The following is a 57,382-nucleotide window of genomic DNA, read 5'->3' on the forward strand; positions in this document are numbered from 1 at the left end:
AAGAGGCAAGATAACAGGGGCATTTGGCGGGTCCGGGAGGATGACCTGGCGGCGTACATTGATGCCGCCTATGAGAAGACAGCGGAACGCATCGCCTCCGGCCAGGTTCCCGATACGGAGGCTGCCGCGGAGGACTGATCCGCGAACGATGAGAACGGTGAAGGCCGGCATCCCTGACGGGTTGCCGGCCTTCTGTTCGTTCCGGTCAGGTCGCCCTTGTCGTGAACCCTTGTGCCGCGGCTGGTGCCATTGCTTGGAACACGCGGGCCTACGGAAGTTGGTGGTGATTAGCGCCGCCCTGCAGCTTGTGGTTGTCACCGCCCTGTACCGGCCCGGGAAGCCCCCTTGCGCCTTAGCAGCCAGCCCCTGGGAGTGGTTCCGTATGTGCCCGGCATGCGGCGCTGTGTAGTCCTGTGTCGTCCCGGCTGAAGAAAACCCGAGCGCTCTTTTGGTGCGTCGGCTGCGGAGGGATTGGACCATGGGGAAGGCTGCCGCTGGTGCGTTACGTCATTCGAGGCTGTGCACATTCGCCGGCCACCAGAGGCGAGGTTCGTGGGTGTGGTGAGCTGGCGTTTGTGTGCAGCCGGTCAGGTGGGTCCCGTCGTGCACATGGGTGCGGGAAAAGCCCGAAGGGTTTTAGCTTTTGCCGTGCCCATGTGCGCGAGGGGCTAGTTCGCCTGTGAGCCGTGTGAGTCTGACGTGCCGGGGTTCTCTACTGGCTTGGCCTGGGCTTTGCGTCGGCGCCCTGAGGCAGCAGGTTCGAGGCCGAGTTTCTTCAGTTCGTCAGGGCTCCAGCCGTCGCGAGTTGCCTTGACGTAGGCGCGCTTGTCGTCCCGTTCTGCGGCGGCGAGCTGCTCTTTGAGGTCGGTGACGCGCTGGCGTGCCTGGACGAGTGCTTCGACGGACTTGATGCGCGAGTCCAGGAGGGCGCGGGCTTGGTTTTTGGTTGCTTCGATGTTCAGCGCGGGCATGGCCTGTCTTGGTCCTTTTCGAGTGGTGGTCAGCGGTCGAAGGCGGTGCCGGCGGAGACTCGGGCGGCAGTCTTTGAGGGTGTCGCTGCCACGGCATGGGCGGCGGTCGTGAGGGCTTCGGTGGTGTGGCGCGGGAAGGAGAGCTGGGCGGTTTTCATTGCTTGCTGGTATTCAGGCGGGAGTGGTTCGGGCGTGCCTGCCCGGTCGTATTCGGCGAGGACTTCCGGGATGGAGGTGCGCTGGTAGGCGCGCAGCAGGTCTTCCGCGGCGGGGATCTCCTGGGCGACCAGATGGGAGATGTCGTCGAGGTGGGGCTGGAGTGCCGGTGGGAGAACGTCGCGGACTGAGTCGACGACCGCCGGGAGGATGGCTTTCTGGTCGCGCGTGAGCGCCCTGTGCTGGATGTGGCGCAGATAGGTCTCAGGTTCCGGCGCGTACTCCTTGAAGAGGGGTCCGCGCGGTTGGGCGTCGGTTCGCTCGGCAAGGGGAGGTGGCAGGATAACCCATGCTGTCAGGCGTTCGGCGCCGAGCCAGATGTGCGCAGTTGATCCGGTGGCGTCCCTGAGGTGCCCGTTAGCGACCTTGTCGATGCAGTTTTGGATTGTCACGGACGGGGCGTCGGCCCAGTCGTCATCCCATTCGTCGCCGCTCTCATGATGTTTTCCGATCAGCAGCTGGTCGGAGACTGCTTTGACGAGGTGCTGGCGTGGGGCCGGCGGATCGACCGGCAGGTCGATCGTGATTTTCCCGCCCCAGATGGCCGCGGCTTCGGGCTCGTAGGTCAGGCTGCCTGATCGCAGCTGGTCGGTGGACGTTTCGATTGGACGCATTGTCTCCCCCTGAGAAAGTGTGTCGTGCCGTACCTCCACCCTAGCCCGACGGCCCGCGTCCATTACGGCCCAACACGCCGCTGACCGCCCGGCTTTCTAGAGCGGAGCAAGCTATACGTTTACACCGGTGTAAGCGGCGTGTCCTGCACGGCTCTTGCGACGGCGTTTGGCACACTGGCTTGTGGGTCCCCGGGTTTCGGGGTCGCTGCGCTGGGCTTTTGACTGCGGGAACTGAGGGTTTGGGGGAGTGCGTGTCTGAGGAGGATGTGCCGCGCTCCCGGCTTTCCCGGCGGCGGCGGGCGAATTCCCCTGCGGGGACGAAGAAGCGCCGCGATGTCTGGGTCACGGCGGAGGAGGAGGCCGCGCTGATCGCGAGGGCTGCCCGGCATAAAGTCACGGTCCCGAACCTGCTACTGAGCGCTGCGTTGTCGGAAGGCTCGGAGACCCCGACAGAGCGTCGGGCGGCAATGGCTGAACTCATGGCGATCCACACGCTGCTGGCCCGGGTGTCGAACAACGTGAACCAGATCGCCCGGCACGCGAACGCCGGCGACGAGTTCCCCCAGGATGCCAAGGCTGTGCTGGCGTATGTGCGTGAGGTTGCGATACGGATCGACCGGACCATTGAGGGGTTGATGTAGGGATGATTCCGAACATCACCCGCGGCTCGAGGATGGCCGGCCTCATGGTGTACCTAGTGTCGACGGATGCGGATAAGACGAAGAACGCGCACACCGACCCGCACCTGGTCGCGGGGGACGCGGCGATCATGGCCTGGTACGACGACGGGGTCCTGGACAAGGACGATGCGGCGGCGATCGCGAAGCATCTGGACCAGCCCCGGAAGGCGTTCGGTGTTGAGGTGCTGCAGAAGGATTTCCGCTGGGACCCGGTGACGAAGGAACGGGTTCCGAACGGGCACAAGCAGGCCGACGTATGGCACTGCTCGCTGAGCCTCCGCGCAGAGGAAGGCGCCCTGACGGATCAGCAGTGGGGCGATATCGCGAACGACTTCGTCGACGCGATGGGCTTCACCGAAGCCAGCGGCAAAGCGCAGTGCCGGTGGGTCGCGATCAACCACGGAACCAGCGAGAACGGCAACCACCACATCCACATCGCCGTGTCCCTCGTCCGCGAAGACGGCACCAAAGCCTCCACCCACGGCGACTACGCCAAATCCCAGAAAACCTGCCGCGCCTTGGAGGCAAAGTACGGGCTGGAAGAGCTCTCCTCGGTGCACGCGACCCGTGGGTACGACCGGGCTGAGAAGGCCACCGCAGCACGCGACCAGCGCGAGATGCACCGGGCCTCCCTGGCGCGGAAGTTGCGGGCCAGCGCCACCGCGTCGGGCAGCGAAGCGGAGTTCGTCCGCCGCGCCCGGGACACCGGGCTGCTGGTCCGCCCCAGGTACGCGAAGGACACCACCGATGTCATTGTTGGCTACTCCGTGGCCGAACGACCGAAGCCGGGGGAGCGGCCCATCTGGTTCGGCGGCGGCACCCTTGCCACCGACCTCCGCCTCGGAGAGCTGCGGCGAGAATGGGCGGACACCCCGCAAGCGGCAACCGAGGCCGCGGCGGAATGGAACGCCGCCGCACGGAACAAACGCAAAGCCAACACCCGCGGGCCGGAAAAGGCTGCCCTGGACCCGCAGCTGTGGGTCGACTACACCCGCAACGCCACCGAACTCGCCGACCGGCTCCGGAACATTCCACGCGACGACCACGCGACCTGGGCCAAAGCAGCGCGTGATGTTTCCGGTGCATTCGCAGCCTGGTCGCACAGGCTCGAAGCGACCCCAGGACCCTTGGCTGCAACCGCAGCGGAACTGGCCCGTACCGCCCAGCTCCGCACACCCCGCGAACACAACAAACCCGTCCCGTTGCCCTCGATCGCCGGCGCCGCGATGTTGTTCATGGCCGCCTCCAGCAAGAACAAGACCGCAGCACAGACCGCGCTGATGGTCCAGCTGATCAACACCGCCTTCGCGGTCTACGAAATGCACCAACAGGCCGGCCGGGCACGGGAAGCGCAGCGCATCCTCGCCGTGGTCGAAACCCAGCTCGCACCGTTCACCGCGACCATGCCCAAACCCACACCCGTCGGAGCGGAACCGCAGCCAGGAGTTGCGGCAGCTGCGCCGCCCCGAGCGGTCGATATCGCCCGGCGCGGCATGGCACCGATCCGGCCCGGCTCTGTCGTTCCCACGACACCCACGCCGGCCACACCTGCAAGAACTGCACCACCTGCACGGCGGAACGCCGGGCCGGGACTCGACCGATAAAGAATCACACCACCAGTGCAAGGGGAACACCATGAGTGAATCAGACGGCATCGACGACGTACTCGACAACGGCCTGCGCCAATCCCTGATGATCGCCGCCCGCGTCGGAGAAACCCTGGCCCGGCGCCGACAGGATTCCCTCCGCGAACGGGAACACCAGGACATCCAGGCAGCGCACGAAGCCCACGCCCGCTACACCGCCGAACGCGCCCAGATGCAGGGCGGACTCGCTCCGATCCACGACGACAAATGGTGGCAGCAGGCACAGCCCAAGGACATCACAATCGCGTACGCACTGGCCGAGGCGTGGAAAGACCACGACCCGGCCGCCCTGGCCGCGGCCGACCGGATCCGCCGCGAGGTGCACACCAGGTACGGGATCGACACCCACGACGTCGGCACAGACGCCACCTACCTGCAATCCGGCATCGAAACCGTCGCCGCGGAACAGGCCCGCCTCACCGCAGCCCAGGAACACGACAAAGCCATGGCACTGGTCGCCGCCGCCCAGGCTGAAGACCTACGGGTCCGGGCGGAAACGCTCGCGCCGGCCATGGAAAAGCATCAGGTACCCGTCGAATACCTGAGCAATGAGGCCCTGGCAGCGGCGCTCCGGAAGTCCCAGGACGCCAAAACCCCTGAGGCCAGCGAAGCTGCCGACGTCATGGTGAAGGAGCGCCTGTACCTGATCGGCAAAGACGGTATCAATGGACCCACCATCGATCAGCTCCGCGACGAAACCACAGCCACGGTCAACGGCGCCAGCGAGGACCACTTCAAAGACCCGGCCTTCGTGAAAGCCGCCCAGGAACTGCACGAAGCCAAACTCCTCGCCGAAGCAGGTTTCACCGGCGTCGGTCAGGATTCCTTGGAGCAGCGGTACGAGCGGGCGGAAACGGAACTCTTCACCCGCATCGAAGGCCTCGGCCGCGAGATCGAGGACCGAGTCACCGGCCACGACAGCGACCACCTCAAAGACCAGGGACTCAAGGCAGAAACAGCATCGACTACCGGATACGGTTCCGCTGAACACCACGAAGCGTTCGCCGAAGCCCTTAAAAACAGCGGCGCGACCGAAACGCAGATCCGCGGCCGCCTCACCGCAGCACGCAGCGAAGGCACACACCCCAGCGCAGCCGTCACCGCGGGCAAAGGGGCAGCAAAGGCCAGAAGAACCCGCACGGGCAAATCGGTGGGCGCTGAACGAGGCAGAAACGGCCTCAGCCGGTAGCGACGAAGCGTAGGCCGGACAATTGCGCCACAAGCTGTGGCGCAATTGCAGGTCGTTAGGGTGGAGTCATGAATTCTTCAGAAATCGACCTGCCGGCAGACTACGCGGAACTGCTGGAGTCCCTGAAGAAACGAGTCCGTAGCGCCAGAACCCAGGCACAGAGGACCGTCAACGCTCTGGCCATTGAGCTCTACTGGTCCCTGGGCAAGGACATCATCATCCGCCAGGATAAGCAGGGATGGGGGAGCGGGGTAATCAACCGACTCGCCGCGGATATGCGGCAGGCCTTTCCAGAGATGAAGGGGTTGTCACCCCGGAACTTCCAGTACATGACGGCGATGGTCCGCGCCTGGGGCGAGGGGGCAAATGTGCCACAGCCTGTGGCACATTTGCCGTGGGGCCACATCCGGACAATCCTCGACAAGGCGGACACCGCCGAGGAGCGCAACTGGTACGCCTCCGCGGCCGTCCAATACGGCTGGTCCCGAAACGTTCTGTTGAACATGCTGATGAACCGCTCGATGGAACGCACAGGGGCGGCGCCATCAAACTTCACCAACCAGCTCGCTGCTGCCGATTCCGAGCTGGCACAGCAAATGGCGAAGGACCCCTACAACTTCGAGTTCCTTGGCCTCTCCGGTGAAGTCGCCGAACGCGACCTCGAAAACGCTCTCACGGGTCGGATCACCGACACCCTGCGGGAACTCGGGCCAGGTTTCTCCTTTGTCGGCAGACAGGTGCACTTCGAGGTCGACGGCGACGACTTCTACATCGATCTGCTGTTCTTCCATGTAGAGCAGCTCAGATATGTTGTGGTCGAGCTTAAAACCGGGAAATTTCAGCCGGAATATGCCGGTAAACTCAACTTCTACGTCGCGCTGGTCGATGACGTATTGCGCCGGGACTTCCACAACGAGACCGTCGGCATCCTCATCTGTGGCACCAAAAACGACCGAAGTGTCCGCTACAGCCTCGGTCGCTCAACTTCGCCAATGGCCGTCGCCGCCTACACCTACGACAAACTCCCAGCCGATGAACAACGTGCACTGCCCAACGAGGGGCACCTCGTTGCAGCCCTCGAATGGGCCGAACCAGGTTCCGAAGGGGCCACTGGCGATTAGAGGGCTGGCCGAACCGCTACGGGCCTAAGTCATGCGCGAAAGCGCGATCGCCCCGAATTGTCCAAAGAAATCTGGACAATTCACGATGTTGGGCCTTTTCCTGTAAGGCCGTAGTGCGGTCGCAGGCCACGTTTGTCGTCGATCTCAAGACTGGCGAGTTCCCAGCCGGAATTTGCCGGAAAACTGGACTTTACGTCGCCCGGGTCGATGTATAAGTTGGCTCATTGACAGTCAACGGCCTACAGACGCTCACTTTGAGAGCGTCGCAAACTTCCGTCAACCGCCGAACCCGTCTTCAGTCATGGCCGTTGCCGCCGCCATGACGTCCTTGGCCCGCATGTCCTTGATGGCCTCAATGGGAGACGTTTCATCCAGCCAGGGATTTGCACCGACAAACCACAACCGGGCAACGTGTTCTCCTTCCACACCCGAAACTGCGGTCCAGGCACGATGGGCCAATTGCAGCCGGGCCTGGGCTCCCGGACGGGGTTCCGGTCCGCCGCTGCGCGCCCACCGGTAACTGATCTTCGGGTCCTTGCTCCCCGCGAGGGTAGCAACCAGCGTAGCGCCGAGTGAGCTGTTGAGTTGCCGAACAATTTCGCGAATGCCCAAGCGGGCGGTGCCGCTGTGGGCCGCACCCACGTCATTCGAGATACTCACGGTCACATTCCCTTCCTTGCTCACCTTAGGCTGAGCGGAATTAGAAAGCCACTAAAAAGCTACCTGGGTCGAGTCAAAGCGGGCGCTCTTCTGTGAGGCGCGACCCCGCGAACCCAGTGAGTCCGGAGAGGAATACCTCGGGTTCCGCGCAGCAGTGGGGCCATGGGCCCCATGGGGAAAGCTCTTGTTGGATAACCTAAGCATGCTTATTATAGGTATGGCCGAAGGGGATCGGTTCTGTGGGAATGGGAAATGCGAAAGACGCGCTCTGCGAGCAGGGCGCGTCTTTCCCGTATCTTGGGTCCGTCCATCGAACCCGGCTATGAGCACGGTGCAACGAGGGAAGAGCACAGGGGGCTTCCGGTCATCGCCGCCTGTGCCACCCAGTGTCAGATTGAGGTCTACGAGTTCGTTGCGACGCCGTAAGTGAAACAGATTGGCAGCCCTATTCTGACGGTTCTCAGAGGGCTGCCTGACGTCAGGTTGGGGTGTACTCCAACCAGACTGCAGATCTACTGTCGACAAGCCCGCGTTGCTAAGGCATTCCCGCGTCCATAAGAGAGCTTGCGGCTACCGCTAGGCCTCGAACCTATCGGACTGGGTGAGTCGTTCGTAAATGCCGCGCAAGTCTTTGATTGCCACCTCAAGGGTTTCGATGGCGTGTTTCGCGTCTTCAGCACCGTCCTTGGCGTTCGCTGGAAGCGATTCATCACCCCGGTAATTGTTCGCGCGGTAAGCGATTTCATCGCGCGCTCGGGTTGCGGCCCCTTGAAAACTCTGGCGCAAGTGGTCCGAGAAAACGAGAACTGTGCCCGACTCGATGACAACCCGCCCATTCTGACGAAGCGTTGCGAGGTCCGTTTCACTCACTTGTTCTGTATCAGCTTTTTGAAAGGTCATTTTTAGAGGGTACTCTCCGGCGGCTCGTCGGGGTTCCGGTTACGTCACAAGTAGCCAGGACATTCAGAATTGCGCCGCGGATGGAGCACAAGGGGCATGGCGGTGGAGTCGTCACCTCGCTGACGTCCCATCTCGGAGACGTTCTACTAAAGCACGCACCTCCTTTCGAACGAACGACGGTAGGCTCTCGACTTCGAAATTGTGAGTCAGGAGCAGGTCCAGGACTGCGGTTTCATCCAAGTCGGGCGTTGTGAAGAGAAGTCCCAAATGGATGGCTGAGGCTCGCGATAACCCGTTTGCAATTAGCGACATGTCGGTCCGCCGCGTAACACCCAGTTCGAGCATTAGCCTGATGTCTTCCATCAGATCTGGCACCTCGGTGCCGCGCCGTGTTGCCTCCGATTTCAGTATGTCCGAGTAGCACGAAAGATATTTTGGGGCTTCAAAGCGCGCGATCTTCTCCACCTGAGCCAGGACCTCCCTGATCAACGTCGGATAGTTCACATCTAGGTTGTTATCCCGCCGGTACTGCGCTTTGTTCTCAATGATCGTTCTGAGTGGCCTTCCTCGCATCCAGTTGATCAGGAGGTTGGCAATCATGAGCCGGTACTGGCCATTTCCGAAAGGGCCACCCAGATGTTCGTCAACAACTGCCAAGGCATCTCTAAAGGAGTCAAGCGCGTCGTCTGCCCTCGGGTCTGTCAGTTGGATCGTCGAGAGGTCGGCCTCGGCGATCGCAACTCGGAGGCGCTCCATGGAAAGAGGGCTCACCCCGAAGTGCCGCGCCACCACTTCGTGGTCTACGGCGATGCCTTCCAACATCTCGGTCACTTTAGAATCCAGATCTTTGGAAGCACCTGCCATCAGATCGAGTCCTGGTATATCGGCGACGCTCCGTCCTCGAATTGATTCGGCAGTGATGAAGCTCAACGTCGATTCCACCTCTGGCCGAAATTCGGTTGAAGGCCCGGTCTTCGGAGCGCCGTGCTCTATGTAGTTGACAATGGCGCTCGGCGCGTCCAGTACCGATTTAGCAGAGATGCTGATTGGCATTCTGACACGATCGGTGGGTATGTTCTTCCATGCGCCCGATTTATCGGTGTCGATGCAGAAAATGTTCCCCTGGAATTCTGCTCCCCACCTGCCGGCCCTCCCGGCCAGATTCCAGAAGTCGGAAAGCGTCATGTCATTCTTGCTGCCCTTTTTCGGATTTCTTATGAAGATGTTGCGACACGGAAGGTTGACTCCTTCCAGTAAAGTGGAGGTGCATGCCAAGTACTTAATATTGCCTTTCTTGAATTGCTCTTCGATGCGCAACTTGAGGCTCAGCGGTATGTCACCGTAGTGGAAGGCCACACCTCGCCGGACGTAGGAGGCCAGCAAGTAATTTTCGTGGACTGTCTCGCGAATGAACTCACTCAAGTCTGCGAGTTCCTCCGAGTGGCCCTCCGCTTCCGGACCCAGAAGATTGTAGATCTCCCTGGCGTACGACTCAGAGTCGGAGGGGCGGTTCGCGTATATGAGATTGCCTCCATCGCCGCCGAGGGCGTGGGCCAGGCGCGGAAGCTTTTGCCCTTGCAGCGGGACATCCGGGAGTTCGAGCGACCCCAGGAGGTGCTCTTCGCCCCTGTAGCGGTTACGCAGGCTATATTGCCTTGGCTTACGCGGAATCTGATTTACATATATAAGATTTTGGGTAACGGTAACGGATTCACCCGTGATGTGCTGGCCAGGTTGGTTCCCGGTTACTGATTGAATCAAGATTTCTGGATTATCTGAAAGTGGGCTCGCAAAAATAATTTGTGCCACTTTATTCCTGCTTGCGCATTCCGAGATGACCTGCGACATCAGAATCCCGCGTGAGCTGCTGCCAATATTCTGCGCTTCGTCGACGAAAACGAGATCTGGACTGAAGTCGCCAATGCTCGTCAGATGGATGTGAAGACGCTCTTGCGTGAACACGAACACTGAAGCGCTGGGAGCATCAGAGTGTTGAAGATTCCAGGGAAGGGTCTGAACAGTGAAATCTGGACCGATTTCGGCGCGCAGCCCGGTGCTAACCTCTTCGATGAGTGCACGCGTGGGGGCCAGATAGACGATTTTGGCGTCCGGGTTGCGCGTGAGGCACTCCTTGATCCACGTGCGCACTATGAAGGACTTGCCTGCCGAAGTGGGGGCGGAGATACTTAGCCACCCGGAGTCCTGCGCCCGGTCCCAAAAGTCTTTTTGGAAGCTGTTCAGTACAAAGGAACTATCAGACGATTCGATCGTGAGCTCGGAGACTCGTGCACTGGCGTCCAGCCGCAGCTCAGGGGGAGCGCCGTGCAAGTCCGTGAGATCGATAATTCTCTTCTTACCGGCGAGCTCGGCAGCTCGGACGTTCCCTTCACGTTGAAGTAGAAGAAGTGCTGCCGCCTTTTGCTCGCTGGTCGTAGAGTCACCTGCTAGGAGACAAGACTGGGCAACTCGCAGGACGGCTTCGCTGGCCGATTCCCGCTCGTATGCTGTAAGAGCGCTGGCGCACATGAGCGCAAAGTTCCAATTGACCGGCGCCACGCTTGGCCCATCATCGAGCATGTCCAGCTCTTGTCTCAGAGTCAATACGGCAGCGCTCGAAAGCGAGTTCTTGAAGCCGGGAAGCGCGAGCACTTGATCCACAAAATCCACGGGGGTTGTCATCAATCCTTGGCCTTCTTGATCTCAGGAACCGGAATGTCCAATGTCGACAAAATGGTGTTCCGAAACATTTGGGCTGATGGAACCGGCACTAGAAATACTTCAATTTCGATCTCTTGGAGGTTTTTAGCAGACAACCTGGTATTGATCTTCGCAGACCAGCTTGCGAGGCTGGCGTCAATGGCCTCCTGCACGCTGTCAAGATCGTGCGGGAGCCTAGGGTAGCTAGCAAGGTCGAAACCAATCACACAGGCCCCCCGGGCTTCAACATTGACTGAATCTTCGCTTTCCTGGTCAAAGAACCGGAGAAGTCTGAGTTTCACTTCTTCGTCGGCCATATCCAAGTAGTGCATAACAAGCCACTGGTCCCGACGGATAACCTCCCAGTCCATGCGTAGGAACGGCTCCAAACTATCGAAGCAAGCCGTAAGAGCCTTTCCGACATCCTCGTACATTTTTGCCTCGCCCCAGTACAGCGCAAGATTACCGTTTTGCTCGAGGGCAGCATGCACAGCGTCGGCGCCGTGCACGTGCACATTCTCAGAAGTTTTCAATGACATCTTCGTCATCAATTGCGGGACTTTGAGGATGTTCTCCAGGAGGGCGAAGAGGAGCAGCTCTGACCCCTCACCGGTCATAGGCTGGGCTCTCGCAAAGGTCTGTCTAGCTCGACGATAAAGCCTGTTGTTAGCGGCCACCCTTTCATCCTCTGGAAGGTTGTTCAGAGCCTTGATGTCCGATCGAGGTATGCAGAAAAAGACAATCTGGTCGGCCAGCACCTCAGCCAATTGTGATAGTCGGACGTTGCCTGAAGCGTCACTGAGTATGTAGTGGGTCCGCACTGTGGTCTTTGTGCCTGGAAGAAGAGTGGGCGGACCATGGTGAAGGGTGGACCCGAACAGCTTGGGATTGTCGCGGGCCATGTTAGTGAGTGCCCTGGCAAGGTCATAGTCTGAGAGGGTGCCAATCATGCTGCTCCAACCACAGTGCGATTTCCACGATGTGCCCCCGGCGGACGATCGCGAGTTTCCAAGTCACAGCAGGCAGGCCGCATCCCCAATTTTCCCCTTATCCCTTGCCTAGCAAAGGTCTGTCAGGCCAAGCTGTATTGCCTCGCACTATGCGAATGTTACTTGCATTAGGTGTGCACTTTTTGCACGCGTCGAAAATGAGAAGGATGGCAGCCAGTGCACATGCTCGTAGGACCCGAGTCCAGGCACGATGCTCGCACCTTCTATCGTGCCTACTCAGCGACAATTAGATTATGAGTGCACCCCTTAACGGCGAAATAGCCGCAGCCATTGGACAGTTTTTCTTCAAAGGCGATGGGCCTTCGCACTCAGTACTTACGCAGGCCTTTGTAGCCGCCGCGTTATCGGAACATGACCCTTACAACCCCGCGGCCCAGACCCCAAACAAGCAGCAGCGCGTACTCGCTGTTTGTCGGGCCGGAGCGCGTAGAGCCGCCAGCGCTCGAAAGCTCACTGAGGAGCTACTCGACGCGCTTCGGCTTTACGGTAGCTTCAGCTCCTCCGAGGATAGGCCGAGGGTCAATGACCTGCGCTCGGCGTTGACACATGCCGGCTGGGGGTTATCGGAGGATGGGCGGCTGGAGCAGCTGGGCAAAATCGACCTTGATACCGGCGGGCGCCCAGCTTTGAACGAGCAGCTCGAACGGCTGCGTAGGAACATAGACGATCCAGCGGCGTTGCTCGGAGGTGCCAAAGAACTGATCGAGGCAATCGCCAAATTCGTCCTCGAGGAAGGCGGTCTGTATCCAGACCCACGCATCCCTTTCCCCGGCCTCGTTGACCTGTCATTCGAACGATTGGCCCTACTTCCTGCGGTCGTCAGTGACTCCGCGGAGGGAACAAAACAGATCCGCGAAATCTACAGGTCTGCTAAGAAGACAGTCATTGCCGTCAATGAGCTGAGGAATCTTCAAGGTACGGGGCACGGCAGAACACTTCCTACCGGCGTAACAACGGAAGCTGCGCGCTACGTCATACGCGAGGCAACGCACGTCGCCGAGCTAATGCTCACAACTCATGATCGTCAAATGGGGAGATGAGCACCCCACCAGGTTCCGGTGCCCCCGGTGCACGTTTCCGGCGTAGGGCAACTGCGCTTTCACCGGTAGGCCTTGGAAGTCGGATTGAAGAGGCGGTGGCCGCTTGCGAGGCGGCCACCGCGAAATGAACTCTTCGTTGGTTCCAAAGGGGCGTTAGACAGTTTCTGCGACTACGGCTGCATGACCGTGTCGTGCATTTGCTGACTATGGCTGGCGGCCGCTGGACGCTGCAATAGTCTCACGACTTTACAAATCCACGCGTGGCTCCATCCAATGTTTGGAGCCCGTGGGGCCAACTGGCGTCTTTGTCGGAGATGATGGTTCAGGCAACAGTTCGAAAGCAGAGGCTGGGAGCCATGGCAAAGTACGAAGTTGGAGAATTCACCTTCCACACGAAGCGTGAGGGCCGGGAACTCCTCAAGTCCGTTTTGGAGGCGCTCGATGCCGGAGAACGAGTCGCGGACTCGTTCGTGTCTAATCTGCTCACCGCCTTAGCCAGGGAGCACTCCGAGGCAGCCGACAAGATCGGCGAAGGGATCGAGTACTGGGTTGTTGCCTCGAACAAAGACCTTGGATACACATCGAAGGGCTTCCGCGCCAAGCAACGCGGCCGGGACGAACTGGTCCTCTTTAGCTACACGGACGTCCTAAGTCCACCGAAGCAACAAGCGTTGGTGGCAGAGGCCCTGACTAGAGAGGCTTTGGAGATTACTCGCCAATTCCGTGCAGATGCATTTGCCAGCGGTCCAGTGAAGTGTGCTTTGACTGCCAAGGAAATCCCGGAGAAGACCATGGCCTATGCCGTGCACCTAAATCCGCCGAGAGCGCAGCTGCACCAGACGTTCCTGGCGTCTGAAGGACTAACCTACGAAACCGTGGAGATAATCAAGCACCCAGCTGAATCCGGGTTCCGACTGGCGGACCGCGATCTTGCTGAAAGGTGGAGGAAGTTTCAGAACGAACACTCGGATGGGTTGGCGATCGTCCTGCGTCGCGAGCGTTAGGCCCCAGATAGAGCTCTCCTATTTCGGCCAGTTGCGCTTCTTCGGCTTCAGCCCACAAATGGTAGGCTGAAAGAGGGGTTAGTTGAAACTTCAACTAACTTACTTGACGTAACATGGGTTATCGGCTCCTTGAAACAGGCAGGGGAGTGCCTCCAGAAGGGGCTATTTCCTGCCAACGTCCGGGTGGTTTTTCTTCGGAATCCTGGTGGATCGGAACTGCTCAGCCAGCGCACGGTTCACAGCGGGGACGTCCAGGAAGGCCGCGTCAAAAGGCGCATCAGATCCGGTCATGTCGGCAACCCAGGCGGAGTGCTCGTCGTGGTCAGGATGCGACGGATCGGCCAGCGCGTCCATGATCTCCTCGTAGCCGGGAAAACCTCCGGAGTCTTCCAGGGGCCCGCGCCGGGAGCCGTCGACAAGTCGGGCATGCGGACTGTCCGCGTATGCGGGCCGGCGTGAAACCAGCTCGAGCCGGTGAAGCCAGCTGTCACCGAAGTCGTATTCGTAGAATGCTTCGCCCGAGCCCAGTGCGAGCAGCTGATCCAGGGAGCAGTCCTCCTCGGGCGTGTCGCCCGGTTCTTCGCACTGCTGCCGTGGAAGCCACTGCGGGACTTCCGGAAATTCGTTGTCGACCGGCCGCAGCGGCGCGAACGGGTCGCTTGTTACGAACCTGTGCAGGTGCGCGTCCTCCCAGCCATATGCTGCCTGCAGGACCTGGTGTATCTGACCTAGAGTCAGCGAGCCCCGGAGCTCGAATCGACGCCAAATCTCAGGCGTACTGTCGACCAGCGCCACGCGAACCTCCAGGACGGAGTCCTGTCCGATACCCGTCCCGGCCTCAAATTTGTCCATGGCAACCATTTTTGCAGGCCTCACGGGCCCTACTAAGTAGGAAGCATGACCTCTCCCCCAGCCTCGGCCAATAGCTTGACGAAAGATGAATTATCGGCTCTTAAACAGCGGGAGTGGAAGTGTCTGCGAGAGCCCGCCTATTGACGAGTGGCACGTTTAGCTCACTCCATCTGCGCACAAACGTGCCGTCATGGCTGCGGCCCCGCCCGTAGAACCCCGGGGGCCGCAGCCATGAAATGTCTTTCTGCCTGATTGGCTCAGTTCTCCTTCCGTAACAAGGTGGCGTGCTGGTTTCTAAGCTTTCGGAGCAAGCTCGTCAACGACGGCGCTGGCTGCTTGGTCGACTTGGTTTACCGGGACATGGGCTGCCGTTTTGCCCCGTAGACGCAGGGCCCAGTTCGCAATTACGGCGGGATCGGTCGGCCGGGTAAACAGACTTCCAGCGATGTAAGTGACAAGGCTGGCTGCAAGTCCGACGTAAATTGGCTCATTGGCGTAGATGTCGCCTGCAGTCACCATCACGGTGAGCGTTGCGATGGTTCCTGCCACCATGCTGGCCAAGGCGCCGGCGTTGGTCCCCCTCTTCCACAGCAGCCCGCCGATGATGGCCACGAGCAGGCCGCCGACGAGGATGTCGTAGGCGATAGTGAGTGCGGCGAGAACGTCTTTGACGCCACAGGCGATGATGATTGTGAGGATGCCGAAGCCGAGGATGTAGTAGCGCGAATGCTTCACTTCGTCGTGTTCGCTGTTGCCGCCGGGCTTGGAGTGTGACTTCTTGCGTAGGGGTTCCACGATGTCTTCCTTGACCACGGTCGCGGCGGCGATGAGGGCACCGCTGGAGGTGGACATGATGGCTGCCAGCGCGGCCGCCAGGACCAGACCTGACAGGCCGACAGGAAGCGCAAACTGGGCGATGGCTGGGTAGGCCATGTTCCGGGTGGCCAAGTCCGGCAGCAGGGCTTTGGCCCCCATGCCGATGATTGCTCCGGCGATGCCGTAGAGGATGCAGTACACGCCGGCCGACGTTCCTGCCCAGCGTGCCACTTTGTCGGTGCGTGCAGTAAAGACGCGCTGCCAGATGTCTTGGCCGATGATGATGCCGAAGAAGTAGACGACGAAGTAGGTGACTATGGTGTCGGTGCCAATGGTCGTCAAGGAGAAAGCGGATTCGGGAAGCGCTTTTTGCAGACCGCTCCAGCCGCCGGCCTTGTTCAACACGGCAGGAAGCAGCAGTGCGAATATCCCTACGGTCTTGATGATGAACTGCACGATGTCTGTGAGCGTGATGGACCACATGCCGCCGAGGAATGAATAGGCGACCACCACGGCGCCACCAATGATGATGGCAGTGATTTGGTTGATGTCGAACAGGACTGTGAATATCGTGCCATAGGCGATGGTTGATGTAACTGCCAGCATGAGTGTGTAGACCGCCATGACCGCCCCGGAAATCAGGGTTGAACCGCTGCCATAGCGCAGTTCGAGCATCTGGCTAACGGTGTAAATGCCAAGTCTGTTGATCTTTCCGGAGAAGATCAGGCTGAGGACCAGGATGCCGAGGCCCGTGAAGAACACGTACCACATACCGGAAATGCCGAACTGGTAGCCCAGGCCGACTCCGCCGATTGTGGATCCGCCGCCCAGGACGACCGCCGCCATTGTTCCTGAGTAGAGGAAGGGTCCCAGCCGGCGCCCTGCGACGAGGAAGTCCGAGCGGCTCTGCGCCCGTCTCTTAGCCCAGATGCCTATACCGAGCATCCCTGCGATGTATATGACGATGATTGCCAAGTCCATGTTTGCCTTCCAAGTGGTGCCGGCGAGTGGTCTCCAGACGATCCACCTGCCGCGAGTAAACGGAGAAGGGCCATCGGCCCGAAGAAGCTCTTCGATTGAAGATCAATCTGATGGCCAAGACCGTAGCATGTGGTGTCGATCACGGGCAAGGGTTGTATGTGGCGTTAAATTCGCGGTAAATTGATCATCAATACTTAATTCACAACCGAAGGAGTTCCGGTGATTGAAAACTATGGAGAGTACCCGCGCATCAACAGCGGCGGAGTTGAAGGGCAGGTCGACGCTGCTGTCGCCCCTCGCTTTGCGGGTCGGGCTACTTTTGCGCGGCTGCCCGAAATCAGGGACGTCCAGGACTACGACGTCGCCTTGGTGGGACTGCCCTTTGATTCCGGCACCACATTCCGCTCAGGGGCAAGGTTTGGTCCTAATCACGTCCGCGACTCGTCCCGTCTAATGCGGCCCTTCAATGTCGCCCTTGAAACCACACCCTTCACCGACGTCCAGGTCGCAGACGCCGGTGATGTTGCACTCACGCCATTCGATCCTGCTAAGGCTGTTGCAGATATGCAGGTAGCAGCCGAGCGGCTCACTGAAGGGGGCCGACGGCTGGTTGCCCTCGGCGGCGACCACACCTTGTCTTTGCCCATGCTCAGGGCTGCCGCTAAGCAGCACGGGCCTGTCACGCTGGTGCACTTCGACGCCCACCTCGATACGGTCGAAAGCATTCTCGGCTGCGAGATCAACCACGGAACGCCTTTTTACCGGGCATCCGTCGAGGGGCTCATAAACACGGAAACGTCCGCCCACGTGGGGGTGCGGGGATCGTTCTATGATCCTTCCGACCTTGAGAACGACGTCAAGGCAGGCTTCAAGATTTTCCCCGCCCACGACCTCGCTGAGGGCCGCCTCTCCGACATGATCGCATCACTGCACGAGCGCGTGGGTGACTCCCCCGTTTACCTGTCGATCGACATCGACGTTCTCGAGCCGGGCATCGCGCCCGGGACGGGGACCCCCGAGCTCGGGGGACTTCTGGGACGCGAACTGCTCGCTATCATCCGTAGCTTCCTTGGGAAAGATGTGATCGGAGGTGACGTAGTGGAAGTTTCTCCCGCTTACGACCACGCGCAGATTACGGGCCTCGCGGCTGCACACGTGGTCTACGAAATGGTCAGCGTGATCGCGGAAAACCATCGTCGCGGGCTCTGGAACCGAGCCGGCATCGATGTCCCCGCCGTAGCTTCGCTCTAGGCGGGCCCAAGGCCGGCCCTGGCGGTGCCTCAACTGACGCAGGGCCGGCCTTTAAGATTAGGCTAGCTTTCAGGACTTAAAGGAAAGGAAGGCGAACCGGTGTGATTGCCGCACGTTCTTCCCAGGTGGTTTCACGGCTTCAGCAGGAGATCCTTGACGGCACGTTTCCCCCGGACAGTCCCCTGAGGGAGATGACTCTCGCCGAACGGTACGCCGTCTCCCGACGAACAATCCGGGAAGCGCTCCTGGTGCTCAGCGACCAGGGTCTGGCGGTTCATCGGCACAACACGGGAGCGGTTGTCCGTTCGTTTGGTGAGGATGACATTTCGGACCTTTACCGTGTTCGTCGGATGCTGGAATGCGAGGGCGCACGGTGTTCCTCCGGGGCTGCCGAATATCTTTTGGCGGCGGTGCAGGAGGCATTCGGCAAACTCGAGCTCGCGTCACATGAGGGCGTCTGGTCGGTCGATCTCGCCCGGGCCGACATGGCTTTTCACGGGGCAGTTATCGCACTGAGCGACAGCCCGCGGATCAATGAGTTTTACGGGCGCATTGGATCCCAAATGACATTTGCCATCACACTCCTTCAGCAGAGTGAACAGGCCAACGCAATTAACTCCCACAGCATCGTGGCTGAGCACCGCGCCATCCTGGATGCAGTACTAAACCGTGACGTGTACGGAGCACAGCGGCTGATCTTGGAACATATTGCCACGCATGAAGGAACATTGCTCTCTTTGGTCACCGCTTCCGGCCGCAGGGGACGTTCAGCCACGCGGTCCGGGGAGCAGGAGCCCGCCGCTGTAGGCGCCGGCCTGTACGCCTAGGCTGAGAGAAGTCCCATGCGGCCGTCCGCGCCTGTTGGTGCGGGCGGCCGCATTCTTGTTGTCCCGGGTGCGTCAAGGTACCGCCGCGGCTGCATCTTAGCAGACCCAGAAGCCATCCAGGGAAATCCTGAGCCCGTGTTTGGGAAGTAGCATTCGTGAAGCATCCGGTGGCCTGCAGGAGGACCAAAGTCTGCTTTCAGGCAGAAAGTATCTGTTAGCGCCCGTCCCTGGGTCGTCCCATGGTCTTGTTGATAGGCCGGACATGGACTGCAGCGGCGGGGACGGATTATCTGGGGGCGAGTGCGCGCTTAGCCAGATTCCGGGCGAAGTCGTCGTTGTTCACCTGGAGTAATTGCTCCAGCGCCTGATGCGCGCCGTCCATGCGGGTACTCGCGTATCCGGCGCGCGTGCCGTTACTCCGGGCCTCCCAGACCGCGGCATTAACGGCAAGCCTGGAGATGGCGGCAGGCAGGACGGCGCGGGTTTCGGCTTCTGTCAGTGGAAGGACTGAGGTCCATCCAGAAACCACTTCACCGAGGGCGGCGGGAGCGTCGGAAACGTTTCTGGCCGCATAGGCCCCTGCCACTGCCAGTTCAGCGACACGGTACCCGTAAACCATGTCCCCAAAATCGAGGACACCGGTCACGCCACGGCGTGCGTCCCCGGTCGTTCCAATCAGCAGGTTCGAGTCGTGCAGGTCGTGATGTACGACGGACCTGGGAAGCTCCGGCAGCAGGGGGACCAGGAGACCCTCGAATCGTCGCAACGCCTCACCCGCAATCTTGGCAGAGTCCGGGCCAAGAAGGGGCATCGATTCGTCAATGGATTGAGCGCTGCGGCGCAGCTCCCACGGATGCGTCGCTTCTGACGGAGGCAACTCGTAATCCTGCAGCCCTACGCTGACGCGGGCCACAAGGCCGCCCACTTCCCTGAGCAGGTCATCGTCGATATCACTGATGTCTTTTAACGGCGGATCCTGGATCCACTCGGAAACCTGCACCAGCACCGGGCGGCCGGACACGGTGCTGGCATGCAGCAGTTCGCCATCGGCATCGACTAGTACTCCAGGGACAGGAATGCCCCGGTTCCTAAGGTGATCCATCGCCGCCGTTTGCCACCGGAAGATCAGTCCGTCCTGCCCCGAAGCCGCCAGGACCTTCACTGCAAGCACCTGCTGGGCCACCTCAACCCGGCACACGGTGGCAACTTCACCACTGACATCCCGGATGCTGCCGCCTTCTCTGCCATACCCGGAACGCAGTAGGGAGCGAACGTCGTCGAAACTCACGTCCAAAACCTCAAGAGTCATATGTGCTCCAATATTGATCCTCAAAAAGCCATTCGGAATGGCTATAATGTCATAGATTGATCATCAATTCTAGGAGAATGTCATGAGCGATAGCCTCGTAGGCAACACCAGCGTCAGTCCCATGCACATGGTGAACAGCTTTGACCCCACCCGGCCCGGACAGCTGAGCGAGGCGGACGAGAAGCTGCTGGCCCGGCGAAACGCTTCGATGGGATCTGCTTACCGGCTCTTTTATGAACGCCCCGTCCACTTCGTCCGGGGTGAGGGTGCATTGCTGTTCGATGCGGAGGGAAACGACTTCCTCGACGCCTACAACAACGTTCCGGTCGTCGGTCACTCGAATGAGAGGGTGCGACAAGCGGTCACCGCCCAGCTGGGACAGCTGAACACCCACACCAGGTATCTCACTGATGACGTGGTGACGTACGCCGAACGGCTTACCGCTCTTTTCCCGGCACCGCTGAACCAGGCCATCTTCGCTTGCACCGGCAGTGAAGCCGTTGATCTTGCCGTCCGTATCGCGCGCAGGGCGACCGGACGCACCGGGATCATCGTGACACGGCACGCGTATCACGGGACGACAACACTGACCGCCCAAATTTCACCCGCCCTCGGCCCAAACAACCAAATCCCCGCCGAAGTCGCATTGGTGGATGCCCCGGATTCCGTGCGTGACCCGCAGGGCGAAGGCGCAGCCCTGTTTGCCCGGCGAATCGACGAAGCGGCGGAGGCGCTTGAAAAACGCGGCATCAAAGTGGCCGCGATAATTGTCGATTCCATCTTCTCCAGTGACGGCCTCCAGACGCAGCCCCTGGGGTTGCTCAAGAGCGTTGCCGACCGTGCACGGGCCCACGGCGCTCTGTACATCGCCGACGAAGTCCAGCCCGGCTTTGGCCGTACCGGCCTGAACTGGTGGGGCTTCCAGCGACACGATGTCGCGCCGGACATGGCGGTGCTCGGTAAGCCAATGGGCAACGGCCTTCCTATCTCCGCTGTCGTAGGACGAGAAGAACTCTTCACTGAATTTGGCCGAAAAGTACGGTACTTCAACACCTTCGGCGGAAGCGCCGCCAGCATCGCCGCTGCATCCGCAGTTCTGGACGAGCTTCAGGACCGGGAACTGCTACAGCACTCAGAAACTCTAGGCCTTGAACTTCTGGACGCTGTACGCAACCTGACCAGTGAGGATTCCGGCATCGCAGAAGTCCGCGGCGCCGGTCTTTTCCTTGCCGTGGAGTTCGTTAACCCGGACAACTCACCGGACCCCACACGGGCTGCCTACGTGGTCAACGCGATGCGGGAACGCCGAATCCTGATCAGCGCATCCGGCACGTACGACAACGTCCTCAAGATCCGGCCGCCGCTGGTCTTTCCCCGTTCGGCCACCGGCCGGCTTCTTGAAGGTCTCAACGAAAGCATCATTGCCTCCCGGACGCGCGGCGGACGGCCCTAGAACTCTCACTTATCCCCCTGTATCAACGACGATGGGAATTACAATGTCCATTTCTGTCCTGCAGGAGATTGCACTCCTCGAGGAGGTTCCAACCGGCTTGCTTATCAACGGTGAGTGGCGTGGCGCCGCGTCGGGCAAGACGTTCGATGTCGAGGATCCCGCCACCGGGAAGGTGCTGCTGAGCATTGCCGACGCCGGTCCGGAGGACGGCAAGGCGGCCTTGGACGCTGCCGCTGCGGCCCAGGAATCCTGGGCGAAGGTGCCCCCGCGTGAGCGCGGTGAAATCCTCCGCCGGGCGTTCGAGCTGGTCACCGAGCGGGCCGAGGACTTTGCGCTGCTGATGACCCTGGAGATGGGCAAGCCGCTGGCAGAAGCCCGCGGTGAAGTCACCTACGGAGCCGAGTTCCTGCGGTGGTTCTCCGAGGAAGCCGTCCGGGCCTTCGGCCGGTACTCGGTTTCCCCGGACGGCAAGTCCCGGCTGCTGGTGACCAAGAAGCCGGTGGGCCCGTGCCTGCTGATCACGCCGTGGAACTTCCCGCTGGCCATGGCCACGCGCAAGATCGCCCCGGCGGTGGCCGCAGGCTGCACCATGGTGCTGAAGTCCGCCAACCTGACGCCGCTGACGTCCCAGCTGTTCGCCGCCGTCATGCAGGAGGCCGGCCTGCCCGCCGGGGTCCTGAACCTCATCCCCACCTCCACGGCCGGAGAGACCACCGGGGCCCTGATCAAGGACTCCCGGCTGCGTAAGCTCTCCTTCACCGGTTCCACCGAGGTGGGCCGCCGGCTGCTCTCCGATGCGTCCGGAACTGTGCTGCGTACTTCCATGGAACTGGGTGGCAACGCCCCGTTCCTGGTTTTCGAGGACGCGGACCTGGACGCGGCCGTGACCGGTGCGATGCTGGCGAAGCTGCGCAACATGGGCGAGGCGTGCACCGCAGCCAACCGGTTCATCGTGCACGAATCCGTGGCCGCCGAATTCGCGGAGAAGTTCGCGGCGAAGATGAAGGACATGACCACCGCCCGCGGCACCGAACCCGAGTCCAAGGTGGGCCCGCTGATCGATGCCAAGAGCCGGGACAAGGTTCACGAACTGGTCTCCGACGCCGTCGCCTCCGGCGCGAAGGCGGTGCTGGGCGGGGCACCGGTGGAGGGCCCGGGCTACTTCTACCAGCCCACCATCCTGTCCGGCGTCTCCGAAGGCACCCGTATCCTCTCGGAGGAGATCTTCGGGCCCGTCGCCCCGATCATCACCTTCTCCACCGAGGACGAAGCCGTGCGGCTGGCCAACAACACCGAATACGGGCTGGTGGCGTACGTCTTCACCAAGGACCTCAACCGAGGCCTCCGGATGGGTGAGCGGCTCGAGACCGGCATGCTCGGCCTGAACGCCGGCGTGATCTCCAACGCCGCCGCACCGTTCGGCGGCGTCAAGCAGTCCGGCCTCGGACGTGAAGGCGGACTCGAAGGCATCGAGGAATACCTCTACACCCAGTACATCGGCATCGCCGACCCCTACGCTGGGTAGCATAACCCGAAGTATCTCTCGCCTCAGGCCAAGGTTCCGGAGGGTATGGCCCGGGGCACGCGCTGAGGCGGCTGCACATTTCGGGGTTGGTGGAGGGCTGTTACCGATGGCCCTCACGGCAGACCAGTGGGTCCTTCGTGGTCGCTATTGACCAGGCATCGAACGAGTGCGCGAACAGAAGTTGAACAAGGCTGCTGGTACCAACCCCGCATGTGGACTGCCGTCGGCATGCGCCGTACGTCGGGTTTCAACTCGTCAGACCCTCAAACGGTGGACGCTGGGTTTGGGGCAATTGGAGAAGCTGGACCGAGGGCAGCTCAAAAAGGGCAGGTGTGAAAACCTCCGGTGCAAGCGTCACGGAATGGGAGGCAATGTCCTACGGCGGTTCGGTCTGATGCCGGCCAGTTTCAGATTTCGAGATTGACAGGGCTTGGCATCTTTTCGTCAGCTCCTTTATGCCGCTGCCCGCCGCGTTGCGCTGCCACGCCCGCGAGGACGACGAGCGAGATGCCCACAACCTGGGTTGCAGAGGGTTGTTGGTTCAGGATGATCAGCCCCAGAAGGACTCCAACGGCGGGTTCCAGGGCCATGAAGGTACCGAATGCTGTAGTTGTCATTCGGCGAAGGGCCAGCATTTCGAGGGCAAACGGCAGTACGGGCAGCAGGATGGCGAGCCCGGCTGCAATCGCCAAAGTCTCAAAAGTGACATTCCTCGAGGCTTGGGGGATCCCGACAATGGCTGCAGTGAGGGAGGCAAGAGGGATGGTCATGGACAGCGCCCCGATGCCGGTGAAGCGGTCCCCAATTCTCTGCGTGAGGAGGATGTAGGCCCCCCAGGAGACGCCGGATAGAACCGCCCACGCAAGTCCGGCCACGTTGAAGCTGCCCTGCCACGGTTCGGTCAGCAGGACAACGCCGAGAAGCGCCAAGGTTGGCCAGAGGAGGGCCATGCGGGCGTGGCTACCGAATGCCGCGACCGTGAGGGGTCCGAGGAACTCGACAGCCACGGCGGTGCCCAGTGGTATTTGTTCGATTGCGGCGAGGAACGCCATCGTCATCACGCCGGTTGTGATGCCCAGCCCAAGCACCGGCAGCACATCACTTCGTTGGATGAAGCGCAGCGGTGGGCGGGCTATCGCAAAGAGAATTACAGCACCCATGCTGAGCCTGAGCCACGCGGCCCCTGCAGGACCCACAGCTTCAACCAAAGGTATGGACAGGGCCGAGCCCAGCTGGATCAAAAGAATTGCGGTTATCGCCATTCCCCAAGGCGGGACGGGAACCTTCACTGGGCGGTTCTGAGTCATCCAGGTTCCATTTCCGGGCACAGCCCCACTGTTGACGGCATTGATTCCTTACCGGTTCAAAGCCCCGCTCGGTCCCGGGGCTGGAGCGTGGCGGGCGCACCCGGCTCAGCGGCTGGGGCCTTTACCGGCCGGAACCGGTTTCGGTGAGTGCGCGGCGGTCCAGGTTTAGCTTCGAATTGCGGATGGAGTAGGTGAAGTAAAAGACCAGGGCAAGACCGGTCCAGACCAGGAAAGCGAAAAGGGTAATGGGGCGCAGGTCCTTGATGATCCAGAGGCAGCCGGCGATGGCGAGGATCGGCGTGGCCGGGTAGAGGGGGACCTTGAAGGGGGCCGGGGCTCCTGGGGAGTTCCGTCTACGGATCATGACTGCGATGGCCACAACCAAGAAGGCGACGAGAGTACCGACGCTGGTCAGTTCCGCCAGGAAATTGATGGGCAGGAACCCTGCCAGAACCGAGACAGCGACGCAGGTCATGATTGTCCCGGCCACCGGGGTTCGGGTTTTGGGGTGCACTTTGGCAAAGACTGGCGGGATGAGTCCGTCGCAGCTCATGGCGTAGAAGATGCGGGTCTGGCCGTAGAGGACGACGAGGGTGACGCTGAAAATAGAGATCACCGCGGCCACTGCCAGGACGGTACCTGCCCAAGTTGATCCTGTGACTGCCTGCAGAATCGCGGCGAGGCCGGCTTCCTGGCCCTCGAATTTGTCCGCTCCTTGTGCCGCCACGGCGACCAGTGCCACGGTCACGTACAGGGCGGTGACAACGGCCAGGGTGATCAGGATGGCCAGTGGCATGGTTCGAGAGGGGTTTTTGGCTTCGTTTCCCGCTGTTGAGACCGCGTCGAGCCCTATGTAGGAGAAGAAGATGATTCCTGCCGCCCCGGTAATGCCGGCGATCCCCATCGGGGCGAAGTTGGAGAAGTTGTCCGAGTTCCAGCCAGTCAATCCCACAACGATGAACATGATGAGGACGGCGATCTTGATCAGTACCATGACGGCGTTGGCTTTCGCCGATTCGCTGGCTCCCCGGATCAGCAACAGCGAGCACAGTACGACCAAGACGATTGCCGGGAGATTGACCGCCCCCCCGGCCTCAGGTGCGCTGGAGAGCGCTTCCGGGATGCGGAACCCGAACAGGTTCTCCAGGGCTTGGTTGAGGTACTCGGACCATCCCACGGAAACGGCGGCCGCTGAGACGCCATATTCCAGCAGGAGGCACGCACCCACGCCAACGGCGGGAAGTTCCCCTAGCGTCGCGTAGGCGTAGGAGTACGAGGAGCCTGACGCGGGCATGACGCTGGCCATTTCCGCGTAGCACAGTGCGGTAAGCCCCGCTACAACTGCGGCGATGACGAAAGACCAGATGACGGCTGGTCCGGCTACGGGCACAGCCTCGGTGAGAACGATGAAAATGCCCGTTCCCACGGTGGCACCGATACCAAGTGTGGACAGCTGGAAGACCCCCATGGTGCGGCGGAGGCTGCCCTCCCCCTCGGGACCGTCGCCGTGAGCGGTGACCGTGGTCTTGCGAAAAGCGTCTGTAAGAAGTGGGGACATCCCGGAAGTTCCTAAACATGTGGGCGGCCCGCGGGGCTGAAGTCTCGTTGTCCGCGGCGCCGGTGGCGCGGTGGTGTAGATCACCGCGACCAAGACTAGGCATATATTGCCTAATAGAGCAATATTTAGCGCATCTAGCCGCAGCTTCACAATAGCCTTGACATAGAATGCTCATTTGGGCAATATAAGTAACAGGACTGGCGGGTTGTTCGCCTGCCTTTTGGATCACTTTGGCCCTGTGGGTGCCACTGACTTTTGGAGCTGCCATGAAGATCAAAGACTTCGGCGTTGAGATCTGGATGAACCGGTATGAAAACGACTGCGTCTATAACCTGGGCGAGACCTGCGTTGAGTCCCTTACCGTGGACCAGCTCCTGACGATGGCGGGCCGGAAGGAGACGTTCCTTGCCGAGATCCTGCCCATGAAGCTCACCTACGGGGCCATCGAAGGTTCGGATCGGCTTCGTGAACTAATCGCTGGCCTGTATGAGACGCTCAAGCCGGAGAACACCATCACGACCCACGGTGCAATTGGTGCAAACGCCCTCGTGCACGAGACCTTGGTCGAACCCGGTGACGGTGTCATCTCTGTGCTACCGACCTACCAGCAGCATTACTCGATCCCGGAAAGCTACGGCGCCGATGTCCAGCTGCTGAAGCTGCGTCCCGAAAACGGGTACCTGCCCGACCTGGACGAGCTCAAAGCCATGGTGAGCTCCAACACCAAGCTCATCGTCCTGAACAACCCGAACAACCCGACCGGGTCGGTCATGGACCGCCAGATGTTGCAGTCCATCGCAGACATCGCCGCGACTGTTGGGGCGTACGTCCTTTGTGATGAGGTGTACCGGGGAACGGCACAAGATGGCGACGGTTTCACGGCCTCCATCGCGGACGTTTACGACCGCGGTATCAGCACGGCGAGCATGTCCAAGTCCTTCTCGTTGGCTGGCCTGCGCCTGGGCTGGGTGGCCGGCCCGACCGAGCTCATTGAGCGGGTCGCAATCCGGCGCGATTACAACACCATCAGCGTCGGCATGATTGATGATGTTCTGGCCCGGATCGCACTGGAAAACAAGGACGCGATCCTCGAACGTTCCCGGTCCATCGTCCGGACGAACCTCGCTATTCTCGACGAATGGGTTCAGCAGGAGCGGGCCATCACCTACGTGAAGCCCGCCGGGGGAACCACTGCGCTCCTGGAATACAACACCGGGGAGCCCTCCGCTGAGCTGGCAGCTGCACTGATGGAAGAGGTTGGGGTCCTAATGACCCCGGGCAGCGCTTTTGACCTCGAAGGCTGCCTTCGCATCGGCTACGCAAACAACGAGGAAGTTCTCCGTGCGGGACTTGCCAAGGTCAGCGAGTTCTTCTCCCGGCGCGCACAGTCCTAAACCCGTCCGGACCGGGCTCGACTCCTCCCGGTCCGGATCCCGCACCCCAGCTGAAGCCGCGGGGAACGCCACGGCGCGTTCCCCGCGGCTTTTCAGCATCCTGCACCAGCAACGAATCGAGTGTCATGTCCGAATACCAGGTCATCAATCCGGCAACAGGTCAGCGCGGGCGTAAGTACCCACTCATCACGAGCGAGACGCTGGAGAAGGTCATCAGCGCTGCCGATGCGGCCTACCGCAGCTGTGGGCGCGCCAGCACCGTGGCGGAGCGCAGCGGTCTGTTGAAACGCGTCGGGGACCTTCACCGGGAACGCCGTTCGCATCTGGCCGAACTCGCCGTGGAGGAAGTAGGCAAAACCCGTTCCCAGGCTTTGGGCGAGGTGGACTTCACCGCCGACATCTACGACTACTACGCCGCCCACGGGGATAAATTCCTGCAGGACGAGCCCATCGAGCTGATCTCAGGCACCGGAAGTGCCTTGGTCCGCAGAAGCCCCATCGGTGTCCTGCTGGGGATCATGCCCTGGAACTACCCCTATTACCAGGTGGCCCGGTTCGCCGCCCCCAATCTGCTGCTGGGCAATACGGTGGTGCTCAAACACGCACCGCAGTGCCCCACTTCCTCAGCCGCCATCGAAGACCTGTTCCTCGAAGCAGGCCTCCCCGAAGGCGGCTACACAAACATCTACGCCAGCAACGACCAGATTGCCGAGATTATCGCCGATCCCCGGATTCAGGGCGTGTCCCTTACAGGATCGGAGCGGGCAGGCGCTTCCGTAGCCGAGCTGGCGGGACGCCACCTCAAGAAGGTCGTCCTTGAACTGGGTGGATCAGATCCTTTCATCCTCCTGTCCACCGAGGACCTCGACGCCGTGGTGGAATGCGCGGTCACCGCTAGGCTCGACAATAACGGTCAGGCCTGCAATGCCGCCAAACGGTTCCTCGTAGCAGAGGACCTCTACGAGCCGTTTAAAACCCGTTTCGCCGAGGCGCTGTGCAGGGTATCCCCCGGCGATCCGTCACTGCCCGGCACCTTTCTTGGACCCGTGTCCTCGACTGCGGCCGCAGACCGTCTCCAGGAACAGCTCGACCTGGCAGTTAATTCAGGCGCGACAGTCTTGACCGGGGGCACCCGTTCGGGCACCTATTTTCCCGGAACTATCCTGGACGGGCTGGACCCGAAAAACCCGGCCTACTACGAGGAATTTTTTGGCCCGATTGCCTCTATCCAGAAATTCTCTTCCGAAGATGAGGCGGTGAGGGCCGCCAATGACAGCGCTTTTGGCCTTGGATCCTACGTTTTCACCACCGACTCCGAACAGGCCCTGAGGGTGGCGGACCGGCTTGAGGTCGGCATGGTCTTCATCAACGGCGTCGGAGCCGAGTCTGCCGAGCTCCCATTCGGCGGGGTCAAAAGGTCAGGGTTTGGACGGGAACTGGGCCGGTACGGTGTCGACGAGTTCGCCAACAGGAAACTCATCCGCACCATCGGCTAAACGCCATCCCGGGCCACGCCATCCCTGACCGGACAGGGGAAGCACGGAAACAGTGTTCCCGTGTTTCCCCGAGAATTTCTGCAAGGACACCTGCAACTGCAAGAGGAATCATGAGAGACGACAAGGCGCCGCCCAAACTGCGCTTGGACACTGAGCGCCAGCACCCAATGCCGTCACCTGCAAGCAGGTATTCGGGCTCGAGTTCAATCGAAGGCCAGGACCCCGGGGACTTTCCGCTTTTCTTTGACCCCGTGGCCCAACTGCTGCAAGGCATGGTTGCCGACGTCGACGATCCCCTACGACGGGTTCTCCCCCAACGCCCGGCTGCCACCTCCTCAAGCCAAAGAAAGCGGCCCTCCCACCACCTAATGACCCGAAACGCCAGGATCAGTGCTGTGGTGACAGACCTAAGGAATCTGCAGACCACGCAGCAGGACGATGGGTCCGAACAGGCCCGGAAGGTGCACTAGATGCTTAGACCAAACAGAGAGACGCAGCGACCTGAAGCCGCACCACGCTCGGGGTCATCCGTCGGCGAAGACACTCGGGAGTGCGATGAAGACTGCCATTATTGTGCAGGACCCGAAACGGACTGACCTCCCGCCGCGATCGGGCAGTCACCCGGTCGTGCCCCGGCCGCCCGTATCCCCGCAGTTCATCAAGCCCTGCGCCACCAGCCCGACGGGCAACAATCTGGAGCAGGAATGAAGAAAGGCCTCTTTGCGTAGAACCAACGCGAAGAGGCCTTTCGACATGAGTCTTACGGCTGGTCACCCGTCAAGATGGGTGGGTGCGAACATCGTCAGGAGCGTTTCGACGACGACGACGTTGGGCCCGTCAGCGGCGAATCCGGCCTTGAGCGCGTCCCCCACATCCTCCGGGGCCACCCGGGTTGCCGGCACCCCGAAGGACTCCGCAAGCTTCACGAAGTCGGGCCGGGCCAGTTCGGTAGCCGTGGCCTTCCCGAAAGCGCCCACCATGTACTCGCGCAGGATGCCGTAGCCGCCGTCGTCCACGATCAACCAGGTGACGGGCACGTTGTGCTGCTTCGCGGTGGCCAGTTCGCTGATGGAGTACATGGATGATCCGTCGCCGGAAACTGCCAGTACCCGCCCGGACCCGCCGCGTGATGCAAGGCCCGTGGCTGCACCAATGGCCGCAGGGAAACCGTAGCCGAGGCCGCCGGCGCCTTGGGCTGAGTGGAACTGCCCTTCGCGCGCGTCCCAGCAGGACCAGCCCCAGTAGGCTGCGATGGTCATGTCCCAGAAGGTCTGCATGCCCGCTGGGACTGCTTCACGGATATCGGCCATGAACTCCAGTTCCTTGCCTAGGTTCTGAGACCCCAAGCGTGCCTCGACCTTGGCGAGGGACTCCTTCACCAGCTCTTCCGGTGGCCTCCCGCGCCAGCTTGGCTCCGTGGGCTGTTCCCGGATGAGAGCGGCGTCCAATGCCGCCAGGGCCTGGCCGGCGTCGGCCCGGATGCCGAGACCCGGTCGGTTGGACTCCAGGACGCGGGGTTCGGCGTCGATCTGGATGATCCTGCCGCGGGGCTCGAAGGTGAAGTAGTTGGAGGTGACTTCGCCCAGGGAGGAGCCGATGACCACGAGGACGTCGGCGTCCTCGAGCAGATCGGTCATGTAGCGGTCTTCGATCCAGGACTGCAGGGACAGTTCATGGTTCCATGGGAACGCGCCGTTGCCGCCCGGGGTGCAGATCACCGGCGCGCGCAGCTTCTCGGCAATCGAGAGCAACGATTTCTCCGCCTTGCCGCGACGGGTCCCGCCGCCGGCAATGATGGCCGGGCGTTGTGCTGACTCCAGCCACTTCACGGCCTCGCGCACCAGCTCAATGCGGGGCGGGTTGTCAGCAGCTTCGGCCAGGGCGTCCTCCACCGGCGGCATCATGATCGGGTCCAGCAGGACGTTTTGCGGGATTTCGAGCCACACGGGTCCTTGGGGAGAGGAGATCGCTTCGGTCCAGGCGTCCTGGATGGCCGAGGGGATGCCGGAGGCGTGCTGGATCAGCCGCTGGCTCTTGGTGACGTTGGCGGCGGAGGCCTTCTGGTCATCGAGCTGGTGCAGCATGCCTTTGCGGCGGGCGCCGAGGCCTTCGAGCGGGATCTGGCTCGCGACCACCACCATCGGGACGCCGGTGGCATAGGCTTCCTGCAGCCCGGCGAGGGATGTCAGCGCGCCGGGGCCGGTGGAGAGAAACAGGACGCCGACCTCGCCGGTGGCGCGGGAGTACCCGTCCGCAGCGAAGGCGCTGTTGTTCTCCACCCGGGAGGAGACGAAGTGGAGGTTGCCGCGGCCCATGGCGTCGAAGAGGCCCAGAGCGTGCTGGCCCGGGATGCCGAAGACCGTCTTGGCTCCCAGCGCTTCGAGGGTCTCGACGACAAGGTCACCGCCGTTGCGGACAGTCTGACCCGTGATGTCAGAGGTTTGTTGGTGCATGGCTGGTTCTGTTCCTTGCTTCTGTTGGTGTTCCGGGTGATCCCGTGATCCTCCGCGGGATTTGCCCGGTGCTGTGTGAGCTTCAGGGGCCCTCGTGGAGGACGCGGTAGCCATCGTCGATGTGGATGATTTGCCGCCGCCGTGGGACGGATAGGACCCAGATGATTTCCCGGTCGTCAGTCATGGCATCAACGGTCCCGGCGATCGGGGGCAGCCCAGGGTGGGCCAGGAGCACTTCCTGGCCTACTTCCAGCCTGTCCCATCCTTTGGCTTGGGTCCTGACGGTACTGATTGCTGCTTCCATGATTGTCCTTCTTTGCACAGAAGCTCCAGGGCTCCTTCCCTGGAGCTTCTGACGCGGCGATCTTTCTGTAGTACTTAGTCCGCGACGACGGCCAGTACGTCGATTTCGACAAGGGCGCCGGGGGCCAGCTGGGCGCCCACTGTCACTCGTGCCGGGAAGGGCTGCGGAACGATCCTGCTGTAGGCGCGGTCGAAATCATCGAAGTCATCGTCCGAGGCCAGGTAAACGCGGCTGATGAGCACATCGGCCCAGGAAGCGCCCGCCTCGGCCAGCAGGATGGTGATCTGACTCAGGCTTTGCTCGGTTTGGGCTTCGATGCCACCGGCAAGAATCCCGCCTTTGACGGGGTCGATGGCCAGCTGCCCTGACAGCTGCAGAAACTGGCCGATCTGCTTTCCCTGGCTATAGGAGCCGACGGCGGCCGGTGCGGCAGCCGTATCGATGATTCGCTGTTCCATAGGTGTCGTTCCTTTGTTTGTCTCAAGAGTTGTTAGGGAGGTGGGCATGCCCGTTGATGGGCCGTACAATATGCTTAGAGAGCAATATACTGCACAGATCTGCGACAATCAATAATTTTGGTTCTCACTTCTAATGATGCGAATTTTGATGAGGATGTGATTGGGTCGCCGCGTGACCAAGCGCTGATAACGGATGAGGTGGCAACGCAGCAGTTGATTGGACGGCGTGTCCGAAGGCGGCGGACGGAGCTGGGGATGACTCTTGCCGTGCTGGCCCGTTCAGTCGGGGTAAGCGTCGGATCCCTTAGCAGAATGGAAAACGGAGAAAGGGTGGCAAGCCTGCCCACCCTTGTTGGGCTATGTGCTGTTTTGCGCCTTCGCGTGGAGGACGTGCTCGACCCCTTGGAGGAACCTGCTGCCAGGGTCGTGTGGGCCACGGGACACCTTCTCAATGAGCGGGGGCCAGCGGGGCTCTCGGTCCAGACTGTGGCTCAACAGGGCAGCCCCTCCCTACTGATGGTTAACGCTGTGCTGGATGGCGGGGGCAGTTGCGCTGTTCATGGACCTGGAGTACTTGTTGCAGTGCAAGCAGAGGGTTATTCACTCCTGAATGCCCCGGGATCCGAGTATGTTCTTGAACCCGGGGATGCCCTGACATTTTCCACACGCGGTCCTATTATCTGGGTCAACAAGTGGCCCACTGTGTCCAGAGCACTCTGGACGGGAATCCCGGATGTCAGGTTCGAAAGCCCCGACGTCGCAGCCTTGTAAGGGTGCCATCAGGCAGCAACTGGGGTGCCGTTGCCGCTGGCTCCCCTAGGGGGTATTGATAACCACGATCCTTACGAAGCTGACCTCATCGCTGGAGTCATTTCTGTAGGAATAGGTGCGGTCAGTCGCGATGCGGGCTACGCCACCGGCAGGAACGACGTAGGTCTCGCCGTCCACATCAAGACTGAGGGTGCCGCGGATAACCGCCAGCATTTCTTCAGAACCCTGAGGGTCTGGCTCAGCGTCGTAATGGCCGCCGGGCGCCAAGGTCCAGTCCCACATCTCGGCAGGTCCCTGGCTTTTGGTCGTGGTAAAAACGCGCCCCTGACTCCCTCCGCCTCCCCGCCACACGACAGTGGCCTCATCTTCGGGAATCACCTCAACCGGGTTGTCGGTCCTGGACCGGACCAGAGCGGAGAATTCCACGCCCAGGGCGCGGGCTACCTTGTCAAGCGTCACCAGAGAGGCGTTGGCGGTGCCCGCTTCGATAGCCGTCAGCATCCGCCGGCTCACGTCCGAACGCTTCGCGAGGTCCGTAACCGACACCCTTTGAGCGGTTCGCAGCTTTTTGATCGTGCCGCCAACGAGTGCTATCAGCGACTGTCCCGCTGCATCGACCTCGGTCATGTTCCTGCTCCCTGTAACAGTGAGTGATAAAGTGCTCACTTGGAGCGTATCAGCTGGTGTCACGTCTCAGCTGGTCAAATGCAAGGGGTTCTTGTTCGAGGCGCAACCGTGGCCTTATACTGCCCTTGTGAGTATTTTATTGCTCATGTTGACTCTTCCCTCTCCTACCAGCTGGCCGGTCAGGCGCTGCCTCATCCGGCCGTAGCGGAGGAGTAGATCCCCGACACGCCAAGGAGCAAAACTTGCTTTCCTCGATGCTTGACCCTGCCGTTGTTACCGTCACCGTCGACAGTGCCGAAGTAGTCCCGGACGTCCTATCTGCTGCGATTGAGCGTGTACGCGAAGCCGCTGCTGGCAATACTTCCCGCGGCATCCTCGTGACCCAGCACGCGCCAGGCGAATTCAGTATCCGTCTTAGTGATGACGTTCCCTATGGGCTGACTCGTGAACGATACGCGTACTGACCCTGCGCATGCTTAGCCGCTGACTCCCGCCCGACCCGTTCCCCCGATCAAGCAAGGACCCGCCATGCCAGTACCGCACGATTCCACCACCCCTCCAGCCGAGCCGACCAGCGTCACGGGCAGCAGCCGCGTGAAGCGCGGCATGGCCGAGATGCTCAAGGGCGGCGTCATCATGGACGTCGTCAACGTCGAGCAGGCCCGCATCGCCGAAGACGCCGGTGCCGTGGCAGTCATGGCGCTGGAGCGTGTTCCGGCCGATATCCGTGCCCAGGGCGGCGTGTCCCGCATGTCCGATCCGGACATGATCGACCAGATCATTGACGCTGTGTCCATCCCGGTCATGGCCAAGGCCCGCATCGGCCACTTCGTCGAGGCCCAGGTCCTGCAGTCCCTCGGTGTGGACTACATCGACGAGTCCGAGGTCCTGACCCCGGCCGACTACGTCAACCACATCGACAAGTGGAACTTCAAGGTTCCCTTCGTCTGTGGTGCCACCAACCTCGGTGAGGCCCTGCGCCGCATCAACGAGGGCGCGGCCATGATCCGCTCCAAGGGCGAGGCCGGCACCGGCGACGTCTCCAACGCCACCGGCCACATGCGCAAGATCCGTTCCGAGATCGCCAAACTGGCTGCCCTGCCCGAGGACGAACTGTACGTCGCGGCCAAGGAACTGCAGGCCCCGTACGAACTGGTCAAGGAAGTCGCCGCCGCCGGCAAGCTCCCCGTCGTACTGTTCACCGCCGGCGGCATTGCCACCCCGGCTGACGCCGCCATGATGATGCAGCTGGGCGCCGACGGCGTGTTCGTCGGATCCGGCATCTTCAAGTCCGGCAACCCCGCCCAGCGCGCGGCCGCCGTCGTGAAGGCCACCACCTTCTTCGACGACCCCGACGTCATCGCCAAGGCCTCCCGCGGTCTGGGCGAAGCCATGGTCGGCATCAACGTCGACGAAATCCCCCAGCCCCACCGCCTGGCCGAACGCGGCTGGTAAAAACCTCCGGACCCTTATGCTGGGAAAAATGGGTGGCTGCCGCGTAAGGCAGCCACCCATTTTTGCGTTCATGTATCCGGCGGCCTGTCGGGCGTAAAGGACGGTTCTTCACCTGTAAGCAGGCGGTACAGGACGCGGGCCCCGAATATGAGCGCCTCGACTGGAACACGTTCATCGGTACCGTGGAACATGGAAGAGAAGGAATACCCCGGAGGAAGTTTCAAGGGCGCGAACCCGTAGCCCTGGATGCCGATGTCGGCAAAGGAGGCATTGTCCGTTGACGCCGAGGATGTATAGGGAACAACTTTGCAACCGGGATCCTCGGCCGCGAGGGATGCCTGCATCGAGGCGACAAGCGAGGCACCTGGATCGGCTTGGTCTGCTGCTGTCAGATCGAGAACGTCCATCGCGACGTCGGGGCCGGCGAGGAAGGCCAGTTCCTCCAGAAACTCTTCCTGGTACCCCGGGACGAACCGGCCATCCACATACGCTTCGGCACTGCCAGGCACCACGTTCAATGAGCGCCCCGCCTTCAGGACCGTAGGGTTCGCCACGTGGCGCAAGGATGATGTCAGCATCCCGGCAACCGGCGCGAGAACACTGTCCTGAAGCGCCTCAGGATCACCTGACACGTCAGGTGCCCCAAGTTTTGCGAGAGATTCTGTCATCTGCCCGGACACGTCAGTAAGCCGCAGGGGCCATTGGTGGCCCGCGATGCGCGCCACGGCGGCCGACAGGATGCCAATGCTGTTGCGGGGGTTGGTGATTGAGCCATGCCCGGCGGTCCCTCGGGCTGTCAGGCGCAGCCACGCGACACCTTTGCGTTCTGATTCCAGCAGGTAAATCCTTTGGTCCGGCCGAATCTGTACTGAAAAGCCGCCCACCTCGCTGATGGCTTCGGTGCAATCAGCGATAAGGTCCCGGTGGTTGTTCACAAGCCACCGGGAGCCCAGGGTAAAGGCGTTCTCCTCATCGGCCAGGAATGCCAGAACAAGCTCGCGCTGAGGCTGCACGCTCCGGCGCTGCATTTCCCTGGTGGCCGTGAGGATCATTGCGACCATGTGTTTCATATCGATGGAGCCACGCCCCCAAAGGAACCCGTCAATCACTTCACCGGCGAACGGATCCACCGCCCACAGTTCCCGGTCGGCCGGTACTACGTCCAGGTGTCCATGGACGAGCAGCGCAGGGCCGGCCCGGCCGGGAACCCGTGCCACCAGGTTCGTACGCCGGGCTTCGGGCTCCAGCAGTGTGGACTCGATGCCCACCTCAGCGAGCTTGGTGGCCACGTACTCGGCTGCTGCCCTCTCCCCCGGGCCTGACCCGTCCCCATAGTTGGAACTGTCGATCCGTATGAGATCCCGGCAGATCTCCACGACTTCCTCGAAGCCCGAACCCAGTTGCCTATCCGTGGAGCCAGCCGGGGACGGCGGGACCCGCGGGGTAGGCGGGGTTGGGTTGAAGGTGTTCACAGGACCCGTGACAGAAACGACTGGGTCCGCTCATGCTTGGGGCTGAGCAGAACCTCGTCAGGGGTTCCCTGCTCGACGATGACCCCGCTGTCCAGGAAGACGACCTGGTCTGCTGCTTCGCGGGCGAAGCCCATCTCATGGGTCACGACAACCATCGTCATTCCGGAGGCGGCGAGGTCCCTCATCACCTTGAGAACTTCGCCCACCAGCTCAGGATCCAAGGCAGAGGTCGGCTCATCGAAAAGCATCAGCTCTGGCTTCATCGCCAACGCCCTGGCGATGGCAACACGCTGCTGCTGGCCGCCGGAGAGCTGAGCGGGGAAATGGTAGGCCTTGTTGCCTAGACCTACCTGCTCCAAGAGAGCCGTCGCCCTGGCATTGGCACTGGCTGCGGACTCTTTGAGCACCCTGCGGGGTGCTTCCATCACATTTTCAATCGCGGTCATGTGGGGAAAGAGGTTGAACCTCTGGAAGACCATGCCGATCTTTGATCGCTGTCGGGCGATGGAGCGTTCATCCAGTTCGTGCAGAATTTTCCCCTCTTCGCGGTAGCCCACCAAATCTCCGTCGACGTAAAGGCGGCCGGAGTCTATGCGTTCGAGGTGGTTGATGCACCGCAGGAGTGTGCTTTTGCCCGAACCGCTGGGACCCAGCAGGCAGGTCACGTCGCCGCGGTTAACGGTCAAGTCCACGCCCCGCAGGACTTCGTGGTGTCCGAATTTCTTGCCGACGTTATCCGCCAACACCATGGTGTCGTTCATCGTGCTCCTCTTTTCGGACGGGGGGTTGAGGAGGGACGGACTCCGCGGCCGAACCTCTTTTCCAGCTGGCTTTGCCCCAGCGAAAGCAAGGTGGTCACGATGAGGTACCAGATCGACGCCACTACCAGCAACGGAATCACCTTGTAGTTCTGTGCGTAGACCTGCTGAAGGTTCGTCATCAGGTCATTGCCGGCGATCACGGACACCAGGGCTGAGGTCTTCAGCAGGGAGATCACTTCGTTGCCCATCGGGGGTACGACCACTCGCATTGCCTGGGGAAGGATGATCCTTTGCATCGTCACGGCCCGGTTCATTCCCAGCGCTGACGCTGCCTCACGCTGTCCGCCATCAACCGATTGGATGCCGGCCCGGACGATTTCCGAAGCATAGGCGGCCTCATTTAGGCCCAAGGCAAGGATGGCCGCGGTGGTGGAGTTAATCAGGGCAGAGGTTGGGGATGAGAAAAAGACGGTATCGGTGAAAGGGATGCCGATAGTGATGGATGGAAAAAATGCGCCGATAAAGCCCCAGAAAATGATCTGCACCAGGACCGGAATACCGCGGAATAACGTGACGTAGGCTCCAGCCACGGCCCGGAGCACCCAGTTGTGGGACAGGGTCATAATCGCCACGATCGTTCCGCCCACCAGGCCGATGACCATGCTGATCACTGTCAAGTAGAGGGTGACCAACAACCCACGGACGGTCAGCTCCGCGAACAGATAGGCGCCCACGGTGGGCCAGTCCAAGTTGGGGTTTGCCGCGAACACCCAAGCGATTCCCAGCGCCGCGAGGCCGATGACCATCGCCGCGACTGTCCGCCATGGATGCCGCAGTTTCCGGACTTCGAAATCGTCCGCTCTGCGCTCAGTTTGCACGCTTACCGACATGATCAGCCTCCGTGCTGGTTCGTTGTCGCCTTATCCAGAGCGGTCTGGCCCACGCCGTACTTATCGAGGATTGCCCGGTATGTTCCGTTGTCCATCAATTTCTGAACCGCTTTTTCCACCGCATCGGAAAACTGCTTCTCGGTCTTAGGGATTCCAATGCCAATGAGTGAGCTCTCATAGCCCCCCGGCGCTGACGGGTCGTTAATAACCTGCACAGTCGAATCCTGCGTTGCTGCATAAGCCAACGCAGGCAGGTCCCCCACGATTGAAGTGATGGAACCACTGTTCAAAGCGAGCTGCTCATCCGAAAAGGCCGGCAATGCCTTGATCTCGATAGCAGCCTTACCCGCAGAAGTGCACTTCCCGCTCTGCGAAGATACGAGGTCTGCCTGGAGGGAACCGTTCTGGACGGCTACACCCTTGCCGCACAAGTCATCCAAAGTCTTGATGTCAGAGTTTGTTTTTTTCACCAGGATGCCGGAACCGGACCGGGCATAGTTCACGAAGTCCAGCTGCTTTTCACGCTCTGCTGTGTCGAAAAGTGTAGCCATCAGCACGTCGTACTTGCCCGCCTGCAGCCCAGGAATGAGGCCGTCATAAGGCTGCTGTGAGAAATCGAAAGGGACACCCAGGGTCTCTCCGATGGCATGGCCCAGGTCAATTTCCAAACCAATCAATTCCTGGCTGCCCGGGCCGGCGAACATCTGGTAAGGCGCAAACGGGGCGTTGGTGGCGACCCGGACTGTCCCGGCATTCCGAAGCTTCTCTGGAACCAGGGCAGCAAGGGCTTCATCCTTTAAAGCAGTGGGAATGGCTGCGGAGGGAGCCGCGGTGTTCCCCGCGGTGTTCACCGAAGGATTGGAACAACCAGTCAGTGCCACCGCAGACACGGCAAAGGTTAGGGCACCAACAGCTGCTGTGCGCAGAAAGGCACTGTGATTCGGCAACATTCGCATGTCTACTCCATGGTCCTGCCCGGGTAGCCGGGGCTGCGTTTCTGAGAAGCCTTCACGACTTCCCATTACTCATTGTGAGCAATATAACACCCATTAGACTATGGGCTCGAGGATTGGGCAAGAGCAAGTGCAATATTTCACTCACAGTGGTGGCGTCTGGGTTCTCATTTTCGCGCGAATGCTGCATCCCCGCCTGGCAGGGCTATATCCGATTGGCAAAGGTTATGCGCTCAACGGAGCACCCTTTCGACCCCGGCCGCGCCACCCGCCCTCCGGATGGCAGGGAATGTTCCGCGCGCGCAAACACATTGGCGCAACCAGGCGGGTCAACCTTCACTTATAGACGCTCGAAATCGGCCTGGACGCCTTCTTGCCGCGGGACAACTGGCATGGGCATCATACTGCCCGAAAACTCGCCGCGCTCCAGCCTCGACAGCCGATCGAATCATTCTGCAGGCCACTCTATCCCTGGCCGAGGATGTATTGTATGCACTATATTGCGCATCCATAGAGAGGAGTGTTCGCTTCATGAGCTACCCAACACACCCGGAGTGGGAACGCCGTCTCCCAGAGGCGCTCAGTCTGGTCCGTGGGCACCTGCCAACCACGCCGCTTGTGCCTATTTCGTTGGACGGCTTCGATGCGCCGGCTTATCTCAAGCTGGAAACTTTGCAGCCTACGGGCTCATTCAAAGTCAGGGGCGCCCTCGCAGCGGTGGCAGCTGCCAAGCGAAGCGGACTACCCGTTGTCTCCGCATCAGCCGGCAATCACGGTCTTGGCATCGCGTTTGCCGCTGAAAGGCTGGGGACCACTGCTGTTGTCGTCGTACCGGAGAACGCGTCCACCGCCAAAGTGAATGCATTGCGCCGTTACGACGTTGATTTGCGGCTCATTGGGAACAGCTACGACGCTGCAGAGGAGGCGGCTGTCCGCATCGCCGAAGAAACGGGCGGCCGGTTCGTTTCAGGTTACAGCGACCCCGATGTCATCGCTGGACAGGCGTCAGTGGTGGCGGAAGTTCTCTCGCAGCTGGACGGCGAATTTCAGATTGTCGTACCGGTCGGCGGAGGGGGGCTCGCAGCCGGCATTGCCTTAGGGGCGCCCAAACGGGCCAGCGTCATCGGCGTCGAATCCGAACACTCGCACGCTGTATCAGTCGCAATGGCCGCGGGGCGAAACATCCAGGTGGACATTGGCGCCACCATTACCGACGGCACAGCAGGAAACATTGCGCACGATGCCTTCACTCCGCAAATATTGCGCGAGCACGCCGTCGCGATGGTTCGGGCGGAGGAGCAAGCTGTCAGGTCTTGCGTCCGCGATCTAGCTCTGCACTACGGCGTCGTCGGAGAAGGAGCAGCCGTTATGGGTATTGCCGCTGCCGTTTCTGGTTCCATACCGGCAAACCAGCCGACAGTCTTTGTCATCACGGGCCGAAATATAGCAACCGAGAGGTTCATGGGTCTGGTAGGGTCCTAGCCCCATACCTGGATCCCTGATCCGGTCGGCCCTGCTCGCCTCGTAGTTTGGACCTCGCTGGCGAACTGGCTGGTCGAGCCCACCGGCTGGCCTGACGGACGTCCTCTTCAGACACGATCAAGACGTTACCTTCAGCTGGTTGATGAACCAGGAGTTTTTGTGTGCGGCGAGCAGGGGACTCGGAAAGCAAGTCGATGGACCGGACGCCCAGCGCGTCAGCGAGTTGCTCTAAACCTGTCAGACTGATATTTGCCGTCCCGCTTTCCAACTTGATGACAGTTCGACGGCTGATCCTGGCGCGATCAGCCAGTGCCACTTGGCTGAGTCCAGCAGCCGCCCGAAAGCGCCGCACATTCTCACCTAGTCGAACCAACACCCCTGTCTTTTCCTCACTTCTCATGTGCAATATTGTTCGTCATGTGTGGAATGCAGCGCATTGTCCGCGCCATGATTCAAGCAGATGACCGCGCATTCACTGGGGTGGACGGAGCTGGGCTTGCCGAGTACTTCATCTATGTCCGCGACGCAATGGTTCAAGGAAGTCCCAAACGGAAAATTCATTGCCGGTGCTTACTGGTTCCAAGTTGCTCGGGTTCTGACGAGACGGTGAGGAGGACCTTTCCCACATGATCACCGGATTCGAGCCGGGCGTGCGCCTGAGTAACTTCTGACAGGTCAAAGGAGCTGTCGATGAGAAGTCGGACGGCTCCGCATTCGATGAGTGGCCATATCTGTTCGAGAACGCCTCTTACGATTCGTGTGCGGTCCACAAGGGGACGGTCTCGCAGCGACGTGACATGCAAAGACATTCTCTTGGACATCATTTGACCCAGGTCAATTTCTGCTATTTTTCCGCCTTGCAACCCGATCGTCACGATCTTGCCGTCCTCCGCGGAAGCCGCAATGTTGCGCGACAAGTACGCTGCTCCCATATTGTCCAGGATCAGATTGACGCCAACTCCGTCGGTGACATCATGAATTACGTCGACGAAGTCCGTCGTACGGTAATTGATAACAGTGTCCGCGCCCAGCTCTTCACACACACGCATTTTTTCTTCGCTTCCACAGGTGGCCAAAACTTGCGCGCCAAGGCTGTGCGCGATTTGAATTGCACCAGCACCAATACCGCCTGCACCTCCGTGGATCAGGACTGATTGCCCCGCCTGCAGCCGGCCGATTTCCATCAGGTTCGACCAGACAGTGGCAGCCATCTCCGGAAGGCCACCCGCGGTCAGGAGACCTACGTTCTTGGGCAAAGGCAGGACCAGGGACGAATCCACCGCAACGCGCTCGGCGTACCCACCGCCGGGAAGCAGGGCGCATACGGCGTCGCCCGGCTGCCAGGGAGTGGCAGCTGTACCGACTGCAACAATTGTTCCCGCGCACTCCAGGCCCATGCGTTGATTGACCTCAGGTTTCAGAGCGTATGCTCCGACGCGTTGCCGCAAATCCGCGAAGTTCACTCCTGCAGTTGAGACATCGATCAGTACTTCATTTTCCAAAATGCTCGGCTCGTCAACTTCGACGATTCGCAGGACTTCGGGTGAACCGGGCTTTTCGTAATCGATGGCTCGCATTCCAGCCTGTTCTTCCGTGTCTCGTGACTCTTGCCATGGATTTGGCTTTGGCGATGGTTAGCTATCAGTTTTGGGATCGGCCATGGCCCCTTTGGGCACATCTGCACAGAGGCTCGTGCCTCTCTGGAGTATCCCTCGGCTACTTGAGCGCGGCGGCGAACCGGTCCATGCCAACTTCTAGAATCTCCTGGCCCGCTGCGAATGACAGCCTTATACTCCCCTCGCCGCTGGGCCCATACTCGTTGCCAGCTCGGACAAGAACGCCATGGTCCCGGAGCCTTTGCACCATATCCAGCGAAGAAACCGGGTCCGAGTAGTAAACCAGTACGTAAAATGCTCCCTCCGGGTCGACCCACCTCAGCCCCGGTATGCGGCGGAGCCTGTCCAGGACGTAGTCTTTGCGTTTACGGTATTCGCGGATCTGCTCTGCTACTTGAGACGGTCCTAGCGTCAGGGCGACGATGGCAGCCCTCTGGACGGCGGCGTTAATGGAGCCATTCATTCCACGATGCACTTGGCGGATCCAGCCCGAGATGCCTGGTGGGGCGATGACATATCCCACTCTCCATCCGGTCATCGAGTACGTTTTGGAGAGCGTCTGACACAGCACGATTCGTTCCCTTATTTCTGGAACGGCCAAGCATGGAACGAACGTGCTGTTGTAGTCGAAATCAGCGTAGGCCTCATCGGCCAAGACGAGGCATCCTGTTCCTTCAAGCGCTCGACCTAGCCGCTCGAGCGACTCTTTTCGAAGGATGACTCCCGTTGGATTGCCCGGGTTGCACAGTACTAGCAGGCGCGCGCTCTTGGCCGCGGTAGCTACCTTTTCGACGTCCAGTTGGTGTTGTGGGGTGAGGGGCACGAAAACTGGGATGGCGCCGATCAATCGGACTATGTCTGCATACAGGGAATATGTGGGTTCGGGGATGACCACTTGGTCGCCTGGGTTTACTGTCGCCATGAGCGTAGCAGTGATGGCGCTGCTGCCGCCGTGGGTGATCAGGACGTCGTTTGAGGAAATGGCCGCGCCTGTTTGTTGTGTCGTTCGATGGGCTATCAGTTCCCGTAATTCGGGATCGCCGTTGAAGTCGCCGTAGTTCGTATAACCGGCCTGCAGCGCGCTGCACATCGCATCAACAATCGATGTCGGGGTGGGAAAGTCCGGTTCGCCGATGCCAAGCGAGACCAAACCCTCCGGGACGACCCCTGTGACTGGACGAAGGGAATTATCAGATACGGTGGCCGCTGTCCGGGCCGGGCTGTACAACTCCATGGGCTTTTTGATCTCCAATATGCTGTGAGGCTGCGCACGTATTCGGTGGAGACTGGGGAGACAGGCTGTTTCCCGTCTCCCCAGTGGTCTGTCAGCGAACCGGGAGAGGGAACCTAGGTCCCGAGTAGGTTCCACTCCACACCCGAATGGCTTCGACATTCTTCCGGAGGCGTTCGAGTTGTTCGATGACACGCGCTGGCGCGGTGCCCCCCTTTCCTGTTCGAGCTGCGAGTGCAGCGTCAACCGTGAGATGTGGGCGAATATCCACGCTCAGACGGCTGTCGACTGCCTGGAGCTGTTCGTCCGAAAGCTCGGACAACTGGTCGAAGCCAAGGTCTTCGCATGCTTTAACAACGGCACCGGAAATTTCATGGGCCTCGGCGAAGGGTACTCCCCGGCGAGCCAGCCAATCTGCGACTTCCGTTGCCAGGGTAAATCCACGGGAGGCATCGCTCAGCATTTTGTCGTCATTGGCCTGAAGAGTTCGGACCATTCCGGCAAGCGCGGGGAAGACGACGTCAATAGTCTCCACGGCATCAGCGATGATGCGCTTGTCCTCCTGCATGTCCCTATTCAACGCAAGTGGGAGACCTTTCATCACGGACATGAAGCCTGCGACGTCACCAATCAGACGCCCCGCCTTGCCGCGTGTGAGTTCAGCAATGTCGGGATTTTTCTTCTGCGGCATGATGGAACTGCCCGTGCTGTAGCGGTCGTCCATCTTGATCCATCCGAATTGTTGCGATGCCCACAGGATCAGTTCTTCGCTCAGCCGGGAGACATCGACCATGAGTGACCCGCAAATATAGACGAACTCCATGGAGACATCCCGTGACCCGACACCGTCAATGGAGTTTTCTACGCTGTCTTCGTAGCCCATGTCGAGCGCGGAGACTTCCGGGTCGGTAGCGATGGCTGAGCCGGCCAGTGCCGCTGACCCGAGCATTGTCACGGAGGCCCTTCTGTCCCAGTCTTGGAGGCGGGTAAGGCTTCGGTAAAGGGGCTGAGCGTGAGCGAGGAGCTGGTGTCCGAATGTCACGGGCTGTGCGGACTGCAGGTGCGTGAAGCCAGGCGCCGGAGTATGCAGGTAACGCTCGGCCTGCTCAGACAAAGCATCAATGAGGCCCACGACGTGAAGGGCAACGGTGCGGGCGTGGTCGCGCATGTACAGCCGGGTGTTGTTTGCCGACTGGTCGTTGCGCGATCTGCCGGCACGGATTTTTCCGCCCAGAGGACCGAGGCGTTCGATCAGGACGCGTTCAAGGAATGTGTGCGGGTCCTCGTCTTCAGGGGACGGAACGAGTTTCCCGTTGAGGAAGTCCGCCTGCATCTGCTGCAGAGCGGAAACGATCTCGTCACGTTCGCCTTCCGTCACAAGCCCAGCACGTTGCAACGCACGGATGTGGCTTCGTTGTCCCTCGATGTCGTATGGAACCAGAGCAAACTCCGGGGCTTCGGACCGGGACAGCCGGGCCATCTCTTTGCTTGGACCATCGGTAAAGCGGCTGCCCCATAGGTTCGTATCCGTGGACATTATTCCTCCTTGATAAGCGATTGCTGGCTGGTTGGTTGGTCGGTGGGCGTGCGTTTGCGCGCTCTGGGAGGGGCGCAGCGCCTACTTGGCACTGCGCCCGTTGAGATGTTGGTGCAGTGGGCTAGTGAATGAGGTCTGGCTCGGAGGTTGTTTGAAGGAGAGCCTGGAGGGCTCTGGTGTCAGGGCATAACTCCAACGTTCTGATTTCATTTACGAGGAGTTCGGCAGCATCATCGTCGAGCCGAGTCCCGGCCAGGTCCCTGAATTTGGCGACGGTTTCCTTATCGGAAAGCCGATTCGTTGCGGCTCCTCGCGCTACGGATGCCTGGCGTTGATAGGCGCGACCGTTGGTTCGAACTTCCAGATGAGGTTCGGCCGCTCCCCCGTGCTGGGTACTGTCCACTTCGATTCGGATGCGCTCCATCAGTGGAACTATCGCAGGGTCAGATCTGCCTTCAATGGCCACGTCTTTCAGGCCGACGCTGTCCCGTATGAGGGCCGTGGCCAGCGCAAATGGCATGCTCAACTGTGCCGCTACCAGTGATGAAGTGTCCCTTCCACCGCACATGTCGAAGATCAGCGGACTCGTCCGCACTGTGATTTCGTCAATGGCATCGGGAACGAGTTTGTGGTCCTTTTTAAGGTGGAGCAACGCGTCAATGGCTGAGTGTGTACTGCGGCAGGAGGCGTAGGGTTTGATGGAAGCCTCCTCCACGAGCCACTTCCCGCCGAGATCCGAGTAGAGTTCGGTTTCGTTTGCTTCTTGGGCCCCGTACAGCGCCAGGAAGCTTCCCCAGCGAGCTGAGAAGATGTCACTGGGTCCGGTAAACCCTGCGAGGGCAAGGGCGGCGGAGTTCAGCCCCGCTTCGGCTGCCCGACCGACGTGAAGGCGCTTAGACATCGTTCCGTCGCTCATGAATGCCCATGTGCCGCCGGTGAAAGAGCCGGCCAACCCGATCGCTGAAGTCATCTGTTGGGCGTTCAAGCCCAGGATCAGCGATGATGCCGCTGCAGCGGCGAACGTGCCACAGACCCCGGTGGAATGCCAACCGGCGTCGTTGACTGCATCGTATCCACCCAGCGCCGACTCGACACGACGGCCAAGTTCGTAGCCGGCAATGATGGCCAGGATCAGTCGTTCCCCCGGCACCGGTTGGGAGGCCAGCGCGGTGGCGGCCAAAGCGGCAGGAACCACCACCGCACCCGAATGGTCGCATCCGCTCGAATCGTCCAGTTCGAAAGCGTGGGCTGCTACACCGTTGACGAAAGCCGCCTGCAACGGTGGAACTGAGGCCGGTGTCCCCCACACGGGCGCCGCCTTGTCGGCTTGCGCCCGTCCGTGGGCATGACCGAGCGCCTTCCGGCTAATTTGGGCCTCGTTCGAGGCTGACCCCACAGTTCCGGCACCTAATGTGTCCAACAGGTGCAGCTTTGCTCGATGCTGGGCAGCAGTCGGAACGTCAGCCAAGGTGAGGCTGGTAAAGAAGGCGGCGAAAGCCTGAGAGGCGGTTGCGCGGGCGGAGTCCATGAGCGGCTACCTTATTTTTTTGGGGTTGCATTCAGGTGCGGTGGTCAATGTGTGAAAAACTTCGGCGGGGTGACCCGGTTCGTTGGGCTCGTTCCGCTTCCTCCACCAGGTGGCCACTTCTTTGCCGGTTGCAGTCCAAACATCTCCAAAGGACGTTACGTGGGACATGAACTCGCGGAGCAGGTGAATCCGCCCTGGTGTGGCAGTGATCTCCGGATGGATGGTGAGAACGAAGCAAAGGCCCTCTGCACGGTAGGCGTCGAATTCTAGAATCCAGTTCCTCAGTACTTCTCGTGTGGAGGCTATGCGGGGGCTGCCGTTGGGAATGGGGGGGTCCAGGTTGAAGACGAAGTAGGGGAAGTCATCAAGTTCGTGGTGCCTGCTCAGTTCCACAAGAGTGCTGGCTTCTGCAGCATGCAGATGGGGGAGGTCGTCGCCGTGCCAGGAAGATGACCAGAGAAACCCTGCCTCGGCCAGCGCTGTCGGCAGACCACGGGCATATTCTCCGCGGCCGCCCCTGAACCCCACCGGTTTGACGCCCAGGATGATCTCGAACGCACTCTGGGCCTTTGCAACGTTGTCTACCTGCTCCTCAAGAGTCAGTGTTGACAGGTCTTCGAGTGCCCAGCCCATATTGGCCACTTCGTGACCCGCTGCTGCCACCGCTTCAACTTGCCGTCTGTATGTAGTGAGGTTGGCGCCGGGGATGAACCAACTGGCACGGGTGTCAGTATGAGCCAGCTCCGCGAGCAGCCGATCCACTCCACGGATACCGCCATACTGGCCTACCGAAAGACTCTTGGCTCTGTCGGCCGCATCCGGTGCTTCGGCGAGTATGGCCAGCTCGGCTTCGAATGCGACAGTCAGGACGAACGCACATGCCTTGCCGTCGGGCCAGCGAGCCTGCTTGTGTATCGGGCTCATTTCGGTTCCTTCGGGTTGTTTGTCCGGCACCAGCGGCTGACTTCGGCGCATGTGGCAAACCAGACTTCGTCAGAGGCCTGCATGTGTGCCATCCACCGGTCCAAAAGGACCGCCCGACCCGGTTTCCCGACGACTTTTGGATGGAAGATGGTGGTGAGGCAAAGCCCTTCGCGGTGATACCCGTCAAACTCACGGATCCAGTTGTCCAGCGTTAATTCGTAACTGGCGATTCGATCACCTCCGATGGGCCAGTCCGGATTGGTGGTGTATGCCAGCGAGGCGTAGTCATCCATGTCTGAGCGGGCGGGAATTTCCACAAGTCTGCCGCCAGGGTGGAAGTATGGGCGGTCATCCCCGCGCATCGAGCTGGAGTATTCGAATCCCTGGTCAGCCAGCAAATGAGGAGTTTCCGGCCGCCAGTCCCCCGACGGCGTACGGAAACCAACGGCTTCGGCGCCGAGCGTGTTACGGAATATGCGCTGGCTGGTTCTGATGACCTGCCGTTGCTGGTCTACCGAGAGGTCCCAATACTTCTCGTGCTGGTAGCCGTGGTGACCAACCTCGTGGCCGCGTTCCACTATCGCCCGGCACTGTTCGGGCCACGTCTCGACCACCCACGCGGGCGTGAAGAAGGTCGCGCGGACCTGCCGTTTTTCCAGCAGCGCCAGGATACGGTCGAGGGCACGCCATGGGCCGTAGGCGCCTTGGCTAAAGTACGCCGGGCGATCCCAGATATCCCCGATGAGCATAGCGTCACCGGTGGGACCATCAAGGTCGAAAGCCAGAGCGACGGCGCTGTGTTTGCCTTCCGGCCAAACCGTCGCCCTGTCTTTTGTTGTCGACTCTAGGGTCACGATTTGACGCCGTTGATCACGGGGGTGGTGGCACCGTAACCGAGGCCGTATTTGTCAAGGATTTTCTGGTAGTCACCGTCGGCAATGATCTTGTCGAAGGCGGCCTTGATGGCATTGGAGAGCTGGGTGTCACCCTTCTTTACCAGTGCACCGAATGCCCTGGCCGGGAGAGGATCCAGTACGGGCTGGTACTTTCCGGGTTCTGTTTTGGCGAAGTACGCGAGGTTCTCTGCACTCTGCGCTGCGAGGTCTGCTCTGCCTTGGTCTATTTGCAGGCGTGCTGCTGCTCCGGAGTCGCTGGACAAGAGATTAATCGCGGGGAGGTTTTTGTCGGTGCAGAGGCTCTGGCTGAGCGTCTTGAGTTGTCCGAGGTAGTCGCTCTTACCACTGACTGCCACGTTTTTGCCGCAAATATCGGACTGCTTGGTGAATTCTGCCGCACGAGCGCCCGAAGTGTAGACCCGTCCCTGTGAGTTGAAGTAATCGATGAAGTCGACCGTTTTCTGCCGCTCAACAGTATCCGAAATGCCAGACATGGCCATGTCCACGCGTCCGGTCTGGACGGAGTTGATTAGCTGGTCGAAGGGTGATTCCACTGTTTCGATTTTCACACCCAGCACCTCACCGAGTTTTTGTTGTAGTTCTATGTCAGCGCCGACCAGCTTGTCGCCGTCTCGGTATTCCATGGGCGGGAAGTCGGGAGACAGTCCGACCCGTAGGCTTCCAGCGTCTTTTATGGCTTGCGGCAGGCCAGCGGTGTCCTGGCTGGAGGACGTTGATGCCGTATCCGTGCCGCCCACGCATGCGGTGAGGCCCAGGGCGGCGGCGGCGGCGATTCCACCCAAGCGCAGGGCGATAGTCATATGCTTCATTTCAAGGCTCCAGGATTTGTTGGGGTTATGGGGTTTTCAGGAAATCTGCGGGCTAAAAAACGCGGGAGAGGAAGGCCTTAGTACGTTCATGGCGGGGGGTTTCAAGGACTTCCCGGGGGGACCCTATTTCGACAATTTCGCCGTCGTGCATGAAGGCAACGCGGTCGGCGACTTCTTTGGCGAACCCGATTTCGTGGGTGACAACGATCATGGTTAGCCCGGAGCGGGCCAGGTCCTTCATCACATCGAGAACTTCGCCGACGAGCTCAGGGTCAAGCGCAGACGTAGGTTCGTCGAAGAGAATCAGTTCAGGCTCCATGGCGAGGGCTCTCGCGATCGCGACCCGCTGCTGCTGGCCGCCGGAAAGCTGGCGTGGATAAGACTTTTCACGTCCCTCAAGTCCCACCCGTGCAAGCATTTCTGAGGCGCGCCGCTTGGCCTCGGCGGGCTTCTCCTTCTTTACCAAGACAGGGCCCTCGATGATGTTTTCGAGCACTGTCATATGAGGGAATAGGTTAAAGCGCTGGAATACCATGCCGATGGACTTACGCTGGCCGGCTGCTTCCTTATCGGACAATTCGTACAGGCGGTCTCCGTCTTGTCGGTAGCCGATAACCTGATCCCCGACCCAAATCCGCCCATTAGAAAGAGTCTCCAAGTGATTGATGCAGCGCAGAAATGTGCTTTTTCCAGAGCCGGACGCACCGAGAAGGCAGACAACTTCACCCCGGCGGACTTGGAGGTTGATGCCTTTCAAGACCTCATTGAGTCCAAAGCTCTTGTGGACGTTCTCGGCCCGTACCAAAGTCACGGCGTTCACGGGGTTGCCTTTCTGTAGGTGCCGAAGATTTTCGAAACACGCTGGATCGGTGTCAACGGAATTTGCCGGCTTGAGGAGCCCTTCGCGAAGGCCCGTTCCAGGTAGTACTGGCCGATGCTAAGCAGCGACACTGCGCCGAGGTACCAAATGGCACAGACTATGAGCAGCTCCATAATGCGGTTGTTGACGTAGTAAATGCCCTGTGCCTGGTCGAGTATCTCGCTGACACCGATGGCCGAGGCAAGAGAGGTTGTTTTGAGCATGCCGATCACCTCGTTTCCCACAGGGGGAATGATGACGCGCATGGCTTGAGGCAAAACGATCCGTCGCATTGCCTGCAGCCGGGTCATTCCCACAGCATGTGCTGCTTCCATTTGTCCTTCGTCCACCGAGAGGATGCCGCTGCGCACAACTTCAGAGGTGTAGGCGCCCTGATTAAGACCGAGCGCAATCGAGGCCGCGACAAAGGGTGAGAGGACATCGATCATGCGGCCCTGGAAGATACCAGGTATTCCTACGGTCGGAAAAATCAGAGCCAAGTTGAACCACATGAGCAACTGCAAGTACACCGGTGTTCCCCGGAACACCCAGATATAGAGCCACGCGACGCCTGAGGTCACCGGATTTTTGGAAAGCCTCATGACGGCCGTGATGACGCCTAGAACCAACCCAATTACCATGGCAACGACCGTTAGGACGATTGCGATACCAATGCCTTGGATAAGGGCGGGCACAGTGAGGAACTCGCGGACGGTTGGCCAGTCAAGCTGTGCGCGGGCGAAGGACATAATCAGCCAGCCCAAAAAGACCAGCACAAGTCCTGCGCCAATCCAGCGTGTAATGTGCCGACGCGGAACGATTTTGAGGTCTGGCGCGTCGGCTTTCGCTAATGTTTTTTGCTCAATCTGTATGTTCATGGGCTTCCTGATCTGTGAGGTATGCCTTAAGCCGATTCAGCCGCAGACTTTGGCAGGCCCTCAACGCCTGCACTTTCAAAGGTCTCCGTTGGCGCGAGACCCACGGAATTCGGCCCACTTGAGCGTGAAAGAGCCGTGTACCGGAGTAGGCGACAGACAACGGTCCGCCGAGGTATCTGCCATAGCTTGTGGCGCAGACAGCCCGCATGGAGCGTGACGGGGGTCACGAAGATGAAACTAATGTATTTCTTTGGTAAACCCAAGTCAACACTTCATTTGTAAATTTTTTGTTTCCTTGGATACTGGTATCAAGCCGCGAGGGCGACGACTGAGATACCGGTATCCAACGAAGGTACGCTTCTATCCGGAGGCAGTCAACAGATGGACGCCGCAGGCTAAAAGTGCTCGTGCTGTCAGGGGCTGTCTATTGTGGGCACGTCGGGGCCTGGTATCGCGGAAGGCCTTATCGCTCCCCTGACGGCCGGCGAATTCTGGCCCAAATCAGCAGCTCCCCCAGTAACTGCTGAGGGTCACACAGCTCTCAGGCTTGGGTGCGGGGTCAGCCGGTAGGTGCACTGCTGGGAAGTGTCCCCACCTCACACTTTCAGCTCGGGTGGTTTCGACGAACCAATCGCCATTTTTGAGAAACCGGTGTCTCTACATCACGGTTAATAGGCCGCTATTTGTTGTCCAATACGGTAGATTCTTCCTCATGAACGCCAGCGGATACAAAAATCCTCGCCTCGCTGATGTTGCCAGGGTTGCGGGTGTTTCCCGAGCGACAGCCGCGCGCGCACTGGGCGGCTACGGCTCCGTGCGCCCCGACCTTGCAGCAATGGTCGAAGCGGCCGCGGAAACACTCGGGTACCGGGGCAATGCCCTAGCCCGGAGCGTCAGTTCCGGACGCTCCAACACCATAGGCGTGGTCATCAGTGATATCGAAAACCCACACTTCGCCCGTGCTGTCCGCGGTATAACGGACACCGCTCAACTGTCGGGTTTTGACGTGATCCTGGCGAACACGGACGAGAAACTGGCTGCTGAACGGGCCGCCGTCGACGTATTTCTCGCCAAGCGAGTCGATGGGCTGATCGTGGCCTCAACCTCCCGGAGCGACTCTGCCCACCTACTGGAGGTCGTGAAGATGAAAAGGCCTCTGGTGCTCTTTGATGAGAAGCCGGACAACATTCAGGCGGATTGGGTGGGTACGAATTCCTATGCAGACGCGAAGCAAGTGGTGAAGTACCTAACGGCGCGCGGCCATCGAAAGATTGCCTTTATCTCAGCTACCACTAAGACGCCAACGGAACTCGAAGCAGGCTTTCCGTTGCCCGTCTCAACTATCGCTGATCGAGTCCGTGCAATCCGTGAGGAATCCGCCGATGAATCGATTAGTTACGAGTTCCTAACCACGGCGATGTCTTCACAACGGACGCATGATGTCGTTTCCGAGCTGGTCAGTCGAAGGGACAGGCCAACCGCCCTCATCGCGTCGTACAGCAAGCTTGCATTACCTGCCTTCCAAGCCATCCGTGAGCTCGGCCTCAGCATTCCTCGCGACATCTCCCTCATTTGCCTGGACGACGCCGACTGGATGGGGGTGAGCGCACCGGAGGTTTCGGCGATCGCTGTCCCCGCCTACGACCTCGGCGCGAAGGCAGCTAGCGTCCTAATCGACCGCATCCGCGGCACAAGCACCGACGTCACCGATCACCTTCTCCCAAGTCGTTTCATCGAACGGGCTTCGGTCGCTGACCTCTCAAGACCCAAACTTACCGATCATGTCTGACTGGTAGCTACACCTCCGCTTGCTCCCCGGACTTGAGCGTGGCCGCACGGCTCGGACTTCGTCCGGACACACCCCAACCTGACGGCGGGATGTGCTGATCAGCTAGGACTCACCTGTCGGTGCAGCACCGGCCTGGTTCTCGGAAACCTGCCGAGCCGACGAGGTCACACCGACGACCCTTTAGCCCTACACGTTCCACGATGTCCCCCCGTTTCCTGGGACTGTTTCGATGATTCGGGCCACCGAACCTCGGTTTCCTGCGCCTGTGACTCTCAGAGTTGGATCTGAGAACGTCATGAGCCAATGCCAAGAAAACTGTACTTCGAGTCATTCTGACGCCAACGCAGTCCGTCAAATCGAGTTTCGCTTACCGTAGGAGCGCGGCAGACCGGCACCGCAAGTAGCCCGCGCTTCCGCTCCCCCGCAGCGCGACTGGTCCGCGCAAGGATGACAAGTGATCCCTGCTTATAGGTTGACGGAATCTCCATTATCGGCTCCTAGAGTACGGAAGCAGAAGTAGTCGCGGGAACTCCTGCCTCACGACGAATCTGACGATTCCGCTGGTCAGCCGGGCTCTGATGGGGCGCGAATTCCTCACCCAACGACTGATCTTGCCGTCGGATAAGGCCGATACTCTGATAACTGCACGACGCATTAGAGCGTGGCTTTGTCTGCAGTATGTGCGGTGTTTGTTTGGTCACGGATGGTGTTGATGACGGTGGAGAAGTCGTCGTGGGCACGAGGGCCGTGCGAGAGTTGGCGGTAGATTTTGGCTGCCAAAGGGCCGATTTCTGCCGCGACGCCGGTGTCGTTGATGGCGTTGAGGGCGAGGCTAAGGTCTTTGCTCATGAGCGAGGTCATGAAACCCGGTTGGTAATTGCGGTTCGCAGGGCTGGTGGGGACGGGGCCAGGGACGGGACAGTTATTGGTCAGCGCCCAGCATGCGCCGGAGGATTGGGAGGCAACGTCATAGAGAGCCTGGTGGTCGAGCCCAAGTTTTTCCCCGAGAACGAAAGCTTCGCTGACTGCGATCATGGTGATGCCAAGAATCAGGTTGTTGCAAATTTTTGCTGCCTGTCCGGCGCCAGGATCGCCGCAGTGGATTATGGTTCGTCCCATTGTTTCCAGCAAGGGTCGGATATGGGTGAAATCTTCGGGTTCTCCCCCGGCCATGAAAGTTAGCGTGGCTGCTTCTGCACCTACGGTGCCGCCTGAAACGGGTGCATCCATGGCGCGGTGACCGGCGTTCAGAGCGAGGTCACGCGCCTGGCGTGCTTGGGTTACGTCGACGGTAGAGCAGTCCACGAAAAGGGTGTTCGCTGGTGCTGCCCGGAGGAGTGTTTCGTAGGCCTCCAAGAGGTGCTGACCGCTCGGCAGCATGGTAAAAACGATGTTTGCGTGGGATGCTGCTTCTTCCGCGGTGGTTGTTGTGTTGATGCCGTTACGGCGAGCCTTCTCCGCGGCTTCGGTTGCGAGGTCGTATCCGGACACTTGATATCCGGCCGCAGCGAGGTTCGCCGCCATGTATCCGCCCATATTGCCCAAGCCAATAAAGGCGATTCTCTTGGTCATTGCATCTCCTGGATCTGGGTTTGTACGCGATGGTTGAAGTCGGGTTCGTCGATGCCGGGGTACCGGAGTGGGTTGAAGTAGCTTTCCACCAATTCCGGTCGCACGTCGGTAAGCGTTGCCGGCCACCAGCGGGGGTTTTTGTCTTTGTCGATGACCTGCGCTCTGACACCTTCTCGGAGTTGACCTGTGAGGTGAAAGTTGACCGAGACCCTGTACTCGGTGGTCAGTACCTCTGCGAGTTTGAGTTCCGTTGCGCGGCGAAGGGACTCCAGAGTTGTTTTCAACGCGAGCGGACTGTTGCGTCGAATACGTTTCGCGGCATCTTCAGCGGCGGAGGACGTCTCTAGGTCTAGGGCGGTGAGGATCTGTTCGACGGTCTGGGATCCTGTATAGACGCGGTCTATGAAATCCCGGTCAAGACCGAATGATGTAGGAGGTTCCTTCTGATAGTCGGCAATGATGGACGGTTCCCCGCCAGCAATCAGGTCCCGGATAAGGGCATGAAGCCTGTCTTGGGGCACGTAGAAGTCAGCCAGGCCAGCCTCAATCGCTTCTCCTGGCCCAACATGGGTTCCTGTCAGTGCCAGATGCTTGCCCAGCCCACCGGGTGAACGAGCGAGCAGGTAGGTGCCGCCGACGTCCGGGACAAAGCCAATGCCGGTCTCCGGCATCCCGGCGCGGGTGTTATCCGTGACGATTCGGTGTGAACCATGCGCTGAGATGCCGATCCCTCCGCCCAGGACCAGTCCGTGCATGAGAGCAACGTAGGGTTTGGGATACCGTGAAATCAGCAGGTTCAGTGCGTATTCGTCGGCCCACATCCTTGCGCCACCGAAACCGCCCTCGAAGCTGTCATGATAAAGGGCAACAATGTCACCGCCTGCGCAGAAGGCGCGATCTCCTACTCCCGTGACTATGACTACAGCGACTGCAGGATCTGCTGCCCATCGTTTGAGGGCGTCTGTCAGTGTGATGATCATTGCGTGGGACAAGGCATTCAGCGCATTGGGCCGCTCGAGGGTGAGAATGCCGGCCTTACCTCGCACTTCGGTTCGAAGGTGCGGAGTCTGGCCCGGTGCAAGGCTCATGCGTGATCCCCGGCGGGCATCACAAAACTGGCACCTTCCTTGATTCCTGAGGGCCAGCGCGAGGTCACAGTCTTTGTCTTCGTGTAGAAGCGGAAAGCGTCGGGACCGTGCTGATTTAGGTCCCCGAAGCCGGAAGCCTTCCATCCGCCGAAGGTGTGGTATCCCACGGGGACCGGGACGGGTACATTCACTCCTACCATCCCGGTTTCAACCCGTGCAGCGAAGTCTCTGGCAGCGTCGCCGTCCCGGGTATAAATCGTTACGCCGTTGCCGTAGCGGTGTTCGCTCGGGAGGGTAAGCGCGTGGTCGTAGTCACCTGCGCGGACAATTGATAGGACAGGACCGAAGATTTCTTCCTGGTAAATCCGCATGTCAGTTGTAACGTGGTCGAACAGCGACGGGCCGATGAAGTAGCCGTTTTCGTGGCCTTCCAAGGCAAAGGAGCGCCCGTCGACAACCAGGTCTGCTCCTTCTGTCACGCCGATGCTGATGTAGTCGCGCACTCTCTCTAGCGCATCGCGGGTGATCAGCGGTCCGTAATCGGCTGCGGGGTCTGTTGATACGCCAACCCTCAGATGGGCAAGCCGTTCTTTGAGTTTCGCGACCAAGGCATTAGCAGTGGATTCACCAACCGGTACCGCAACGGAAATTGCCATGCACCTCTCGCCTGCTGAGCCGTATCCGGCACCCATTAATGCGTCGGCGACTTGATCAAGGTCAGCGTCGGGCATGATGATCATGTGATTCTTGGCGCCGCCGAAGCACTGCGCCCGCTTTCCATTGGCGGACGCCCGTGTGTAAATGCTCTTTGCGATCGGGGTTGAACCAACAAAACCGATCGCTTTCACCCTGGGATCATCCAGCAGCGCGTCAACCGCTTCCTTATCCCCGTTGATCACGTTGAAAATGCCACCCGGAAGTCCCGCCTCTATCCACAGCTCTGCAAGCCGTAGCGGCACCGAAGGGTCCCGCTCCGAAGGTTTGAGAATGAACGCGTTTCCGGCAGCAATGGCAGGACCGGCCTTCCACAGGGGAATCATCGCGGGAAAATTAAAGGGAGTAATGCCGGCGACAACACCCAAGGGCTGACGCATGGAGTAGACATCGAGTCCTGTTCCCACGCTGTCGCTGAACTCACCCTTCAACAGGTGCGGAGCACCCATTGCGAACTCCACAACATCCAAGCCCCGTTCGATATCGCCCCGCGAGTCACCTAGTGTCTTCCCGTGCTCCAGCGACAACAGAGCCGACAGTTCATGGATGTTTTCGCGGACAAGATTCACAAACCGGCCCAATACCCGCGCACGCCGTTGCAGATTTGTCGCTGCCCATCCAGGCTGAGCCCGGGCGGCATCCTCCACGACCGTTGATACTTCAGCTGTGGATGCCAGCGGCACCTGCGCCTGAACGTCGCCACTGTTCGGGTCAAAGACATCAGCAAAACGGCCAGAGGCTCCTGGCACCCTGCGGCCCCCGTAAAAATGAGAAAGCTCCCGACCCACAACGGGATCCTGGACACCGAAACTCACAGTCAAAGGCTTAGACATAGCACAAGTACTTTCTTCAGGTATGGAAGGAAACTGGGTCTGCATTCCGGGGGAAGATACAAGAAGCCCTCCTCCACTATCTGGTTAAGATGGTGTGTTACTGGGCCGCAGGTAGTCGGGGTGGGCCGTCTATCTCCCTGTAGCGTAGGAGAAGCCCGTCATGGCTTCTCCCAGCGTGCCGAAACCAAGGGGACCGGTATAGGAGGCTCTCGCGCCGAACCCTGTGACATGGAACAGGATGAGCTCAGGGTCTCAGCAGAAAGGATTCATAAATGATGTCTTCATATAAACGGTTCTTCCGACTAGCACATCCGCGGCTGCTATCAACCCCCAACGGGCCGACTATTTAACCCGGAAACAAGGCGCCGTGGAATGTGTCGCAGCATTGGCGGGTTGAGTCGTCGTGGATCATAGGTTCAGCACCGCATCTTATCCCTCGTATACCGCGCATCATCCACGAATGGTCCAATCAGCCCACCAGTTCGTAGGCGGGGGTGGTGAGGAAGTCCGTGTAGCCGTCCGAGAGGCAGATGTCCGCGATCAGGTCGCTGGCAGGCTGGTAGTACCTGGTGAATTTGTCGTCGCTTACTTCGGTGCGGAGCCGCTCGGTTTCCTCGCCCAGGATCCGTTCCACCAGCTCCTTGGTCACCGTGTTGCCTGTGTCCGCCAGGATGGACTTGTTGCGGATTTGCTGCCATACCTGTGAGCGGGAGATTTCCGCGGTGGCGGCGTCCTCCATCAGGTTGTGGATGGCCACGGCGCCGTTTCCGGACAGCCACACTGCCGTGTAGGCCACGGCCACGTAGAGGTTCAGGCGCAGCCCGGCCTCGGTGACCTGGCCGTCGGCGGAGGAGACGTCGAGCAGCTGCTCCGCCGTGACCGATACCTCCGGGCGCTGCTTGTCCACCTGGTTCGGCTTGTCGCCCAGCACGGAGTCGAAGACC

Annotated in this window: 49 protein-coding genes and 1 pseudogene; 16 read left to right on the top strand and 34 right to left on the bottom strand. The window is 60.3% G+C overall.

Features of this window, described 5'->3' with window-relative positions; all coding sequences use genetic code 11:
* Window positions 1-668 precede the first annotated feature (668 nt).
* A complete protein-coding gene (locus DC347_RS20015; RefSeq protein ID WP_109864220.1) occupies window positions 669-971 on the bottom strand; it encodes a hypothetical protein in 303 nt (100 codons plus the stop codon).
* 29 nt (window positions 972-1,000) lie between these two features.
* A complete protein-coding gene (locus DC347_RS20020; RefSeq protein ID WP_109864221.1) occupies window positions 1,001-1,801 on the bottom strand; it encodes a hypothetical protein in 801 nt (266 codons plus the stop codon).
* A gap of 251 nt (window positions 1,802-2,052) precedes the next feature.
* Here DC347_RS20020 and DC347_RS20025 point away from each other — a divergent pair, with 251 nt between their 5' ends.
* The 4 genes from DC347_RS20025 (at window position 2,053) to DC347_RS20040 (ending at window position 6,437) form a co-directional block, all read left to right on the top strand.
* Window positions 2,053-2,442, top strand: a complete 390-nt coding sequence (locus DC347_RS20025; protein WP_165838091.1) for a MobC family plasmid mobilization relaxosome protein — start codon at window positions 2,053-2,055, stop codon at window positions 2,440-2,442.
* 2 nt (window positions 2,443-2,444) lie between these two features.
* The gene (locus tag DC347_RS20030) at window positions 2,445-4,085 is read left to right on the top strand and encodes a relaxase/mobilization nuclease domain-containing protein (protein ID WP_109864222.1); all 1,641 of its coding nucleotides are present in this window, start codon (window positions 2,445-2,447) and stop codon (window positions 4,083-4,085) included.
* Between the two features lie 31 nt (window positions 4,086-4,116).
* A complete protein-coding gene (locus DC347_RS20035) occupies window positions 4,117-5,316 on the top strand; it encodes a hypothetical protein (RefSeq protein ID WP_109864223.1) in 1,200 nt (399 codons plus the stop codon).
* Between the two features lie 68 nt (window positions 5,317-5,384).
* Window positions 5,385-6,437, top strand: a complete 1,053-nt coding sequence (locus DC347_RS20040) for a YhcG family protein (RefSeq protein WP_109864224.1) — start codon at window positions 5,385-5,387, stop codon at window positions 6,435-6,437.
* A gap of 276 nt (window positions 6,438-6,713) precedes the next feature.
* Here the strand turns inward: DC347_RS20040 and DC347_RS20045 are convergent, their stop codons facing one another.
* From DC347_RS20045 to DC347_RS20060, 4 genes are all read right to left on the bottom strand, one after another.
* The gene (locus DC347_RS20045; RefSeq protein ID WP_109864263.1) at window positions 6,714-7,097 is read right to left on the bottom strand and encodes a hypothetical protein; all 384 of its coding nucleotides are present in this window, start codon (window positions 7,095-7,097) and stop codon (window positions 6,714-6,716) included.
* Window positions 7,098-7,673: 576 nt separating this feature from the next.
* Window positions 7,674-7,997, bottom strand: coding sequence for a hypothetical protein (locus tag DC347_RS20050; RefSeq protein ID WP_109864225.1), 324 nt, complete (start codon window positions 7,995-7,997; stop codon window positions 7,674-7,676).
* 111 nt (window positions 7,998-8,108) lie between these two features.
* The gene (locus DC347_RS20055; protein WP_109864226.1) at window positions 8,109-10,676 is read right to left on the bottom strand and encodes a DEAD/DEAH box helicase; all 2,568 of its coding nucleotides are present in this window, start codon (window positions 10,674-10,676) and stop codon (window positions 8,109-8,111) included.
* Window positions 10,676-11,644, bottom strand: a complete 969-nt coding sequence (locus tag DC347_RS20060; protein ID WP_109864227.1) for a DUF1837 domain-containing protein — start codon at window positions 11,642-11,644, stop codon at window positions 10,676-10,678. The genes DC347_RS20055 and DC347_RS20060 overlap by 1 nt, the downstream gene beginning before the upstream one ends.
* A 293-nt stretch (window positions 11,645-11,937) precedes the next feature.
* On the opposite strand from DC347_RS20060, the gene DC347_RS20065 reads away from it, so the two are divergent.
* Both DC347_RS20065 and DC347_RS20070 read left to right on the top strand, forming a co-directional pair.
* Window positions 11,938-12,744: an abortive infection family protein gene (locus DC347_RS20065; protein WP_109864228.1), complete on the top strand. Its 807-nt coding sequence runs from the start codon at window positions 11,938-11,940 to the stop codon at window positions 12,742-12,744.
* Window positions 12,745-13,100: 356 nt separating this feature from the next.
* On the top strand, window positions 13,101-13,748 hold the full coding sequence (locus tag DC347_RS20070; protein WP_165838092.1) for a DUF3223 domain-containing protein: 648 nt from the start codon (window positions 13,101-13,103) through the stop codon (window positions 13,746-13,748).
* Between the two features lie 162 nt (window positions 13,749-13,910).
* On the opposite strand, the gene DC347_RS20075 is transcribed toward DC347_RS20070, so the two are convergent.
* Entirely contained in the window at window positions 13,911-14,600 is a 690-nt protein-coding gene (locus DC347_RS20075) for a plasmid pRiA4b ORF-3 family protein (protein WP_240617880.1), read from the bottom strand.
* 294 nt (window positions 14,601-14,894) lie between these two features.
* The gene (locus tag DC347_RS20080; RefSeq protein WP_109864231.1) at window positions 14,895-16,397 is read right to left on the bottom strand and encodes a sodium:solute symporter; all 1,503 of its coding nucleotides are present in this window, start codon (window positions 16,395-16,397) and stop codon (window positions 14,895-14,897) included.
* Window positions 16,398-16,616: 219 nt separating this feature from the next.
* Between DC347_RS20080 and speB the strand changes: the two genes are divergently transcribed.
* Together speB and DC347_RS20090 are read left to right on the top strand one after the other, a co-directional pair.
* Window positions 16,617-17,648 carry an agmatinase gene (gene speB, locus DC347_RS20085; protein WP_240617881.1) on the top strand — a complete coding sequence of 344 codons (1,032 nt, stop codon included), beginning with the start codon at window positions 16,617-16,619 and terminating at the stop codon, window positions 17,646-17,648.
* Window positions 17,649-17,749: 101 nt separating this feature from the next.
* Entirely contained in the window at window positions 17,750-18,475 is a 726-nt protein-coding gene (locus DC347_RS20090) for a GntR family transcriptional regulator (RefSeq protein ID WP_109864232.1), read from the top strand.
* A 286-nt stretch (window positions 18,476-18,761) separates the two neighbouring features.
* Here DC347_RS20090 and DC347_RS20095 read toward each other — a convergent pair whose 3' ends face one another.
* Window positions 18,762-19,763, bottom strand: a complete 1,002-nt coding sequence (locus tag DC347_RS20095) for a phosphotransferase (RefSeq protein WP_165838093.1) — start codon at window positions 19,761-19,763, stop codon at window positions 18,762-18,764.
* Window positions 19,764-19,866: 103 nt separating this feature from the next.
* On the opposite strand from DC347_RS20095, the gene DC347_RS20100 reads away from it, so the two are divergent.
* Together DC347_RS20100 and DC347_RS20105 are read left to right on the top strand one after the other, a co-directional pair.
* Window positions 19,867-21,237, top strand: coding sequence for an aspartate aminotransferase family protein (locus DC347_RS20100; RefSeq protein ID WP_240617882.1), 1,371 nt, complete (start codon window positions 19,867-19,869; stop codon window positions 21,235-21,237).
* A 43-nt stretch (window positions 21,238-21,280) separates the two neighbouring features.
* Window positions 21,281-22,762 (top strand): NAD-dependent succinate-semialdehyde dehydrogenase, encoded by a 1,482-nt coding sequence (locus DC347_RS20105; protein WP_109864234.1) that lies wholly within the window; start codon window positions 21,281-21,283, stop codon window positions 22,760-22,762.
* Between the two features lie 407 nt (window positions 22,763-23,169).
* On the opposite strand, the gene DC347_RS20110 is transcribed toward DC347_RS20105, so the two are convergent.
* Together DC347_RS20110 and DC347_RS20115 are read right to left on the bottom strand one after the other, a co-directional pair.
* Window positions 23,170-23,922 (bottom strand): DMT family transporter, encoded by a 753-nt coding sequence (locus tag DC347_RS20110; protein ID WP_368665767.1) that lies wholly within the window; start codon window positions 23,920-23,922, stop codon window positions 23,170-23,172.
* Window positions 23,923-24,190: 268 nt separating this feature from the next.
* Window positions 24,191-25,627, bottom strand: a complete 1,437-nt coding sequence (locus tag DC347_RS20115; RefSeq protein ID WP_109864236.1) for an amino acid permease — start codon at window positions 25,625-25,627, stop codon at window positions 24,191-24,193.
* Window positions 25,628-25,893: 266 nt separating this feature from the next.
* Between DC347_RS20115 and DC347_RS20120 the strand changes: the two genes are divergently transcribed.
* The gene (locus tag DC347_RS20120; protein WP_109864237.1) at window positions 25,894-27,021 is read left to right on the top strand and encodes an aminotransferase; all 1,128 of its coding nucleotides are present in this window, start codon (window positions 25,894-25,896) and stop codon (window positions 27,019-27,021) included.
* 125 nt (window positions 27,022-27,146) lie between these two features.
* Window positions 27,147-28,517 carry an NAD-dependent succinate-semialdehyde dehydrogenase gene (locus tag DC347_RS20125; protein WP_109864238.1) on the top strand — a complete coding sequence of 457 codons (1,371 nt, stop codon included), beginning with the start codon at window positions 27,147-27,149 and terminating at the stop codon, window positions 28,515-28,517.
* 770 nt (window positions 28,518-29,287) lie between these two features.
* Here the strand turns inward: DC347_RS20125 and DC347_RS20135 are convergent.
* The 3 genes from DC347_RS20135 to DC347_RS20145 form a co-directional block, all read right to left on the bottom strand.
* Window positions 29,288-30,970 carry a thiamine pyrophosphate-binding protein gene (locus DC347_RS20135; RefSeq protein WP_109864240.1) on the bottom strand — a complete coding sequence of 561 codons (1,683 nt, stop codon included), beginning with the start codon at window positions 30,968-30,970 and terminating at the stop codon, window positions 29,288-29,290.
* Window positions 30,971-31,052: 82 nt separating this feature from the next.
* Window positions 31,053-31,274: a hypothetical protein gene (locus DC347_RS20140; protein ID WP_109864241.1), complete on the bottom strand. Its 222-nt coding sequence runs from the start codon at window positions 31,272-31,274 to the stop codon at window positions 31,053-31,055.
* Between the two features lie 74 nt (window positions 31,275-31,348).
* The gene (locus DC347_RS20145) at window positions 31,349-31,732 is read right to left on the bottom strand and encodes a RidA family protein (RefSeq protein WP_165838094.1); all 384 of its coding nucleotides are present in this window, start codon (window positions 31,730-31,732) and stop codon (window positions 31,349-31,351) included.
* Window positions 31,733-31,930: 198 nt separating this feature from the next.
* Between DC347_RS20145 and DC347_RS22205 the strand changes: the two genes are divergently transcribed.
* Window positions 31,931-32,503: a helix-turn-helix domain-containing protein gene (locus DC347_RS22205; protein WP_368665768.1), complete on the top strand. Its 573-nt coding sequence runs from the start codon at window positions 31,931-31,933 to the stop codon at window positions 32,501-32,503.
* Window positions 32,504-32,548: 45 nt separating this feature from the next.
* Here the strand turns inward: DC347_RS22205 and DC347_RS20155 are convergent, their stop codons facing one another.
* The gene (locus DC347_RS20155; protein WP_109864244.1) at window positions 32,549-33,130 is read right to left on the bottom strand and encodes a helix-turn-helix domain-containing protein; all 582 of its coding nucleotides are present in this window, start codon (window positions 33,128-33,130) and stop codon (window positions 32,549-32,551) included.
* A 528-nt stretch (window positions 33,131-33,658) separates the two neighbouring features.
* On the opposite strand from DC347_RS20155, the gene pdxS reads away from it, so the two are divergent.
* Window positions 33,659-34,585 carry a pyridoxal 5'-phosphate synthase lyase subunit PdxS gene (pdxS, locus tag DC347_RS20160; RefSeq protein WP_109864245.1) on the top strand — a complete coding sequence of 309 codons (927 nt, stop codon included), beginning with the start codon at window positions 33,659-33,661 and terminating at the stop codon, window positions 34,583-34,585.
* Window positions 34,586-34,653: 68 nt separating this feature from the next.
* Here pdxS and DC347_RS20165 read toward each other — a convergent pair whose 3' ends face one another.
* The 4 genes from DC347_RS20165 to DC347_RS20180 form a co-directional block, all read right to left on the bottom strand.
* Window positions 34,654-35,985: a M20/M25/M40 family metallo-hydrolase gene (locus tag DC347_RS20165; RefSeq protein ID WP_109864266.1), complete on the bottom strand. Its 1,332-nt coding sequence runs from the start codon at window positions 35,983-35,985 to the stop codon at window positions 34,654-34,656.
* Window positions 35,986-36,053: 68 nt separating this feature from the next.
* Window positions 36,054-36,818: an amino acid ABC transporter ATP-binding protein gene (locus tag DC347_RS20170; RefSeq protein ID WP_304598361.1), complete on the bottom strand. Its 765-nt coding sequence runs from the start codon at window positions 36,816-36,818 to the stop codon at window positions 36,054-36,056.
* Window positions 36,815-37,624 carry an amino acid ABC transporter permease gene (locus DC347_RS20175; RefSeq protein WP_240617883.1) on the bottom strand — a complete coding sequence of 270 codons (810 nt, stop codon included), beginning with the start codon at window positions 37,622-37,624 and terminating at the stop codon, window positions 36,815-36,817. Before DC347_RS20175 ends, DC347_RS20170 begins: the two co-directional genes overlap by 4 nt.
* An 86-nt stretch (window positions 37,625-37,710) precedes the next feature.
* Window positions 37,711-38,664 carry an ABC transporter substrate-binding protein gene (locus DC347_RS20180; protein WP_165838095.1) on the bottom strand — a complete coding sequence of 318 codons (954 nt, stop codon included), beginning with the start codon at window positions 38,662-38,664 and terminating at the stop codon, window positions 37,711-37,713.
* Between the two features lie 528 nt (window positions 38,665-39,192).
* Between DC347_RS20180 and DC347_RS20185 the strand changes: the two genes are divergently transcribed.
* The gene (locus DC347_RS20185; protein WP_165838096.1) at window positions 39,193-40,143 is read left to right on the top strand and encodes a threonine/serine dehydratase; all 951 of its coding nucleotides are present in this window, start codon (window positions 39,193-39,195) and stop codon (window positions 40,141-40,143) included.
* On the opposite strand, the gene DC347_RS20190 is transcribed toward DC347_RS20185, so the two are convergent.
* The 10 genes from DC347_RS20190 to DC347_RS20235 form a co-directional block, all read right to left on the bottom strand.
* Complete coding sequence (locus tag DC347_RS20190) at window positions 40,121-40,543, bottom strand: helix-turn-helix domain-containing protein (RefSeq protein ID WP_109864249.1); 423 nt, start codon at window positions 40,541-40,543, stop codon at window positions 40,121-40,123. The genes DC347_RS20185 and DC347_RS20190 overlap by 23 nt on opposite strands.
* Window positions 40,544-40,700: 157 nt before the next feature.
* Window positions 40,701-41,720 (bottom strand): NAD(P)H-quinone oxidoreductase, encoded by a 1,020-nt coding sequence (locus DC347_RS20195; protein ID WP_109864250.1) that lies wholly within the window; start codon window positions 41,718-41,720, stop codon window positions 40,701-40,703.
* 139 nt (window positions 41,721-41,859) lie between these two features.
* A complete protein-coding gene (locus tag DC347_RS20200) occupies window positions 41,860-43,011 on the bottom strand; it encodes a pyridoxal phosphate-dependent aminotransferase (protein WP_206073977.1) in 1,152 nt (383 codons plus the stop codon).
* A gap of 73 nt (window positions 43,012-43,084) precedes the next feature.
* Window positions 43,085-44,527, bottom strand: a complete 1,443-nt coding sequence (gene argH, locus DC347_RS20205; protein ID WP_109864252.1) for an argininosuccinate lyase — start codon at window positions 44,525-44,527, stop codon at window positions 43,085-43,087.
* A 121-nt stretch (window positions 44,528-44,648) separates the two neighbouring features.
* Window positions 44,649-46,055 carry an MmgE/PrpD family protein gene (locus tag DC347_RS20210; RefSeq protein ID WP_109864253.1) on the bottom strand — a complete coding sequence of 469 codons (1,407 nt, stop codon included), beginning with the start codon at window positions 46,053-46,055 and terminating at the stop codon, window positions 44,649-44,651.
* Window positions 46,056-46,061: 6 nt separating this feature from the next.
* Window positions 46,062-46,979, bottom strand: a complete 918-nt coding sequence (locus DC347_RS20215) for a polysaccharide deacetylase (RefSeq protein ID WP_165838097.1) — start codon at window positions 46,977-46,979, stop codon at window positions 46,062-46,064.
* Window positions 46,976-47,833, bottom strand: coding sequence for a polysaccharide deacetylase (locus tag DC347_RS20220; protein ID WP_109864255.1), 858 nt, complete (start codon window positions 47,831-47,833; stop codon window positions 46,976-46,978). The genes DC347_RS20215 and DC347_RS20220 overlap by 4 nt, the downstream gene beginning before the upstream one ends.
* Window positions 47,830-48,696 (bottom strand): ABC transporter substrate-binding protein, encoded by an 867-nt coding sequence (locus tag DC347_RS20225; protein ID WP_165838098.1) that lies wholly within the window; start codon window positions 48,694-48,696, stop codon window positions 47,830-47,832. Before DC347_RS20225 ends, DC347_RS20220 begins: the two co-directional genes overlap by 4 nt.
* Window positions 48,697-48,757: 61 nt before the next feature.
* A complete protein-coding gene (locus tag DC347_RS20230; RefSeq protein ID WP_304598362.1) occupies window positions 48,758-49,525 on the bottom strand; it encodes an amino acid ABC transporter ATP-binding protein in 768 nt (255 codons plus the stop codon).
* Window positions 49,522-50,442: an amino acid ABC transporter permease gene (locus DC347_RS20235; protein ID WP_109864257.1), complete on the bottom strand. Its 921-nt coding sequence runs from the start codon at window positions 50,440-50,442 to the stop codon at window positions 49,522-49,524. Before DC347_RS20235 ends, DC347_RS20230 begins: the two co-directional genes overlap by 4 nt.
* A 712-nt stretch (window positions 50,443-51,154) precedes the next feature.
* Here DC347_RS20235 and DC347_RS20240 point away from each other — a divergent pair.
* Window positions 51,155-52,231 (top strand): LacI family DNA-binding transcriptional regulator, encoded by a 1,077-nt coding sequence (locus DC347_RS20240; protein WP_109864258.1) that lies wholly within the window; start codon window positions 51,155-51,157, stop codon window positions 52,229-52,231.
* A 654-nt stretch (window positions 52,232-52,885) separates the two neighbouring features.
* On the opposite strand, the gene mmsB is transcribed toward DC347_RS20240, so the two are convergent.
* The 5 genes and pseudogenes from mmsB to DC347_RS20265 form a co-directional block, all read right to left on the bottom strand.
* Complete coding sequence (gene mmsB, locus DC347_RS20245) at window positions 52,886-53,803, bottom strand: 3-hydroxyisobutyrate dehydrogenase (protein ID WP_109864259.1); 918 nt, start codon at window positions 53,801-53,803, stop codon at window positions 52,886-52,888.
* Window positions 53,800-54,891 carry an enoyl-CoA hydratase/isomerase family protein gene (locus DC347_RS20250; RefSeq protein WP_109864260.1) on the bottom strand — a complete coding sequence of 364 codons (1,092 nt, stop codon included), beginning with the start codon at window positions 54,889-54,891 and terminating at the stop codon, window positions 53,800-53,802. Before DC347_RS20250 ends, mmsB begins: the two co-directional genes overlap by 4 nt.
* Window positions 54,888-56,393: a CoA-acylating methylmalonate-semialdehyde dehydrogenase gene (locus tag DC347_RS20255; protein WP_109864261.1), complete on the bottom strand. Its 1,506-nt coding sequence runs from the start codon at window positions 56,391-56,393 to the stop codon at window positions 54,888-54,890. The genes DC347_RS20250 and DC347_RS20255 overlap by 4 nt, the downstream gene beginning before the upstream one ends.
* A gap of 174 nt (window positions 56,394-56,567) precedes the next feature.
* Window positions 56,568-56,678, bottom strand: coding sequence for a hypothetical protein (locus DC347_RS22210; protein ID WP_109864269.1), 111 nt, complete (start codon window positions 56,676-56,678; stop codon window positions 56,568-56,570).
* 229 nt (window positions 56,679-56,907) lie between these two features.
* A pseudogene (locus DC347_RS20265) lies at window positions 56,908-57,382 on the bottom strand (malate synthase A); the annotation flags it as partial.

The sequence above is a fragment of the Pseudarthrobacter sp. AG30 genome (assembly GCF_003116525.1).
In the GTDB taxonomy this organism is placed as follows: domain Bacteria; phylum Actinomycetota; class Actinomycetes; order Actinomycetales; family Micrococcaceae; genus Arthrobacter.

What these genes read in the sequence shown, in the direction of transcription:
- DC347_RS20015 (WP_109864220.1), bottom strand. Translation starts at nt 971, where the DNA reads ATGCCCGCGCTGAACATCGAAGCAACCAAAAACCAAGCCCGCGCCCTC.
- DC347_RS20020 (WP_109864221.1), bottom strand. Translation starts at nt 1,801, where the DNA reads ATGCGTCCAATCGAAACGTCCACCGACCAGCTGCGATCAGGCAGCCTG.
- DC347_RS20030 (WP_109864222.1), top strand. Translation starts at nt 2,445, where the DNA reads ATGATTCCGAACATCACCCGCGGCTCGAGGATGGCCGGCCTCATGGTG.
- DC347_RS20035 (WP_109864223.1), top strand. Translation starts at nt 4,117, where the DNA reads ATGAGTGAATCAGACGGCATCGACGACGTACTCGACAACGGCCTGCGC.
- DC347_RS20040 (WP_109864224.1), top strand. Translation starts at nt 5,385, where the DNA reads ATGAATTCTTCAGAAATCGACCTGCCGGCAGACTACGCGGAACTGCTG.
- DC347_RS20050 (WP_109864225.1), bottom strand. Translation starts at nt 7,997, where the DNA reads ATGACCTTTCAAAAAGCTGATACAGAACAAGTGAGTGAAACGGACCTC.
- DC347_RS20055 (WP_109864226.1), bottom strand. Translation starts at nt 10,676, where the DNA reads ATGACAACCCCCGTGGATTTTGTGGATCAAGTGCTCGCGCTTCCCGGC.
- DC347_RS20060 (WP_109864227.1), bottom strand. Translation starts at nt 11,644, where the DNA reads ATGATTGGCACCCTCTCAGACTATGACCTTGCCAGGGCACTCACTAAC.
- DC347_RS20065 (WP_109864228.1), top strand. Translation starts at nt 11,938, where the DNA reads ATGAGTGCACCCCTTAACGGCGAAATAGCCGCAGCCATTGGACAGTTT.
- DC347_RS20070 (WP_165838092.1), top strand. Translation starts at nt 13,101, where the DNA reads ATGGCAAAGTACGAAGTTGGAGAATTCACCTTCCACACGAAGCGTGAG.
- DC347_RS20075 (WP_240617880.1), bottom strand. Translation starts at nt 14,600, where the DNA reads ATGGACAAATTTGAGGCCGGGACGGGTATCGGACAGGACTCCGTCCTG.
- DC347_RS20080 (WP_109864231.1), bottom strand. Translation starts at nt 16,397, where the DNA reads ATGGACTTGGCAATCATCGTCATATACATCGCAGGGATGCTCGGTATA.
- DC347_RS20100 (WP_240617882.1), top strand. Translation starts at nt 19,867, where the DNA reads ATGAGCGATAGCCTCGTAGGCAACACCAGCGTCAGTCCCATGCACATG.
- DC347_RS20105 (WP_109864234.1), top strand. Translation starts at nt 21,281, where the DNA reads ATGTCCATTTCTGTCCTGCAGGAGATTGCACTCCTCGAGGAGGTTCCA.
- DC347_RS20110 (WP_368665767.1), bottom strand. Translation starts at nt 23,922, where the DNA reads ATGGGTGCTGTAATTCTCTTTGCGATAGCCCGCCCACCGCTGCGCTTC.
- DC347_RS20115 (WP_109864236.1), bottom strand. Translation starts at nt 25,627, where the DNA reads ATGTCCCCACTTCTTACAGACGCTTTTCGCAAGACCACGGTCACCGCT.
- DC347_RS20120 (WP_109864237.1), top strand. Translation starts at nt 25,894, where the DNA reads ATGAAGATCAAAGACTTCGGCGTTGAGATCTGGATGAACCGGTATGAA.
- DC347_RS20125 (WP_109864238.1), top strand. Translation starts at nt 27,147, where the DNA reads ATGTCCGAATACCAGGTCATCAATCCGGCAACAGGTCAGCGCGGGCGT.
- DC347_RS20135 (WP_109864240.1), bottom strand. Translation starts at nt 30,970, where the DNA reads ATGCACCAACAAACCTCTGACATCACGGGTCAGACTGTCCGCAACGGC.
- DC347_RS20140 (WP_109864241.1), bottom strand. Translation starts at nt 31,274, where the DNA reads ATGGAAGCAGCAATCAGTACCGTCAGGACCCAAGCCAAAGGATGGGAC.
- DC347_RS20145 (WP_165838094.1), bottom strand. Translation starts at nt 31,732, where the DNA reads ATGGAACAGCGAATCATCGATACGGCTGCCGCACCGGCCGCCGTCGGC.
- DC347_RS20155 (WP_109864244.1), bottom strand. Translation starts at nt 33,130, where the DNA reads ATGACCGAGGTCGATGCAGCGGGACAGTCGCTGATAGCACTCGTTGGC.
- pdxS (WP_109864245.1), top strand. Translation starts at nt 33,659, where the DNA reads ATGCCAGTACCGCACGATTCCACCACCCCTCCAGCCGAGCCGACCAGC.
- DC347_RS20170 (WP_304598361.1), bottom strand. Translation starts at nt 36,818, where the DNA reads ATGAACGACACCATGGTGTTGGCGGATAACGTCGGCAAGAAATTCGGA.
- DC347_RS20175 (WP_240617883.1), bottom strand. Translation starts at nt 37,624, where the DNA reads ATGGTCATCGGCCTCGCGGCGCTGGGAATCGCTTGGGTGTTCGCGGCA.
- DC347_RS20180 (WP_165838095.1), bottom strand. Translation starts at nt 38,664, where the DNA reads ATGCGAATGTTGCCGAATCACAGTGCCTTTCTGCGCACAGCAGCTGTT.
- DC347_RS20185 (WP_165838096.1), top strand. Translation starts at nt 39,193, where the DNA reads ATGAGCTACCCAACACACCCGGAGTGGGAACGCCGTCTCCCAGAGGCG.
- DC347_RS20190 (WP_109864249.1), bottom strand. Translation starts at nt 40,543, where the DNA reads ATGAGAAGTGAGGAAAAGACAGGGGTGTTGGTTCGACTAGGTGAGAAT.
- DC347_RS20195 (WP_109864250.1), bottom strand. Translation starts at nt 41,720, where the DNA reads ATGCGAGCCATCGATTACGAAAAGCCCGGTTCACCCGAAGTCCTGCGA.
- argH (WP_109864252.1), bottom strand. Translation starts at nt 44,527, where the DNA reads ATGTCCACGGATACGAACCTATGGGGCAGCCGCTTTACCGATGGTCCA.
- DC347_RS20210 (WP_109864253.1), bottom strand. Translation starts at nt 46,055, where the DNA reads ATGGACTCCGCCCGCGCAACCGCCTCTCAGGCTTTCGCCGCCTTCTTT.
- DC347_RS20215 (WP_165838097.1), bottom strand. Translation starts at nt 46,979, where the DNA reads ATGAGCCCGATACACAAGCAGGCTCGCTGGCCCGACGGCAAGGCATGT.
- DC347_RS20225 (WP_165838098.1), bottom strand. Translation starts at nt 48,696, where the DNA reads ATGACTATCGCCCTGCGCTTGGGTGGAATCGCCGCCGCCGCCGCCCTG.
- DC347_RS20235 (WP_109864257.1), bottom strand. Translation starts at nt 50,442, where the DNA reads ATGAACATACAGATTGAGCAAAAAACATTAGCGAAAGCCGACGCGCCA.
- DC347_RS20240 (WP_109864258.1), top strand. Translation starts at nt 51,155, where the DNA reads ATGAACGCCAGCGGATACAAAAATCCTCGCCTCGCTGATGTTGCCAGG.
- mmsB (WP_109864259.1), bottom strand. Translation starts at nt 53,803, where the DNA reads ATGACCAAGAGAATCGCCTTTATTGGCTTGGGCAATATGGGCGGATAC.
- DC347_RS20250 (WP_109864260.1), bottom strand. Translation starts at nt 54,891, where the DNA reads ATGAGCCTTGCACCGGGCCAGACTCCGCACCTTCGAACCGAAGTGCGA.